56 protein-coding genes (1 of these 56 running past the window's edge) are annotated in these 54566 nt (G+C 73.8%); 20 read left to right on the top strand and 36 right to left on the bottom strand.

The annotated features are described in order from the left end of the window. Window positions 1-159, bottom strand: partial view of a PRC-barrel domain containing protein gene (locus ACFY3N_RS25430; protein ID WP_390819027.1) — the beginning only. Its footprint begins 273 nt before the window's first position; only the first 159 of its 432 coding nucleotides appear in the window; the start codon lies at window positions 157-159; the stop codon falls past the left edge of the window. Next, window positions 156-740 (bottom strand): PRC-barrel domain-containing protein, encoded by a 585-nt coding sequence (locus ACFY3N_RS25425; RefSeq protein ID WP_390819026.1) that lies wholly within the window; start codon window positions 738-740, stop codon window positions 156-158. The genes ACFY3N_RS25430 and ACFY3N_RS25425 overlap by 4 nt, the downstream gene beginning before the upstream one ends. 136 nt (window positions 741-876) lie before the next feature. Here ACFY3N_RS25425 and ACFY3N_RS25420 point away from each other — a divergent pair, with 136 nt between their 5' ends. Beyond that, the gene (locus ACFY3N_RS25420) at window positions 877-1332 is read left to right on the top strand and encodes an ATP-binding protein (RefSeq protein ID WP_390819025.1); all 456 of its coding nucleotides are present in this window, start codon (window positions 877-879) and stop codon (window positions 1330-1332) included. Window positions 1333-1371: 39 nt separating this feature from the next. On the opposite strand, the gene ACFY3N_RS25415 is transcribed toward ACFY3N_RS25420, so the two are convergent. Beyond that, on the bottom strand, window positions 1372-2259 hold the full coding sequence (locus ACFY3N_RS25415; protein WP_390819024.1) for an RNA polymerase sigma factor SigF: 888 nt from the start codon (window positions 2257-2259) through the stop codon (window positions 1372-1374). A gap of 259 nt (window positions 2260-2518) precedes the next feature. Between ACFY3N_RS25415 and ACFY3N_RS25410 the strand changes: the two genes are divergently transcribed. After that, window positions 2519-2908: a helix-turn-helix domain-containing protein gene (locus ACFY3N_RS25410; RefSeq protein WP_390819164.1), complete on the top strand. Its 390-nt coding sequence runs from the start codon at window positions 2519-2521 to the stop codon at window positions 2906-2908. A 15-nt stretch (window positions 2909-2923) separates the two neighbouring features. Here ACFY3N_RS25410 and ACFY3N_RS25405 read toward each other — a convergent pair whose 3' ends face one another. Continuing rightward, complete coding sequence (locus ACFY3N_RS25405; protein ID WP_390819023.1) at window positions 2924-3529, bottom strand: ClpP family protease; 606 nt, start codon at window positions 3527-3529, stop codon at window positions 2924-2926. Continuing rightward, window positions 3526-4182 (bottom strand): ATP-dependent Clp protease proteolytic subunit, encoded by a 657-nt coding sequence (locus ACFY3N_RS25400; RefSeq protein WP_390819022.1) that lies wholly within the window; start codon window positions 4180-4182, stop codon window positions 3526-3528. The genes ACFY3N_RS25405 and ACFY3N_RS25400 overlap by 4 nt, the downstream gene beginning before the upstream one ends. Before the next feature lie 225 nt (window positions 4183-4407). Between ACFY3N_RS25400 and ACFY3N_RS25395 the strand changes: the two genes are divergently transcribed. From ACFY3N_RS25395 to ACFY3N_RS25385, 3 genes are all read left to right on the top strand, one after another. Then, on the top strand, window positions 4408-4890 hold the full coding sequence (locus tag ACFY3N_RS25395) for a VOC family protein (protein ID WP_390819021.1): 483 nt from the start codon (window positions 4408-4410) through the stop codon (window positions 4888-4890). 295 nt (window positions 4891-5185) lie between these two features. Beyond that, window positions 5186-5881 carry a ribonuclease H gene (locus ACFY3N_RS25390; RefSeq protein ID WP_390819020.1) on the top strand — a complete coding sequence of 232 codons (696 nt, stop codon included), beginning with the start codon at window positions 5186-5188 and terminating at the stop codon, window positions 5879-5881. Between the two features lie 64 nt (window positions 5882-5945). Continuing rightward, window positions 5946-6929: an aldo/keto reductase gene (locus tag ACFY3N_RS25385; protein WP_390819019.1), complete on the top strand. Its 984-nt coding sequence runs from the start codon at window positions 5946-5948 to the stop codon at window positions 6927-6929. A gap of 12 nt (window positions 6930-6941) precedes the next feature. Here the strand turns inward: ACFY3N_RS25385 and ACFY3N_RS25380 are convergent, their stop codons facing one another. Next, entirely contained in the window at window positions 6942-7280 is a 339-nt protein-coding gene (locus ACFY3N_RS25380; protein WP_390819018.1) for a hypothetical protein, read from the bottom strand. A 136-nt stretch (window positions 7281-7416) separates the two neighbouring features. Here ACFY3N_RS25380 and ACFY3N_RS25375 point away from each other — a divergent pair, with 136 nt between their 5' ends. Beyond that, window positions 7417-7914 carry a DUF6328 family protein gene (locus ACFY3N_RS25375; protein ID WP_390819017.1) on the top strand — a complete coding sequence of 166 codons (498 nt, stop codon included), beginning with the start codon at window positions 7417-7419 and terminating at the stop codon, window positions 7912-7914. A gap of 4 nt (window positions 7915-7918) precedes the next feature. On the opposite strand, the gene ACFY3N_RS25370 is transcribed toward ACFY3N_RS25375, so the two are convergent. Together ACFY3N_RS25370 and ACFY3N_RS25365 are read right to left on the bottom strand one after the other, a co-directional pair. Then, window positions 7919-8344, bottom strand: a complete 426-nt coding sequence (locus tag ACFY3N_RS25370; protein ID WP_390819016.1) for an SsgA family sporulation/cell division regulator — start codon at window positions 8342-8344, stop codon at window positions 7919-7921. 104 nt (window positions 8345-8448) lie between these two features. Next, window positions 8449-9420, bottom strand: a complete 972-nt coding sequence (locus ACFY3N_RS25365) for an LLM class F420-dependent oxidoreductase (RefSeq protein WP_390819015.1) — start codon at window positions 9418-9420, stop codon at window positions 8449-8451. A 74-nt stretch (window positions 9421-9494) separates the two neighbouring features. On the opposite strand from ACFY3N_RS25365, the gene ACFY3N_RS25360 reads away from it, so the two are divergent. Then, on the top strand, window positions 9495-10967 hold the full coding sequence (locus ACFY3N_RS25360) for a serine hydrolase domain-containing protein (protein ID WP_390819014.1): 1473 nt from the start codon (window positions 9495-9497) through the stop codon (window positions 10965-10967). Between the two features lie 183 nt (window positions 10968-11150). Here the strand turns inward: ACFY3N_RS25360 and ACFY3N_RS25355 are convergent, their stop codons facing one another. From ACFY3N_RS25355 to ACFY3N_RS25345, 3 genes are all read right to left on the bottom strand, one after another. Then, complete coding sequence (locus ACFY3N_RS25355) at window positions 11151-12110, bottom strand: threonine/serine dehydratase (RefSeq protein ID WP_390819013.1); 960 nt, start codon at window positions 12108-12110, stop codon at window positions 11151-11153. Window positions 12111-12191: 81 nt separating this feature from the next. Next, the gene (locus tag ACFY3N_RS25350; protein ID WP_390819012.1) at window positions 12192-12869 is read right to left on the bottom strand and encodes an AIM24 family protein; all 678 of its coding nucleotides are present in this window, start codon (window positions 12867-12869) and stop codon (window positions 12192-12194) included. Between the two features lie 69 nt (window positions 12870-12938). Further along, the gene (locus tag ACFY3N_RS25345) at window positions 12939-14240 is read right to left on the bottom strand and encodes a CAP domain-containing protein (protein ID WP_390819011.1); all 1302 of its coding nucleotides are present in this window, start codon (window positions 14238-14240) and stop codon (window positions 12939-12941) included. Window positions 14241-14527: 287 nt separating this feature from the next. Between ACFY3N_RS25345 and ACFY3N_RS25340 the strand changes: the two genes are divergently transcribed. Next, window positions 14528-15400 (top strand): universal stress protein, encoded by an 873-nt coding sequence (locus ACFY3N_RS25340; RefSeq protein ID WP_390819010.1) that lies wholly within the window; start codon window positions 14528-14530, stop codon window positions 15398-15400. Window positions 15401-15410: 10 nt separating this feature from the next. On the opposite strand, the gene ACFY3N_RS25335 is transcribed toward ACFY3N_RS25340, so the two are convergent. Genes ACFY3N_RS25335 through ACFY3N_RS25325 form a run of 3 tightly spaced genes read right to left on the bottom strand, consistent with a single transcriptional unit; the run spans window position 15411 to window position 17803 of the window. Further along, window positions 15411-16643: a DUF4032 domain-containing protein gene (locus ACFY3N_RS25335; RefSeq protein WP_390819009.1), complete on the bottom strand. Its 1233-nt coding sequence runs from the start codon at window positions 16641-16643 to the stop codon at window positions 15411-15413. A 45-nt stretch (window positions 16644-16688) separates the two neighbouring features. After that, on the bottom strand, window positions 16689-17435 hold the full coding sequence (locus tag ACFY3N_RS25330) for an MBL fold metallo-hydrolase (RefSeq protein WP_390819008.1): 747 nt from the start codon (window positions 17433-17435) through the stop codon (window positions 16689-16691). Next, window positions 17366-17803, bottom strand: coding sequence for a hypothetical protein (locus ACFY3N_RS25325; protein WP_390819007.1), 438 nt, complete (start codon window positions 17801-17803; stop codon window positions 17366-17368). The genes ACFY3N_RS25330 and ACFY3N_RS25325 overlap by 70 nt, the downstream gene beginning before the upstream one ends. 48 nt (window positions 17804-17851) lie before the next feature. Here ACFY3N_RS25325 and ACFY3N_RS25320 point away from each other — a divergent pair, with 48 nt between their 5' ends. From ACFY3N_RS25320 to ACFY3N_RS25310, 3 genes are all read left to right on the top strand, one after another. Continuing rightward, the gene (locus tag ACFY3N_RS25320) at window positions 17852-18460 is read left to right on the top strand and encodes a TetR/AcrR family transcriptional regulator (protein WP_390819006.1); all 609 of its coding nucleotides are present in this window, start codon (window positions 17852-17854) and stop codon (window positions 18458-18460) included. Between the two features lie 18 nt (window positions 18461-18478). Continuing rightward, window positions 18479-20152, top strand: a complete 1674-nt coding sequence (locus tag ACFY3N_RS25315) for an FAD-binding dehydrogenase (RefSeq protein ID WP_390819005.1) — start codon at window positions 18479-18481, stop codon at window positions 20150-20152. Between the two features lie 229 nt (window positions 20153-20381). Beyond that, window positions 20382-20831: a DUF6098 family protein gene (locus tag ACFY3N_RS25310; protein ID WP_390819004.1), complete on the top strand. Its 450-nt coding sequence runs from the start codon at window positions 20382-20384 to the stop codon at window positions 20829-20831. A 43-nt stretch (window positions 20832-20874) separates the two neighbouring features. On the opposite strand, the gene ACFY3N_RS25305 is transcribed toward ACFY3N_RS25310, so the two are convergent. Then, window positions 20875-21126, bottom strand: coding sequence for a WhiB family transcriptional regulator (locus ACFY3N_RS25305; RefSeq protein WP_390819003.1), 252 nt, complete (start codon window positions 21124-21126; stop codon window positions 20875-20877). A gap of 118 nt (window positions 21127-21244) precedes the next feature. Next, window positions 21245-22465 carry a saccharopine dehydrogenase family protein gene (locus ACFY3N_RS25300; protein WP_390819002.1) on the bottom strand — a complete coding sequence of 407 codons (1221 nt, stop codon included), beginning with the start codon at window positions 22463-22465 and terminating at the stop codon, window positions 21245-21247. Between the two features lie 132 nt (window positions 22466-22597). On the opposite strand from ACFY3N_RS25300, the gene ACFY3N_RS25295 reads away from it, so the two are divergent. After that, on the top strand, window positions 22598-23356 hold the full coding sequence (locus ACFY3N_RS25295) for a TetR/AcrR family transcriptional regulator (RefSeq protein ID WP_390819001.1): 759 nt from the start codon (window positions 22598-22600) through the stop codon (window positions 23354-23356). Here the strand turns inward: ACFY3N_RS25295 and ACFY3N_RS25290 are convergent. Continuing rightward, window positions 23353-24249 carry a LysR family transcriptional regulator ArgP gene (locus tag ACFY3N_RS25290; protein WP_390819000.1) on the bottom strand — a complete coding sequence of 299 codons (897 nt, stop codon included), beginning with the start codon at window positions 24247-24249 and terminating at the stop codon, window positions 23353-23355. The two genes, ACFY3N_RS25295 and ACFY3N_RS25290, sit on opposite strands and share 4 nt — an antisense overlap. A gap of 70 nt (window positions 24250-24319) precedes the next feature. Here ACFY3N_RS25290 and ACFY3N_RS25285 point away from each other — a divergent pair, with 70 nt between their 5' ends. After that, window positions 24320-24937, top strand: coding sequence for a LysE/ArgO family amino acid transporter (locus ACFY3N_RS25285; protein ID WP_390818999.1), 618 nt, complete (start codon window positions 24320-24322; stop codon window positions 24935-24937). Between the two features lie 44 nt (window positions 24938-24981). Here the strand turns inward: ACFY3N_RS25285 and ACFY3N_RS25280 are convergent, their stop codons facing one another. The 3 genes from ACFY3N_RS25280 to ACFY3N_RS25270 all read right to left on the bottom strand — a co-directional run bounded on the left by ACFY3N_RS25280 (window position 24982) and on the right by ACFY3N_RS25270 (window position 27487). Continuing rightward, on the bottom strand, window positions 24982-25440 hold the full coding sequence (locus ACFY3N_RS25280) for a cyclic nucleotide-binding domain-containing protein (RefSeq protein WP_390818998.1): 459 nt from the start codon (window positions 25438-25440) through the stop codon (window positions 24982-24984). A gap of 282 nt (window positions 25441-25722) precedes the next feature. Further along, a complete protein-coding gene (locus tag ACFY3N_RS25275; protein WP_390818997.1) occupies window positions 25723-27201 on the bottom strand; it encodes an aminotransferase class I/II-fold pyridoxal phosphate-dependent enzyme in 1479 nt (492 codons plus the stop codon). A 55-nt stretch (window positions 27202-27256) separates the two neighbouring features. After that, the gene (locus ACFY3N_RS25270; RefSeq protein WP_390818996.1) at window positions 27257-27487 is read right to left on the bottom strand and encodes a hypothetical protein; all 231 of its coding nucleotides are present in this window, start codon (window positions 27485-27487) and stop codon (window positions 27257-27259) included. Between the two features lie 144 nt (window positions 27488-27631). Between ACFY3N_RS25270 and ACFY3N_RS25265 the strand changes: the two genes are divergently transcribed. The 4 genes from ACFY3N_RS25265 (at window position 27632) to ACFY3N_RS25250 (ending at window position 29846) form a co-directional block, all read left to right on the top strand. Then, on the top strand, window positions 27632-28072 hold the full coding sequence (locus ACFY3N_RS25265; protein WP_390818995.1) for an ATP-binding protein: 441 nt from the start codon (window positions 27632-27634) through the stop codon (window positions 28070-28072). Window positions 28073-28263: 191 nt separating this feature from the next. Beyond that, a complete protein-coding gene (locus ACFY3N_RS25260) occupies window positions 28264-29127 on the top strand; it encodes a SigB/SigF/SigG family RNA polymerase sigma factor (protein WP_390818994.1) in 864 nt (287 codons plus the stop codon). 31 nt (window positions 29128-29158) lie between these two features. Continuing rightward, a complete protein-coding gene (locus ACFY3N_RS25255) occupies window positions 29159-29389 on the top strand; it encodes a DUF5133 domain-containing protein (protein ID WP_390818993.1) in 231 nt (76 codons plus the stop codon). Window positions 29390-29417: 28 nt separating this feature from the next. Next, on the top strand, window positions 29418-29846 hold the full coding sequence (locus ACFY3N_RS25250) for a hypothetical protein (protein WP_390818992.1): 429 nt from the start codon (window positions 29418-29420) through the stop codon (window positions 29844-29846). A gap of 253 nt (window positions 29847-30099) precedes the next feature. On the opposite strand, the gene ACFY3N_RS25245 is transcribed toward ACFY3N_RS25250, so the two are convergent. From ACFY3N_RS25245 to ACFY3N_RS25200, 10 genes are all read right to left on the bottom strand, one after another. Further along, window positions 30100-32334 carry an FUSC family protein gene (locus tag ACFY3N_RS25245; RefSeq protein ID WP_390819163.1) on the bottom strand — a complete coding sequence of 745 codons (2235 nt, stop codon included), beginning with the start codon at window positions 32332-32334 and terminating at the stop codon, window positions 30100-30102. A 79-nt stretch (window positions 32335-32413) separates the two neighbouring features. Continuing rightward, entirely contained in the window at window positions 32414-33787 is a 1374-nt protein-coding gene (locus tag ACFY3N_RS25240; RefSeq protein WP_390819162.1) for an NAD(P)/FAD-dependent oxidoreductase, read from the bottom strand. Window positions 33788-33905: 118 nt separating this feature from the next. After that, entirely contained in the window at window positions 33906-35621 is a 1716-nt protein-coding gene (locus tag ACFY3N_RS25235; RefSeq protein ID WP_390818991.1) for a PP2C family protein-serine/threonine phosphatase, read from the bottom strand. Beyond that, complete coding sequence (locus ACFY3N_RS25230) at window positions 35618-36670, bottom strand: SpoIIE family protein phosphatase (protein ID WP_390818990.1); 1053 nt, start codon at window positions 36668-36670, stop codon at window positions 35618-35620. The genes ACFY3N_RS25235 and ACFY3N_RS25230 overlap by 4 nt, the downstream gene beginning before the upstream one ends. Continuing rightward, window positions 36670-37110 carry an anti-sigma regulatory factor gene (locus ACFY3N_RS25225; RefSeq protein WP_390818989.1) on the bottom strand — a complete coding sequence of 147 codons (441 nt, stop codon included), beginning with the start codon at window positions 37108-37110 and terminating at the stop codon, window positions 36670-36672. Before ACFY3N_RS25225 ends, ACFY3N_RS25230 begins: the two co-directional genes overlap by 1 nt. Beyond that, entirely contained in the window at window positions 37110-37529 is a 420-nt protein-coding gene (locus tag ACFY3N_RS25220) for an STAS domain-containing protein (protein WP_390818988.1), read from the bottom strand. The genes ACFY3N_RS25225 and ACFY3N_RS25220 overlap by 1 nt, the downstream gene beginning before the upstream one ends. Then, complete coding sequence (locus tag ACFY3N_RS25215) at window positions 37526-38425, bottom strand: STAS domain-containing protein (protein WP_390818987.1); 900 nt, start codon at window positions 38423-38425, stop codon at window positions 37526-37528. Before ACFY3N_RS25215 ends, ACFY3N_RS25220 begins: the two co-directional genes overlap by 4 nt. A 129-nt stretch (window positions 38426-38554) precedes the next feature. Beyond that, window positions 38555-38947 (bottom strand): STAS domain-containing protein, encoded by a 393-nt coding sequence (locus ACFY3N_RS25210; protein ID WP_390818986.1) that lies wholly within the window; start codon window positions 38945-38947, stop codon window positions 38555-38557. 104 nt (window positions 38948-39051) lie between these two features. Continuing rightward, window positions 39052-41466 (bottom strand): SpoIIE family protein phosphatase, encoded by a 2415-nt coding sequence (locus tag ACFY3N_RS25205; RefSeq protein WP_390818985.1) that lies wholly within the window; start codon window positions 41464-41466, stop codon window positions 39052-39054. A 40-nt stretch (window positions 41467-41506) separates the two neighbouring features. After that, a complete protein-coding gene (locus ACFY3N_RS25200; protein ID WP_390818984.1) occupies window positions 41507-45505 on the bottom strand; it encodes a HAMP domain-containing protein in 3999 nt (1332 codons plus the stop codon). A gap of 331 nt (window positions 45506-45836) precedes the next feature. Here ACFY3N_RS25200 and ACFY3N_RS25195 point away from each other — a divergent pair, with 331 nt between their 5' ends. Together ACFY3N_RS25195 and ACFY3N_RS25190 are read left to right on the top strand one after the other, a co-directional pair. Further along, on the top strand, window positions 45837-46208 hold the full coding sequence (locus ACFY3N_RS25195; RefSeq protein ID WP_390818983.1) for a PRC-barrel domain containing protein: 372 nt from the start codon (window positions 45837-45839) through the stop codon (window positions 46206-46208). Then, complete coding sequence (locus ACFY3N_RS25190; protein ID WP_390818982.1) at window positions 46205-46636, top strand: ATP-binding protein; 432 nt, start codon at window positions 46205-46207, stop codon at window positions 46634-46636. Before ACFY3N_RS25195 ends, ACFY3N_RS25190 begins: the two co-directional genes overlap by 4 nt. Before the next feature lie 2 nt (window positions 46637-46638). On the opposite strand, the gene ACFY3N_RS25185 is transcribed toward ACFY3N_RS25190, so the two are convergent. Beyond that, window positions 46639-47073: an ATP-binding protein gene (locus ACFY3N_RS25185; RefSeq protein WP_390818981.1), complete on the bottom strand. Its 435-nt coding sequence runs from the start codon at window positions 47071-47073 to the stop codon at window positions 46639-46641. A gap of 162 nt (window positions 47074-47235) precedes the next feature. Beyond that, on the bottom strand, window positions 47236-49140 hold the full coding sequence (locus ACFY3N_RS25180; RefSeq protein ID WP_390818980.1) for an AMP-dependent synthetase/ligase: 1905 nt from the start codon (window positions 49138-49140) through the stop codon (window positions 47236-47238). A gap of 153 nt (window positions 49141-49293) precedes the next feature. Here ACFY3N_RS25180 and ACFY3N_RS25175 point away from each other — a divergent pair, with 153 nt between their 5' ends. After that, window positions 49294-49527: a DUF6480 family protein gene (locus tag ACFY3N_RS25175; protein ID WP_390818979.1), complete on the top strand. Its 234-nt coding sequence runs from the start codon at window positions 49294-49296 to the stop codon at window positions 49525-49527. Window positions 49528-49533: 6 nt separating this feature from the next. Here ACFY3N_RS25175 and ACFY3N_RS25170 read toward each other — a convergent pair whose 3' ends face one another. The 4 genes from ACFY3N_RS25170 to ACFY3N_RS25155 all read right to left on the bottom strand — a co-directional run. Continuing rightward, window positions 49534-50652, bottom strand: coding sequence for a glutamate--cysteine ligase (locus tag ACFY3N_RS25170; RefSeq protein WP_390818978.1), 1119 nt, complete (start codon window positions 50650-50652; stop codon window positions 49534-49536). Window positions 50653-50758: 106 nt separating this feature from the next. Beyond that, window positions 50759-52984 (bottom strand): 1,4-alpha-glucan branching enzyme, encoded by a 2226-nt coding sequence (gene glgB, locus ACFY3N_RS25165; protein WP_390818977.1) that lies wholly within the window; start codon window positions 52982-52984, stop codon window positions 50759-50761. 4 nt (window positions 52985-52988) lie between these two features. Continuing rightward, window positions 52989-54347 (bottom strand): maltokinase, encoded by a 1359-nt coding sequence (locus ACFY3N_RS25160; RefSeq protein ID WP_390818976.1) that lies wholly within the window; start codon window positions 54345-54347, stop codon window positions 52989-52991. Between the two features lie 28 nt (window positions 54348-54375). Further along, on the bottom strand, window positions 54376-54566 hold a 191-nt coding region (locus tag ACFY3N_RS25155; RefSeq protein ID WP_390818975.1), incomplete at its 5' end, for an alpha-glucosidase C-terminal domain-containing protein.

Here is a 54566-nt window from a genome sequence, read left to right as displayed (position 1 = left end):
GGCCACCACGGCCTCCCTGCGCAGCCGCCCGCGCCGTATCCGGACGTGCGTGACCTCCCCGGCCGCCGCGTCGACCGTCAGCGCGCGCACCACCCCGACCCGGTCCGCGTCGCCCGGGGTGAGGACGGGCAGTCCGCACACCCGTGAGAACAGCATCATCGGGCCGCGCCCCTCCCGAGGCCGCGGTGGGCGCCGGACCGGGAGACGAAGGACGGCAGGTCGCCGGTGACGTACGTGGTCGCGTGCGCCGGGATCACCAGCGTCCGGCCGGAGACGCTCAGGACCTCGCCCCGCGGCACGTACACCTGGTGCCGGCGGTGCCGGGAGCCGTGCACCAGCTCCCGGTGCGCGGCGAGCCGGAACGCGACCAGCCGGCCGCTGGTGCCGCCCTCCACCAGCACGTCGAGCACCGTGCCCACCACGTCGCCCCCGTCGGTCAGCACGTCCGCCCCGAGCAGCCGCCCGCGCGCGGCGTCACGGCGCGCCACCGACAGGGGCAGGTCGCACAGCGCCCCCTCGTCGCGGACCATCACCGCGTGATGGCCCAGGCAGTGCACCGCCGGCCAGGGCAGATCCTGCGGCAGCGGCCCCGACATCAGGGTCCGGCCGGTGAGGGTGAAGCTCGCGATCCGCCCGGCCGCCGGGTCGAAGACCGTGTCCTTGACGTGCGCCACGGCATCGCCGCCCAGCGTCACCACGGGCAGCGTCGTCAGGCTCCGCACCGCCGTCAGTCCGTTCATGGCGCCCCTTCCGCCGAACCCCGGGTTCCCCGCTCCACGGAGGCGAACACCGATCAGGGGGACTGTGCCGTGGGAGTCGGGGTACCAGGACTGGTGCAGATTCGTCCGGCCGACCCGGCTTCGCGGAGAGAAACGCATGACCTACCACCTGGACGGGGCAGTGATACCGACTGGTTTCGACGTGCCCGTGGAACCGCTGCGGCGGTCCGCGCACTTCACCGGCGAGCCGGGATGCATCGCCGAGGCGCGGGCGTTCGCCGCGCACTTCCTCCAGCAGCTCAGGACCGAGTGGTGCGCCACGATCGACGAGCGGGCCGACGGCGCCGTGCTGCTGGTGGTGAGCGAACTGGTCACCAACGCGGACCGGCACAGCGACGGGCCGTACATCCTGGAGCTGGAGGGGACGGACGCCTCGCTCACGGTGACGGTCTACGACAGCAGCGCCAGCCTGCCCCGGGTCTTCCCGCGCAACCCCGAACGCGTCGGCCGGCACGGTCTGGAGATCGTCCGCGCGCTGGCGCGGGAGGTCGGTGTGGAACGCGTGCCGGTCGGCAAGCGCGTGCGCGCCGTGCTGGACCTCAGCGCCGCCTGACCGGTCACGGCCTTCCGGCCGGCCGGGCGCGGCGCCCGGTCAGGCGCAGCCGAGCTCGCCCAGCATGCCCTCGCGCAGCCGGGCGATGATCCGCTTGATCAGGCGGGACACGTGCATCTGCGAGCAGCCGAGGCGTTCGCCGATCTCCGCCTGGGTCGCCTCCTCCACGAACCGCAGGTGGAGGATCTCCCGGTCGCGTTCGCTGAGCTCGGCCATGAGCGGGGCGAGCGCGTGGAAGTCCTCGACGAGCCGCAGCCCCTCCTCCTCGACCCCGATGAAGTCGGCGAGGACCGACTCGCCGTTCTCCGGGCCGTCCCCGGTGAGCGCGGCGTCCAGCGACGAGGAGTTGTACCCGTTCGCGGCGATCTGCCCCTCGACGACCTGCCGCTCGGTGATGTTCATCAGCGTGGCCAGCTCGGCGACCGTGGGTTCCCGGTCCAGCCGGCTGGCGAGCTCCTCACGGGCCTTCGCCAGCTCGACCCGCAGCTCCTGGAGCCGGCGCGGCACATGCACGGCCCACGTGGTGTCACGGAAGAAGCGCTTGATCTCACCGACGATGTACGGCAGCGCGAAGGAGGTGAACTCGACCTCCCGCGAGAGCTCGAACCGGTCGATGGCCTTGATCAGGCCGATCATGCCGGTCTGCACGACGTCGTCCATGTCGTCGCCGCGGCCGCGGAACCGTCCGGCCGCGAACCGGACGAGGGACATGTTCATCTCGATGAGGGTGTTGCGCGCGTACTGGTACTCGTGCGTGCCCTCCTCCAGCTCCGCCATGCGACGGAAGAACTGGCGGGACAGCTCCCTGGCGTCGCGCGGGGCGACGGCGCGCGGGTCCGCCACCTCCCGCGGGCTCCCGTCACCCGTCCCGGCCCCGGTGTGCTTGTCCGCTCCCTGCGCCTGCGACCGGATCACGGCGGTCCTCATTACCTCTCCCCACGAACGTCATGGCCGACATGTGCCTGAGCCATGCGGGTACCCAGGTCACAGGAACCCATGCCCACCATGTTCCGAGAGATTCGAAACCGAGGTGCGCACCGGTCGTCACTCGTACGTCCGATGGTACGGGGGCGCGGCCCGTGCGGCAGCCCGGGCCGCGCCCGGGAGCGCCTTCACTCAGGGCGGAACGCCGTCCCCTTCCCCCGGGGGCCGGAATTCCTAGGCTGAGGGGATGACCGATCGAGAGGTGACCGGCCCAGCGCCGGATCGTGCCCGTGTCATCCCCCTGCGCCCCGGCCCGCCCCCGCCGGACCCGGCCCCCGCGCCCAGGGAGCCGCTGCTGCGCGACCTCGTCGGCGACGTGCTGCGCAGCGAGCGGCTCGCCCAGGAACGGACGCTGAAGGACGTCGCCGACGCGGCCCGGATCTCCATGCCCTATCTCTCGGAGGTGGAGCGGGGCCGCAAGGAGGCCTCCTCGGAGGTCCTCGCGGCCGCCGCCCGGGCGCTCGGCCTCGGCCTGGGCGACCTGCTGACCCGGGCCCACGGAGAGCTGCTCCGGGTCACCGCCCGGCGGACCGTCCCCACGGCCCGGGGCGTCTCCGGCTCCGCGCACGACGGGCTCTGCCTGGCCGCGTGACCGGCGCCCGGCGCCTCACACGCCCGCCAGGCGCCGGGCCAGCACCTCGTCGGCCAGGCCGTACGCCACGGCCTCCTCGGCGGTGAACACCTTGTCGCGGTCCATGTCGGCCCGCAGGGTCGCCACGTCGTGGTGCGTGTGCCGGGCCAGCACCTCCTCCACCTGGGAGCGGATCCGCACCATCTCCTTGGCCCGCAGCGCGAGGTCGGACGCCGTGCCGCGCGTCCCACCGGTGGCCGGCTGCCCGAGCAGCACCCGCGCGTGCTCCAGCACGAACCGCCGCCCAGGGTCCCCGCCGGCCAGCAGCACGGCCGCCGTGGACGCCGCCTGCCCGACGCAGAACGTCGAGACCGGCGACCGGACGAACGTCATCGTGTCGTAGATCGCCATCAGCGAGGTGAACGAGCCACCGGGGGAGTTGATGTAGACCGCGATCCCGCTCTCCGGGGCCGCCGACTCCAGGTGGAGGAGCTGCGCGATGACCACGTTGGCGACGCCGTCGTCGATCTCCGTCCCCAGGAAGACGATCCGCTCGGCCAGCAGCCGGCTGAACACGTCGTAGGACCGCTCGCCCCGCGGGGTGCGCTCGACGACGTTCGGAATCGTGTACGTCCCCGTCACCGCAGCCCCGCCCTGGGCCGGGAGGCGGCCGGGCGGACGTCGTCGAGCGACTCCAGCACCCGGTCGACCATTCCGTACTCCCTGGCCTGCTCCGCCGTGAACCAGCGGTCCCGGTCGCCGTCCCGGGAGATGGTCTCCGGGGTCTGGCCGGTGTGCTCGGCGGTGATCCGCTCGATGGTCCGCTTGGTGAACTCCAGGCTCTCCGCCTGGATCTCGATGTCGGCGGTGGTGCCCCCGATGCCCCCCGACGGCTGGTGCATCATGACGCGCGCGTTCGGCAGGGCGTAGCGCTTGCCGGGCGTGCCGACACAGAGCAGGAACTGGCCCATGCTCGCCGCGAAGCCCATGGCCAGGGTCGAGACGTCGTTGGGGATCAGCCGCATCGTGTCGTAGACGGCCAGGCCCGCGTGCACCGAGCCTCCGGGACTGTTGACGTACAGGCTGATGTCGGTGCGCGGGTCCTCGGCGGACAGGACCAGCAGCTGCGCGCACACGCGGTTGGCGGACACCTCGTCGACCTGCGTGCCGAGCAGCACGATGCGCTGCGCGAGCAGCTGGGCGGCGAGATGGTCGTCGAACCGGGTCGGCGGGGTGTCGCCCTCCTCGGCCCGGGGCGGCGGGGCCGGCCACGGGCCGGCGGTGAACGGAGACATCGGCGCTCCTGGTGGTCGCTCGTCGGAACGCGGCCGAAGCGACCGCGTGCCCCCACTCTCGACCGGCCGGCGGGGCGGCCGGGGAGATCTCTGCCCGTGGCAGATCCGCCACGGGCAGAGCGTTCACCCGTGCCGCCGTCCGGACCGGTCCGGGCCGCACCGATGAGTTCCGGGGCGCGGCCGGGTCACCACTGACGACCGTGTTCCATCATTCGGGAGGCAGACATGGGCACCGGCGGATTCACCACGTGTCTCTGGTACGACGGCCAGGCCGAGGAGGCCGCGAACTTCTACGTCTCGGTCTTCAAGGACTCGAGCCTCGGCGCGGTCGTCCGGAACACCGGCGCCACGCCCGGCGCCGAGGGCTCCGTGCTCACCGTCGAGTTCACGGCCAACGGCCAGAAGTTCGTCGCGCTGAACGGCGGGCCCGAGTTCACGTTCAACGAGGCGATCTCCTTCCAGCTCGACTGCGCGGACCAGGCGGAGATCGACCACTACTGGGAGAAGCTCGTCGAGGGCGGCGGCGAGCACGGCCCCTGCGGCTGGCTCAAGGACCGGTTCGGCGTCTCCTGGCAGGTCAACGCGGTGCGGCTGACCGAGATGATCGGCGACCCGGACCGGCGGAAGGCCGATCGCGCCCTGAAGGCCATGATGACGATGGGCAAGCTCGACATCGCCGCCCTGGAGAAGGCGTACGCGGGCGAGTGAGGACCGCACCGACGGCGGGGCCACCGCAGGGCCCCGCCGTCGCGGGCGGGCCCGGCCGGAGCCCGTGGGGAGGACACGGCTTCGGCCGCAGGCCGCTCAGCGCACGGCCGGGGCGGTGTCCTGCGGTTCGGGCCGGCGGACACGCCCTTCGGCCGGTGCGCGGCGCTCGGCGGCCCGCGGGGGCGCGGACTTCCCGGTGACCGGGCTCACCGCCACCCCGGGCGGGACGCCGATGACGGCCGGGGCGGAGCGGGCGGGCCCGGCCCGCCCGCCCGGACATGGCATGATCGGGCGCATGCGTGAACGAGTTGTGGCCGCGTGCGACGGGGCTTCGAAGGGGAACCCGGGGCCCGCCGGCTGGGCCTGGGTGGTCGCCGACGATTCCGGGACGCCGGTCCGCTGGGAGGCGGGCGCGCTCGGCAGGGCCACCAACAACATCGCCGAACTCACGGCGCTGGAGCGGCTGCTGGCGGCGACCGACCCCGCCGTGCCGCTCGAGGTCCGGATGGACTCGCAGTACGCCATGAAGGCCGTCACCACCTGGCTGCCCGGCTGGAAGCGCAACGGCTGGCGCACCGCGGCCGGCAAACCGGTCGCCAACCAGGAACTCGTCGTCCGCATCGACGAACTCCTCCAGGACCGCTCGGTCGAGTTCCGCTACGTCCCCGCCCACCAGGTCGACGGCGACCGTCTCAACGACTTCGCCGACCGCGCGGCCGGCCGGGCGGCCACCTCCCAGGAGGACGCCGGCAGCGAGCAGGGATCGCCCGAGCCGCCGCCCGCCCCGCAGCGCCCGGCGGGCGGCGCGGCGAAACGCGCGTCCGGCGGGGCGAGGGCGCCCCGGCAGCGCGGCGGCTCCCCGGCCCGCACGATCAAGGCCAAGTTCCCCGGCCGCTGCCCGTGCGGGCGGTCCTACGCGGCCGGCGAGCCGATCGCCAAGAACGACAAGGGCTGGGGCCACCCCGACTGCCGGACGGCCCGGAGCGTCTGACCGGGCCCGGGCGGCGACGGAGCCGCCGCCGCCCGCGGCCGGGGCGGATGACAGACTGACGTCCATGGACGAGCGCACATTCGACAGGTCGGGACAGCACGCCTCCGTGATCGGTCTCGGCACATGGCAACTCGGGGCGGACTGGGGCGACGTCGACGACAAGGAAGCCCTCGCGGTGCTGGAGGCCGCCGCCGAGTCGGGCGTCACCTTCTTCGACACCGCCGACGTGTACGGCGACGGACGCAGCGAGCAGACCATCGGGTCGTTCCTGAGCGGGCGGCCCGACCTGCACGTACTGGTCGCCACCAAGATGGGCCGCCGGGTCGACCAGATCCCCCGGAACTACGTCCTGGACAACTTCCGCGCCTGGAACGACCGCTCGCGGCGCAACCTGGGCGTCGACCGCGTCGACCTGGTGCAGCTGCACTGCCCGCCGACCCCCGTCTACTCCACCGACGAGGTCTTCGACGCCCTCGACACCCTGGTGGAGGAGGAACGCGTCGCCGCCTACGGCGTCAGCGTGGAGACCTGCGCGGAGGCACTCACCGCGATCGCCCGGCCGAACGTGGCGAGCGTGCAGATCATCCTCAACCCGTTCCGCATGAAGCCGCTGCGCGAGGTGCTCCCGGCCGCCCGGGAGGCGGGCGTCGGCATCATCGCGCGCGTCCCGCTCGCCTCCGGACTGCTCTCCGGCAAGTACACGCGGGAGAGCGTCTTCGCCGAGAACGACCACCGCACCTACAACCGTCACGGCGAGGCCTTCGACCAGGGCGAGACCTTCTCCGGCGTCGACTACGCGACCGGTGTCGAGGCCGCCGCCGAGTTCGCCGCGCTCGCCCCCGAGGGCTGCACACCGGCCCAGCTGGCACTGCGCTGGATCGTCGAGCAGCCCGGCGTCACCACGGTCATCCCCGGTGCCCGCTCGCCCGAGCAGGCCCGCGCCAACGCGGCCGCCGGCCGGCTCCCGGAGCTGCCCGGGGCGACGCACGCGGCGATCCGGGACCTCTACGACCGGCGGATCAAGGACCGGGTCGAAGCCCGCTGGTAGCGGCGGCGGGCGTCACGGCTCCAGGAGCAGCTGCCTCTCCTGCTCCTGGTCGCCGGAGACGGCGCCCTCGTCGCGTGCCGTGAAGGACCGGGCGAGGGTGTCGCCCGCCCGCCGCACCGCCTCCGGGGCGCCCTGCACGGTGACGGTCACCGGCGCCGACAGCGGTCCCGCGTCCGCGGTCCCCGCCGCCTCCCGCTCCTCCCCGGTGAACGTCGCCACGCGGACCGTCGCGTGCTCCGCGGAGGGACGCTGGTCCGCCGCCCCGAACGTGCCCTCCAGAGCCCGGACGACCGCCCGGGCGTCGTCGACGTCCCCGCCGTCGATCGTCACGGTGAGCTGGGTGTCCGACATGCGTCCCACGCCTCCTGGCCTCGGTGTCATCAGCCGTCCGTGTAACCGTGCCCCGCGTCCCCAAACCGGTGACCGGCCTGGGGAGGACGGCGGCTTTCGGGGCACGCGGAGGGGAGGACCACCGAAGGGAGCAACCGTGTCGGAGACGGAGCAGGGCGCGAACACGCGCCGGGGGCGGAACGAGACCGCGGAGGAGAGAGCGGACCGGATGTGGACGGAGCTCATACAGGAGATCCGGGTCGCCCAGATGGGAGTGCAGATCCTCTTCGGTTTCCTGCTGACCGTGGTGTTCACCCCGACCTACGCCAAGCTGTCCGACATGGACCAGACGATCTACATCGTGACGGTGGTCCTGGGCGCCTGCGCCACCGGCGCGCTCATCGGCCCCGTCTCCCTGCACCGGCTCGTCTCCGGACGGCGCATCAAACCGCAGGCCGTGCGGTGGGCCTCCCGGCTCACCCTGCTCGGCCTGCTGCTGCTGCTCGCCACCACCAGCGCCTCACTGCTGCTCATCCTGCGCGTGGCCACCCATGACGGCTTCGTCCCGTACCTGGTGGCCGGCGTGGTGGGCTGGTACCTGCTGTGCTGGCTCGGCCTGCCGATGTGGACCCGGTACCGCCACACCACGCGCTAGGGGTTCAGTTCCCGGTGAGGACGTCCGCGAGGAAGTCGTCCACGCGGACCTCCTCACACCCCGGCGGGACCGCCAGCCGGGTCTCGTGCAGGAACGCGCCCATGGCCTCGGCCCAGGCGAAGACCACCGCGTGGTGCCGGCCGCCGTCGGCGTGCGCCTCCCCGAGGAACTCCATCCGCAGCTCCCGCCCCACCCCCCGGGACTCCGGCCGCAGCCGTACGTCCCCGATGCCCACCGGGCGGGTGAGTCCCTCGGTGACCATCTCCCGGTCCAGCTGCCAGCGGGCGAGGACCCGGCCGTCGTGGCTGAAGACGATGGTGACGGCGAACGGGTCGGACGGGTCGTAGCTCAGGTGGGCGAGCACGGGAAAGCGATCCGCGACGCCCGCCTGGAGCTCCACCACCAGGGTCTTGTGCACGAACGAGTTCACGAGAGGGCCTCCGGGAAGTACCGACGTAGAGACCTCTAGTACCCCGCATCCACACAAGATGCTCAGCCCTACGGGTGAATCGCCGGCCGCGGCCGGCGGGGGCGTCAGCCGAAGGCGTCCCGCAGCGCCGGCAGCAGCGTCTTCTCCGACCAGTCCAGGTACGCGGGCTGCGACTCGCCGCCGATCTGCACCAGGGCGATCTCGGTGAAGCCCGCCTCGGCGTAGGGGCGGACGGCCTCGACGAAGTCCGCCGGGTCGCTGCCGCACGGAATCGAGCCGGCGACGTCGTCGGGCCGGACGAACCGCGTCGCCGACGCGAAGGAGTCCGGGTGCGGCAGCTCCGAGTTGACCTTCCAGCCGTTGCCGAACCAGCGGAACTGGTCGTGGGCGCGTTCGACGGCCGCGTCCCGGTCGGGGTCGTAGCAGACCGGCAGCTGCCCCACCCGCGGCTTGCCCTGCCCGCCGTGCCGGTCGAAGGCGTCGAGCAGCCCGGCCTCCGGCTCGGTGGCGATCACCAGGTCGGCGAGCCGGCCCGCGAGGGCGCAGGACCGCTTCCCGGACACCGCGATGCCGATCGGCGGCGGCTGGTCCGGCAGGTCCCACAGCTTGGCCGACTCGACGTCGAAGTGGGTGCCCCGGTGGTTCACGTGGCCGCCCTCGAACAGCGCGCGGATGATCTCCACCGCCTCCTCGAGCATCTCGTGCCGCACGTCCACGGAGGGCCAGCCGCCGCCCACCACGTGCTCGTTGAGGTTCTCGCCGGAGCCGAGCCCCAGCCGGAACCGGCCCCCGGACAGCAGCTGCACCGTCGCCGCCTTCTGCGCCACCACCGCCGGGTGGTAGCGGACCGTCGGACACGTCACGTACGTCATCAGGGGGATGCGCGAGGTGGCCTGCGCGGCGGCGCCCAGCACGCTCCAGGCGTACGGCGCGTGCCCCTGCGACGCCAGCCAGGGGAAGTAGTGGTCCGAGGTCACCGAGAAGTCGAAGCCGGCCTCCTCGGCCCGCACCACATGGTCGACCAGCTCACGGGGCCCGGCCTGCTCGGTCATCATCGTGTATCCGATTCGCACCATGCCGGCCGGGTCCCCCGGCCCGGGGCGGGGAAAACGACGGATCACCCGGCGGCGGCCCGGGCAGGATGCCTCCCATGACCACCCAGCCGCTCCCCACCGCAGCCCCCGCCGCCCAGGGCGTCGACGCGTCCGGCGTCCACGCCTTCCTCGACGCCCTCGAAGCCGCCCCGGACATCGAGCCGCACAGCGTGATGATCCTGCGCCACGGTCACCTCGTGGCCGCCGGCTGGTGGGCGCCGTACGCCGCGCCGCGCCCGCATCTGCTGTACTCGCTCAGCAAGAGCTTCACGGCGACCGCCGCCGCCCTCGCCGAGGCCGAGGGACTGCTCGACTTCGACGCCCCGGTGCTGTCGTACTTCCCGGAGTTCGAGGCCGACATCACCGACCCGCGCAGCCGGGCGATGCTGGTCCGGCACGTGGCGTCCATGGCCAGCGGCCACGAGAGCGAGACCGTCGACGCGGCGTTCGCCGCCGACCCCGCCGAACCCGTGCGCGGATTCCTGCTCCAGCCGCCGCAGCGCGACCCGGGCACCGTCTTCGCGTACAACCAGCCCTGCACGTACACCCTCGGCGCGATCGTGCAGCGGGTCACGGGGCAGCCGCTCACCGGTTACCTGCGGCCCCGGCTGTTCGACCCGCTGGGCATCGGCGAGGCGCTGTGGCAGCGGGACCGCACCGGCCGCGAGATCGGCTTCAGCGGACTGTACGCCGCCACCGACGCCGTGGCACGGCTCGGCCAGCTCTATCTGGACGACGGGGTCTGGCGGGGCGAGCGGCTGCTGCCCGAGGGATGGGTCGCCCGTGCCTCGCGCCCGCACATACCGACCGCCGGCGCCATGGGGGAGGAGGACCGGCAGGACTGGGACCGCGGCTACGGACACCAGTTCTGGGTGTCCCGGCACGGATTCCGGGGCGACGGTGCCTACGGGCAGTTCTGCCTCGTCCTGCCCGGGCACGACGCGGTGGTCGCCGTGACGACGGCGACCGAGCGGATGCAGGAGTACCTCGAGCTGGTCTGGCGGCACCTCCTGCCCGCCTTCCGCCCCGGGCCGCTGACCGGCCGCGAGGCCGCGGACACCGCCCTGCGCGAGCGCCTCGGCCGGCTCGCCCTGCCCCCGGCCGGGGGCGGCCCCGTACCGCCGGAGCGGGCCGGGGAGTGGTCCGGCGCCGTGTTCGCCCCGGAGGACGGGGACCGCGGCGACCGGCCGAAGCCGACCGCGGCCGAGGTCACGGCGGAGGCCGACGGCGGCTGGACCCTGGGCCTCACCGAGGACGGCGGGCGGTTCGACGCGCGGTTCTCCGGCGGGCAGGGGTGGACGACCGCCGAGAAGCCCGTCCCGACCGCCGCGAGCGGCGGCTGGACCGACGGCGACACCCTCGCCGTGGACCTGGTGTTCCTGGAGACGCCGCACCGCCTGCGGGTCACCTGCTCCCTCCCCGGCCGGACCTTCCGGGCCCGCTGGCTCACCCGCCCGCTGCACGAGTGGCCCCTGCACAAGCTGCGCGCCCCGCGCGGTGCGGTCCGCGGCGGGCCAAAACGTCCGTAGGAAGGCCCGCAGACCTCCCGGCCGGCGGGTTCCTCCCGGGCGGCGGCCGGGGTCGTCCGGCGCAGCGGGAGGCCGCGCCCGCCGCCCGGCGGGAAGCCGCGGCCGAAGGTGCGCACCCGGGCGCCGCCGGATCCCGCCCCCCAGTGGTACGGGGGAGCGGGCGGGGTCCGTTCAACGGGAGGCTCAGCGAAGCCCGAAGTGCTCCGCCCAGGCGATCATGTCGCCGGTGGTGGCGTTGCCGCCGCACACCACGAGACCGAGCCGGGCCCCCGCGCCGACCCGCTCCAGCACCCGCCGCGCGGCGGGCAGCAGACAGCCGGCGGCGGGCTCGGCCCACACCTTGGCGTGGTCCGCGAGCTCCAGCGAGCCCCGCACCGCCTCCCGGTCCGGCACCACCAGCACCTCGGTGACCAGCTCCGACACATGCGCGTAGGTCAGCCGGGACACGGCCGGGGCGCTGAGCGTGGACACGATCGACGACAGCTCCACCGGCACCGGGCCGCCCGCCGCCAGCGCCTCGGACATCGCCTGCGCGCCCTCGGTCTCCACGCCCCAGATCCGCACCCCGGGCCGCAGCGCCCGCAGCGCCGCCGCGACCCCGGCGATCAGTCCGCCGCCCCCGATGCTCACCAGGACGTCCGTGAGGTCACCGGCGTCCGCGGCCAACTCCGCCCCCACCGTGCCCTGACCGGCGATCACCACCGGGTCGTCGAAGGGGTGCACCGGCGTCAGCCCCTCCTGCCGGAGCCGCGTCATGAGCGCGAACGCGCCGCCCATGTCGTCGGTCACCCGCACCGAGGCGCCCGCGGACTCCGCGATCTCCACGGCCCGGACGGGCGCCGAACGCGGCATCACCACCGTGGCCTTCACATCGAGCGCGGCGGCCATGACCGCGAGGGCGATCCCGTGGTTGCCGCCGCTCACCGCCACGACCCCGGCGGCCCGCTCGGCCTCGCTCAGCGACAGCAACTTCGCCGCCGCGCCCCGCACCTTGAACGAACCGGTGCGCTGCAGCAGTTCCAGCTTCGCCGTGACCGGAACGCCCAGCAGCGCCGACAGCCCGGGGCTCGGCACGGTCGGGGTCCGCACCACGTGCCCGGCGATCCGCTCGGCCGCGGTCTCGATGTCGGCGATCCCGATCACGACTGTCACCTTTCCGGCCCGGGGCTGGTGATCCGCGCCGTGCTCCACCCTGACCCGCGCGGCGGCCGGGGTCAACAGCGTTCAGTGCTGCTGGGCCCGCTGCGGCGTCACCTCACTGGGCCGGACGACGACGTGCCCCTCACCCCGCAGCATCAGCTGCACGGCCTCGCCGGACCCGCCGCGCAGCATCGAGCCCAGCGACTGCGAACGGTGCAGCGAGGTGGCCAGTCCCGCGGTCCAGCCGACGACCGCGTCCGTGTCCACGTACACCGGGTGCTCCGGCGACACCGGGATCACCAGGGGATCCCCCTCGCACACCAGCCCCAGCCGGCCGTGCCCGGTGAAGACGCTGTTGAACAGCCCGCCGCCGCTGATGCCGGCGCCCTTCACGGTCGCGATCCGGTACGACAGCGAGGAGTCGAAGCACAGGACGTTGCGGCCGTTGACGGTGAACTCGTCGCCGGGCTCGACCTCGACGACGAAGCAGTTCTGCGCCTGGTGCGCGAACCAGGCCTCGCCCCGTCCGCTGACCGTCATCAGCGGCAGCCCCTCGCCGGTCACCGCCCGCTTGAGCATGCCGCCCACGCCCTGGCCCCTGCGCTCGAACCGGAGGTCGCCGCGGTGGGCGATCATCGCGCCCTGCCGGGCGTGCATCTCGCCGTCGACCGTGTAGCGGACGCACTTGGCGTTCTCGACGGACATGCCCGCAGCCGTGGCCGGCCGCACCATGTGCCGACCGGAAAACAGATCACCCTTCATGGGGGCATCCTCACCCGGACTTTCTCCTTCCGCCAGGATCGTGTGCGGGCGGCACCGGGACCGGTGCCGTCAGCCCCCGAAGAGCTGGGTCCAGTACGTGCCCGCCCGGCCGCCGCCCGCGAATCCGACGCCGATGCGGGTGAAGCCGGCCTCGAGGACGTTGGCGCGGTGGCCGGGGCTGTTCATCCAGCCCTGGACGGCCTCGGCGGCCGAGCGCTGTCCGCACGCGATGTTCTCGCCGACCGTCCGCAGGGCCGAACCCGCGGCGGCGGCCCGGTCCCGGGGCCTGCCGCCGTCGGGCGCCGTGTGGGAGTAGAAGTCGCGGGCCACCATGTCGGCGCTGTGCGCCTGCGCGGCCGCGGTCAGCAGGGGGTCGTGGGACAGGGGCGGCAGTCCGGCGCGGGCGCGCTCCCGGTTGGTGAGGTCGATGACCTCGCCGGTCGCGCGGTTCAGCCCGTCCGGGGTGAGCGGACTGGCCCACAGCGCCGTCCAGTAGAGGCCGCCGGCCCCCTCGCAGGACCCCAGGGCGGCGTGGGTGAAGGAGGGGTCGCACACGGTGCGGCGGGCCGCGCCGTGGCGCAGGCAGTGGTCGACGAACCGGTCGACGCCGAGCGGCCCGGAGACCAGGTGCTCGCCGACGGTGAGGTACGGGTATCCGGCGGCGACGACCCGCTGGTGGACGGAGACGCCGTCCACGCCCTCGACGCCGAGGCGTCCGCCCCGCGCCATCACGGCGGCGTGCTCCCGCGCCGCGCCGGCCAGCCGCGCGTCATGGGCGACCGGAGGCGAACCGGCGGCGGCCCGGGCGGCGTTCACCAGGTCGAGGAAGCCGTCCCCGGCGGCCGGGCGGTGCGGCGCGGCGGGCGCCGTGCGTGTGGCGGCCGCCCCGTCGTCGTCCGCCACGTCGACCCCGAAGTCCCGTGCGAGACCGGCCAGTCCATCGTCGTAGCCCTGCCCCAGGGCGCGCAGTCTCCAGTCCCCGCCGCGCCGGTAGATCTCCGCGAGGAGCAGCACGGCCTCGTGGCGCGCCCGGGGCGGGGAGAACCGGGCGAGCGGGCGTCCGCCGGCGTCGGCGACCCGGAGCACGGGGACGGGCAGCCCGCTCAGCGGGGTGCCGGGGTCGGCGGGGCCGACCACCACCGTGACCCGGGTGGCGCCGGGGCGCAGCGCCGCCGGGTCGAGGGTGAGCGCGTCCCCGCCGAGCCGGGCCCCCGGTGCGGACGGCTGGTTGTAGAACACGAAGTCGCCGTCGCCGGCCACCCTTCCGCCGTCGTCCGTGATCAGCGCGGACACGTCGAACGGGCCGGGCACCCGGACGGTCACCGCGCCGCCCGGGAGGGTCAGATTGCCGCCGGGGACCAACTCCTGCATCACGCCGCCCTGTTGTCGCCGTACACGGACCGGTGGGGGTGACCGGACAACGACGAGCGGCGGCCGCGGGTTCCCGGCCGCGGTTCCTCGGCGGCGCAGCGTCCGCGCCCGGTCCGCCGGCACCCGCCCCGCCTGGCCCCGGACCGGCCCCGCCCCCTGTGCGCGCTCGCGCCGGTGCGCTCGGGTACGGATGGACTCCGCGCACGGCGCGACCGCGTGCGGCCGCCGCGGCGGCGTAGGGAAGACTGGATCACGCGAAGAGCGGACACGACACCGGGAGGAACCGCATGACGCGCCCGATCACGGCAGGGATCGACGGAACCGGGGAGAGCCTCGCCGCGCTGGCCTGGGCGGCGCGGGAGGCGGTCCGCCGGGGACTGCCGCTCAGGGCGGTGCACGCCTGGCGGTTCGAGGCGCACGACGCGGTGGACACGGGGGACCGGGCGGCACAGGAGCGGTGGGTCCGCGCGTCGGTGGACGAGGCGGTCCGCGCCGTCGGCGAACGCCACCCCGGTCTCGCCGTGACGACGGACGTCCTGGAGGGCGACGCCGTCCGGACGCTGACCGGTGCCGCCGCGGAGGCGGAGATGCTGGTGCTCGGCTCGCGCGGACACGGGCGGATCATGGGCTTCCTGGTCGGCTCGGTCGGCCAGCAGGTGGTCGTCGACGCCGAGCGGCCGGTGGTGTTCGTGCGGGCCGGGGACCAGGCGTCGGACGAGGTCGCCGGGCACGAGATCGTGGTCGGTCAGCAGGGCGACCCGGAGGACAGCGCCGCCGCGCTCGGCCTCGCCTTCGAGACCGCGGCCCGGCGCGGGGCCACGGTGCGCGCCGTACGGGCCTGGACCCTGCCGCCGGTGTTCGCCTACAGCCCCGCCTCGCTCCAGCTCCTCGACGAGGCCGGCGGCCTGGAACCCTACGAGCGGAAGGCGCTGGCGGCGGCCCTCGCGCCGTGGCGGGAGCGCCACCCCGACGTGCACGTGATCGAGCACGTCGAGATGGGCAGCGCCGGACAGGTGCTGCTGTCGGTGGCGGGCACCGCCCAGCTGATGGTGGTCGGCCGCCGCGCCCGCCGCACGGCCGTGGGCGGCCGGATCGGTTCGGTGGCCCACGGCGTCCTGCACCACGCGGACTGCCCGGTGGCCGTGGTGCCGCCGGCCTGACCCCGCGCCGTCAGCCGGCCGTCGGCCGGAGCGTCTCCCGCGCCCTCGGCAGGATGTTCCTGATGTAGTCCTCGACGGCCGTGCCGAGGCCGATGTCGTGCTGGGCCCGCTCGGATAGGTACCAGCGGTGCTCCAGCAGCTCGTGGTAGATCTCCGCGGCGTCCATCGGGCCGCGCAGCTCCGGCGGCACGGACCGCACGGTGGGGCGGAAGACCTCGCGCACCCAGCGGTGGGCGAGGACCTCCGGGCGGGCGCCGAGAGGGTCCCCGGGGGCGTAGTCGTCCTGGGTGGCCATCCAGCTCTCCAGGTCGTTCAGCAGCCGCCTGGCCTGGTTCTCCTCGGCGTCGAGACCGGTCAGGCGCAGCAACTGCCGCTGGTGGTGGCCGGCGTCGACGACCTTGGGCACGAAGGTGACGGTGTCACCGTTGGAGGCGTGCTCGATCTGCATCTCGGCCACGTCGAAACCGAGGTCGTTCAGCCGGCGGATGCGGCGCTCGATGTAGTGGTGCTTGCCCGCCGGGTAGACGGAGGTGCGGGTCAGCTCCTGCCACAGGCCCTGGTACCGGGCGCAGATCTCGGTGCCGAACTCGATCGGGTCGACGGAGGGGTGCAGCGCCCCGGAGGCCTCCAGGTCGAGCAGCTCGCCGCTGATGTTGACGCGTGCGAGGTCGAGGTCGTACTCGCGCTGGCCGACGCTCAGTTCCGGGTGCAGGTCCCCGGTCTCGGCGTCCACCAGGTAGGCGGCGTAGGCGCCCGCGTCGCGCCGGAACAGCGTGTTGGACAGCGAGCAGTCGCCCCACGCGAACCCGGCCAGGTGCAGCCGCACCAGGAGCACGGCGAGCGCGTCCATCAGCCGGTGCATGGTCGCCGGGCGCAGCGTCGTCTCGAACATCGACCGGTACGGCATCGAGCCGCCGAGGTGACGGGTGATCAGGACGCTCTCCAGCGGCTCACCGCCCGGGTCCGTGCGGCCGGTGACCACGGCCAGCGGGTCCACCGCCGGGATGCCGATCCGGTCCAGGTCGCGCAGCAGCTCGTACTCGCGCAGCGCGGGCCGCCGGGCGAGCTCCTTGACCGCGATCACCTCGTCGCCGGCGCGCGCGTAGCGCACCACGTGCCGGGAGATGCCGCGCGGCAGCGGCACCAGGTACTCCTCGGGCCACTCCTCCAGCGGCAGGTGCCACGGCAGTTCCAACAGGAGCGCGGGATGCTCCGGGTTGGTGGCGTTGATCTGCAGTGCCATGGCTGCGGTGTCCTCGTCTCGTGGGCGATCGTCCGTCACCTCACCCTAGTGCGCGCGCTCCCGGGCCAGCCGGGCAGCGTCCCGTACGGACCCCTCGTGCAGCGGGCCGTGCCCGGGCAGCAGCAGGTCGCCGTCGAGTCCGGCCAGGACGTCCAGCGAGGCCACGGCGGTGGCGCGGGAGTGGTGGAACATGTCCGTCAGCATCTGCGGTCCCTCGGTCCGCGAGGTGGGATGACCGCTCACCAGGGCGTCGCCCGACACCACCACCCCGGTGTCCGGGAAGTGGAACGCGCAGTGCCCGTCGGTGTGGCCGGGTGTGTGCACGGGCACGGGCCGGCCGGGCAGATCGAGCGGACCCGGCCCCGGGAACGGCTCGGGCGCGGTGACCGCCACGTCCGCCGTCCCGCCGGAGCGCAGGGCGTGCGCCGCCCAGGGCAGCACGCCCGGCCGCCAGCCGCCCCGCAGCACCTGCCCGACGGTCACCTGGTGCAGGAAGTCCCGCCGGGCGTGCGGGACTTCCGCCTCGTGGGCGTACACGGGAGTGCCGTACGCGGCGCTCAGGTACTCGGCGGATCCCAGGTGGTCGCTGTGGGCGTGGGTGATCAGTACGGCCACCACCGCCTCCGGTGAACCCCCCACCTCGGCCAGGGAGGCGAGCAGCCCCTCGCGGTCACCGGGGTAGCCGGTGTCGATCAGCGTGACGGCGTCCCCCTCCGTCAGGATCACCCAGTTGGTGTTCGCGCCGTGCACCAGATGGATGCCCTGCGCGACGTGCCGCACGGTTGCTCGCATGATCGTCCCCGGTTCCGGTCGTTCCAGACGTCGCGGTCGTCCCGTCGTTCCGGTCGTTCCCGCCGGACAGGAGAAGGAAAGCAGATCACGGCGCGGGCGGCGGACCCGGCCGGGGCGGCCGGCCGCATCCCGAACAGGAACCGGGTCACCGCCCACCTGCGCACCCCGTACTCGTACAGCACGAGGACCGCCCTCAGCGAGGCGGCCACGATCACCGCGTACTCGGCGGCCATCGGCGCGGACCATCCGACCACGCCGTACGCGAAGGCGACCACGACCGGCTGGTGCAGCACGTACAGCGGCAGGGCGGCGGGGGACAGGTGGGGCAGGACCCCGGCCCCCCGCCCCTCCCGGACCTTCCGATGCACCGGTGTATCGGATACGTTCCCGTATCGAACCGAGGGAACGGGGCCGGCATGGCGGTGGACGGCACGGCGGGGCGCGTCACCGGGCGCCGTCTGCGCACGCGCGCGAACCTGCTCGAGGCCGCGTTCTCCGTCTTCGCCGCCAAGGGCTTCGGACACGTCTCGATCGAGGAGGTCTGCGAGGCCGCCGGCTACACCAGGGGCGCCTTCTACTCCAACTTCACCGGCCTGGACGAACTGTTCTTCGCCCTGTACACGGAGCGCGCCGAGCTGATCGCCGAGCAGGTCGCCGGGGCCCTCGCCCAGGACGGGCCCGGCCTCGACGTGCCCGCCGCCGTGGACCGCGTCACCGAGGTCCTGCTCCTTGACCGCGACTGGCTGCTGGTGAAGACCGACTTCCTGGTGCACGCCGCCCGCGACCCGGAGGTGGCGCGCACCCTGCTGGAGCACCGGGCGCGGCTGCGGCGGGCCGTCGCGGACCGGCTGGCCCGGGCCCGCGGCCACACCGGACCGCCCGCCGTCCTCGGCGACACCGAGGGCGCCGCGCACGCCGTGATCGCCGCCTACGACGGCGTCACCACCCGACTGCTGCTGGACCGGGACGTCGCGGGCGCCCGGGCCTGGCTGAAGCAGCTTCTGACCGCGTTGCTCATCGGATAACAGGAAGGGACGGTCGCCATGGATGCCGACGTCGTCGTCGTCGGAGCGGGACTCGCGGGCCTCGTCGCGGCCCACGAGCTGACCAGCAGGGGCCGCAGGGTCGCCCTGGTGGACCAGGAGAACGCCGCCAACCTCGGCGGCCAGGCCTTCTGGTCCTTCGGCGGGCTGTTCCTCGTCGACTCGCCGGAGCAGCGGCGCCTGGGCATCAAGGACACCTTCGACCTCGCCTGGAACGACTGGCAGGGCAGCGCGGGCTTCGACCGGCTCGACGACGAGGACACCTGGGCGGTGCGCTGGGCGAGGGCCTACGTCGAGTGGGCGGCGGGGGAGAAGCGGTCCTGGCTGGACGGCCACGGCATCACCTTCCTGCCCACCGTCGGCTGGGCCGAGCGCGGCGACCTCCGCGCGGACGGCCACGGCAACACCGTGCCCCGCTTCCACATCGCCTGGGGCACCGGGACCGGCGTCGTCGCCCCCTTCGTGCGGTACGCCCGGCAGGCCGCGCGCGACGGACTGCTCACCTTCCACCACCGCCACCGGGTCGACGAACTCGTCGTCGAGGGCGGCACCGCGCGCGGGGTGCGCGGCACCCTGCTGGCCGAGGACAACGCGCCGCGCGGTGTCGCCTCCAGCCGCGAGACGACCGGCGAGTTCGAGCTCACCGCCCAGGCCGTGATCGTCACCAGCGGCGGCATCGGCGCCGACCACGACACGGTCCGCCGGTACTGGCCCGAGCGGCTGGGCACCCCGCCCCGCGAGATGGTCACCGGAGTGCCGGCCTACGTGGACGGGCGGATGCTCGACATCAGCGCCCGCGCGGGCGCGCGCCTGGTCAACCGGGACCGCATGTGGCACTACACCGAGGGCCTGCGGAACTGGGACCCGGTCTGGCCCGGACACGGCATCCGCATCCTGCCCGGACCGTCCTCGATGTGGTTCGACGCCCTCGGCCGCCGCCTGCCCGAACCCTGCCTGCCCGGCTACGACACCCTCGGCACGCTGAAGCACCTGCGCACCACCGGGGACATCGCCGGCCACGACCACTCCTGGTTCGTCCTCACGCAGAGGATCATCGAGAAGGAGTTCGCGCTGTCGGGCTCCGAGCAGAACCCCGACATCACCGCCAAGGACCGGGCCGGCTTCCTGCGCACCCGCCTGCTGGGCAAGGGCGCCCCCGGGCCGGTGGACGCGTTCCTGCGCAGGGGCGCCGACTTCGTGACCGCCCCGACCCTCGAACAGCTCGTCGAGAAGATGAACGCCCTCACCGACGAACCGCTGCTCGACGCGGCCCTCGTACGCCGCCAGATCGAGGCCCGCGACCTGCAGATGGCCAACGCGTACAGCAAGGACGCCCAGGTGCAGGGCATCCGCAACGCCCGCCGCTACATCGGCGACCGCCTCGGCCGCGTCGCCGCCCCGCACCGCATCCTCGACCCCGCGGCCGGCCCGCTGATCGGCGTCAAGCTGCACGTCCTCACCCGCAAGACCCTCGGCGGCATCCAGACGGACCTGGACTCCCGCGCGCTGGGCGCCGACGGGCGGCCGGTCGAGGGGCTGTACGCGGCCGGCGAGGTGGCCGGCTTCGGCGGCGGCGGGGTCCACGGCTACAACGCCCTGGAGGGCACCTTCCTCGGCGGCTGTCTCTTCTCGGGCCGGGCGGCCGGACGGGCGGCGGCCGACCGGACGGCGTAGGGCCCGCGGCCCGCCCCTCAGTCCTCCAGGAGGCGGGCCAGCACCTCCGCGTGACCGGTCCCCGGGCTCCTGGACGCGGTCAGCAGGGTCACCGGCCCCCTCCCGGCGGTGTCCCGCGAGCGTACTGCGGTGCGGGGAGCCGGGCACGGCGGGAGCGCCGGTCCCGGTTCCGTTCGCGCGGGGCGGGTACTACGACCGCCCGAGCCCCTGGCGTGGCGGGAGGTCGATCATGGAGGCATCGGACGATCTGCCGGTCGTCGGCACACTCGCCGAACTCACCGCACTGGTCACGCGCGACCGGGGCCTGTACGTCCGCTGGTCCCGCGGTCCGGCGGCCGATCTGCGCGCCGTGTCCAGCACCGACGACCTCACGGGCGTCGCCATGCCCGGACTGTCCGCCAACCCGCTCGACGTGGAGAAGTGGTGGCAGGGCCGGCCGGTGGAGCTGTGGGTGGCGCGCCGGCTGTACGACTACGAGCACCTGCCGCGGGAGAAGGGGTCCGACATCCGGCCCTGGGCGCTCAAGGGCCGGGAGATCGCCCGCGGCCCCGACAACGAGCCGCTGGTCACGGACGTGCGTCCGCTGTGCTGGATCGACGCCGGTGTGATCGGCGAGGCGCAGGCGGAAGTGGCCCGCCAGGAGAACCCCTGGGGGCCACTGCGCCGCACCGGCCGCTGAACGCCGCGCCGCGCTCCCGTGAGCCGGCCGGGCGCGGCCCCGGTCAGCCGGAGGAACGCCGTGCGGCGATGCGGCGTTTCAGGGCGCGGCGTTCCGTCTCGCCCGTACCGCCCCACACCCCGATGGACTGCCCCGTGTCCAGCGCCCACTGAAGGCACTGCTCCTGCACGGGGCAGCGTCGGCACACGGCCTTGGCCTGTTCCGCCTGCATCAGGGCGGGCCCGGTGGTGCCGATCGGGAAGAAGAGGTCGGGGTCCTCGGTCCTGCAGGCCGCACGGCTGCGCCAGTTGTCCATCGAGAGTCACCTGCGATCGGAGTGAAGAGTGAATACCGACAGGCACCCTTTTGGGTGCCTTGCTCCTTTCGGGTGACCTGTCGACGGGCGGTGAAACAACGTGACGCCGTGCGAGCGGTCATTGTTCGCGCAGTCCCCAGGGCGAGCCGTACGCGGTCAGCAGGTCCAGGAACGGCCCCGCCGGGAACGCCTCCGGGCCGAGCACGCCCGTCCCCGACCAGGCGCCGGTGGCGAGCAGTTCGAGGGCGACGACCGGGTTGACGGCGGTCTGCCACACCACGGCCTGGCAGCCGTACTCCGCCATGGACCACTGGTTGTCGACCACGTGGTACAGGTACACCTCGCGCGGCGCCCCGTCCTTCACGCCCCGCACCCAGGTGCCGGCACAGGTCTTGCCGTGCATCCGCCCGCCCAGCGTCGCCGGGTCGGGCAGACAGGCGGCCACCACGTCCCTGGGGGAGACCCGCACCGGACCCTCCGGGCCGGGCACGGTCACCGGTCCGGTGCGGTCCAGACCCAGCCGGCGCAGCGTCCTGAGCGTGTCGATGAACTCGCGGCCCAGGCCGTACTTGAAGGTGACGCGCCGCGCGTCGACCCAGCGCGGGACCAGCAGCACCTCCTCGTGCTCGACGTTCACGCACTCCACCGGGCCGATGCCCTCGGGGAAGTCGAACACCTCCGGCTCGCTGAACGGCTCGGTGGTGAACCAGCCGCGGCCCTCCTCGTAGACCACGGGCGGGTTGAGGCACTCCTCGATGGTGGTCCAGATGCTGAAGGACGGCGCGAAGTCATGGCCCTCCACCGTGAGGTTCGCGCCGTCGCGGACGCCGATCTCCTCGATCCGGTCGAAGAGCTCGTCGGCGGCGTACCGGGCGAACACGTCCGACAGGCCCGGCTCCACCCCCATGCCGACCAGGGCCAGCGCACCGGCCTCGGCCCACTCCCCGGCCCGCGCGAACTGCTCGTCGCCGAGCTTGACCCCGCATTCCTCGTACGGCCGCTCGGCGTGCGGCCGGGACAGCGACATCGCCATGTCGACATAGGTGGCGCCGGCCCGGCGCGCGGCCCGGAACAGCGGCATCACGAACCGGGGGTCGGTGGCGTTGAGCAGGACGTCGCAGCCGTACCGTGCGAGCAGCGCCGCCACGCCGTCCTCGTCACCGGCGTCCACGCGCTCGGCACGGAACCGGGCACCCTCCGCGCCGAGGGCCGCGACCGCCGCCCCGGCCCGGGCCGGGGCGCGGTCGGCCACCACCATCCGGTCGAAGAACGGCCGCCGGGCCGCGATCCGGGTGACGGCGGTGCCCACCCCGCCGGCTCCCACGAGCAGTACACGCATGACGGAGCACTCCCTCTCTGCCTCGTGGATCCTTCACGGATCCGGGATGTGTGCGGGGCCCCGGCCGGAGATACAACGCCTCGCGACGACATAAGGTCAATGGCGTTGGCATAAGGGCACCGGGAGGCGGCGATGCCGAAACGCGTGGTCCCCGAGGAGCGCCGGCGGCGCCGCCGGCCGACGCGCAGCGGCCGGATCCTGTCCGAGACGCTGATCGTCGAGACGGCGCTCCGCCTGCTGCGCGAACACGGCGGTGCGGGCCTGACCGCCCGCCGGCTCGGCCTCGCCCTGGACTGCGACCCGAGCACCCTCTACCGCTACTTCCGCGGCATGGACGAGCTGACCCTCGCCATCGGGGACGCGCTGATCGGCCGTGCGCTGCACGGCTGGCGCCCCACCGGACAGTGGCGCGCCGACCTGCGGGCCGTCGGGCTGCGCATCCACGCGGCCTACGTGTCGCACCCGCAGGCCGCCGTCCTCACGGCGAGCCGGGTCTCCGGCCGGGCGAACGAGCTGGCGGCCGACGAGGCGGTGCTGGACGTGCTGCGCACGGCGGGCTTCCCGCTGCCGGAGACGGTCCGCGTCTACCACGCCTTCATCGACACCACGCTGGCCTTCGCCGCCCTCGACGCCGCGTCCCTGGCGCTGCCCGGCGCCGCGCGCCGCGCCGACGAGGAGATGTGGCGCTCCACCTACGCCCGCCTCCCCGCCGCCACCCATCCGCGCATCGCCGAGGCGGCGCCGCTGCTGGCCACCCGCATGGTCACCAGCGCCTACCCGACGGCGCTGGACATGCTCCTGGAGAGCGCCGGGAACAGCCTGGCCCGGGTCCTGCCGGCACCGTCCCGCCGTCGCCCGCGGGACGGACGGGAAGGTGACGACAGGACCTAGCGGCGCAGGGCCCGCGCCGCCGCTTCCGTGACCGCGTCGGCCACCGCCGCCAGCGCGGGGGAGTCCAGCTTCCACTGCTGCCAGTACAGGGAGATGTCGACCTCCCGGTCCGGGGCGAACACCGTCAGGCGGCCGGCCCGGAGCAGGGGGGCCGCCTGGGCCTCGGGGACCATGCCCCAGCCCAGGCCCGCGGCGACCGCCTCGGCGAAGCCCTCCGAGGTCGGCACGTAGTGGCGCAGCGCGCTCGCCTCGGAGCGTCCGCGCGTGAGCCGGCGCACGAAGCCGTCCTGGAAGTCGTCCTTGCGGTCGAACACCACCACCGGCGCCCCGGGCAGCGCCTCCCGCAGCGGTCCGGCGAGATGCCGTACGGCGAACTCCGGCTCCGCCACCGGGAGATAGCGCATCCGTCCCAGATGCCGCACGGAACAGCCCGGTACCGCGTCCGGCGACGAGGTCACCGCGGCCATCACCGTCCCCTCCCGCAGCAGCGCCGCCGTATGGGCCTCGTCCTCCCGGCGCAGTTCGAAACGGAGCCGCGAATCGGTCGGCAGGCGGGTGAGTGCTCCGAGGAACCAGGTCGCCAGCGAGTCCGCGTTCACCGCCACCGGCACCCGGGTCGGCTCGCCGGCCCCGCTCAGCCCCAGCTCGGCGTACGCGTCCCGTTCCAGCCGGACCGTCTGACGGGCGAGCCTGACCAGCACCTCGCCCGACCCGGTCGGCCGGACCGGCTTGGTGCGCAGCAGCAGCACCCGCCCCGTGCGCTGCTCCAGCGCCTTCACCCGCTGGCTCACCGCCGAGGGCGTGACGTGCAGCGCGGCGGCCGCCGCGTCGAACGTCCCCTCGTCCACCACGGCGAGCAGGGTCCGTACCTGGTCCAGCGGAAGATCCGTCATCACGAGAGCTAAGGGTACGTAAGAATCCTTAGCTGTACTGAAGGGCCTCCCCGCCCGTAGCGTCCTCGGCATGACCAGCGCCCTCACCACCGCCGCCGCCGGATTCGGCACCGGCCTCTCCCTCATCGTCGCCATCGGCGCGCAGAACGCCTTCGTCCTGCGCCAGGGCGTCCGCCGCGACGCCGTACTCGCCGTCGTCGGCATCTGCGCCCTGTCCGACGCGGCCCTCATCGCCCTCGGGGTCGGCGGGGTCGGCGCGGTGGTCGTGGCCTGGCCCGGCGCGCTGACGGCGGTCGGCTGGGTCGGCGGCGCGTTCCTGCTCGGCTACGGCGCCCTGGCCGCCCGCCGGGTGCTGCGCCCGGCCGCCACCGGACTGGTGACGGAGGGGGAGGCCGCGAGCTCCCGGCGCCGGGCGGTGCTCACCTGCCTCGCGATGACCTGGCTCAACCCGCACGTCTACCTCGACACGGTGTTCCTGCTGGGCTCGGTCGCCGCCGACCACGGTCCGCTGCGCTGGACCTTCGGTCTGGGCGCCGTACTGGCCAGCGTCTGCTGGTTCGCGGCGCTCGGGTTCGGCGCCCGCCTGCTGAGCCGCTTCCTGGCCCGCCCCACCGCCTGGCGGGTCCTGGACGGGCTGGTCGCCGCCACCATGATCGTCCTCGGCCTGACGCTGATCGCCGGAGCCTGACACCGCCGCCCGTGCCGCCCCGCCCCGGGGGCCGGGGCCGCGCGCTACAGCTCCCCGCCGCGCCGGTGCATCGCGTACTGCTCCATCAGCTTGCCGCGCGTCGTCTCCAGCCGGTGGGCGAGCACCTCGGCGACCGTGCGCACCAGGGTCATCCCGAGCCGCGGGTCCTCCTCGCAGAGCCGGAGCACGGCCGCCGCGTCGAACTCGTAGGCGCGCACCGGGCTGAAGGCCACGGCGCCGAAGTCCCACCGGTGGGGCGGGAACAGCCAGGACCAGCCCAGCAGATCGCCCACGCCGAGGCCTGCGACGGTCACCCGGCGCAGGTCGTTCACCCGCTGGTCCAGCGAGACCGCGCCGGAGCGGATCACCCAGAACCGGTCGGCGGTGCCTCCCGTCTCGAAGATGCGGGTGTCCTCGGGGAAGGACACCTCCCGCGCCAGTGCCATCAGGCGTTCACGCTGCGGCGGAGGCAGGGCGGTCAGGAGTTTGATCGCTTTGGTCATGGCGCGGGGCTCCTCGCCGGGCGTTCGGTTCCGGTGCTTTCCCTACGTTCATTTCAGCCGCTGCGGCCGTTCGGGGCACCTCGGCGGACACGCGGGGCCGGGTTCCCGTGCCCGGCCCCGCCCGGGCATGAAAAAGCCCTGGCTGGACGGGGGAAGCCAGCCAGGGCCGTAAGCGGTGGTGTCCGGAGGACGGGGGGTCGACTCCGCCACCACGTATGAATGAACGATAAACCATCCCGGCGGTGTCCAGGCAACCGGGTCGCGTGACCCGTTTCACCGCCCTCAGCCGGCGCGCTCGTCCACGACCCGGACCGTGTCCAGGGCGGGATCCGACGGGTCCGGCAGGTGCATGCCCGCGGCCAGCCCCGTCCGCAGATAGCGGAGCACGGGCTCGGTGAGCCGCTCGCCCGGCAGGACGGCCGGGATGCCGGGCGGGTACGGCGTGATCATCTCGGCCGCGACCCGTCCGGCGGCCCGGGCCACCGGCACGGCCTCGGCCGGGCCGAAGAACGCGTCCCGCGGCAGCAGCGCCTGCTCCATCCGCAGTTCGCCCGGCGGCGGCACGTCCACCCTCGGCGCCCGGGGCAGGTCCCGCGCCGCCCGCCCCAGGTCCCGCAGCGCCGACAGCAGTTCCCCGGTCGTCTCCCGGTCGTCGGCGTGGGTGATCTGCATCCCGATGCGGCGGTGGTCCACCAGGTGCGCGTCGACGCCGCGGTGCTCGCGCAGCCAGTCCGCCGCCTGGAAGCCGGTGATCCCGAGACCGTCGAGATCGATCACACCGGGCAGCGGGTCGAAGTCGTCCGCCAGCTCCGGGCCGCAGAAGTCGTCCCGGTCGTTGACGTGCATGCCGTCGATCTCCTCGATGGCGGCCCGGACCTCGTCGGCGAGCGCCAGCGCCGATCCCATCAGCTCCTTGCCGCGCAGGGCCATCTGGCGCCGCCAGCCGTCGAGGCCCGCGAAGATCAGCACCGACGGGCTGGTGGTCCCCAGCAGATCGGCGCGCATGCCCAGCAGCGCCGGCGGCACCAGATCGTTCCGCAGGTGGAACACCGAGCCCTGCTCCAGACCGCTGCCCATCTTGTGGATGCTGGTCACGCAGATGTCGGCGCCCGCGTCCATCGCCCAGGACGGCAGATCCGGATGGAAGGGCAGGTGCGCGCCCCAGGCCTCGTCCACGATCAGCGGGCGCGAGCGCCGGTGGCACACCTCGGCGAGGTCCCGCAGCGCCGCACTGGCACCGTACGGCGTGGGACTGGTCACCAGCGCGCCGCGCGCGTCCGGATGGGCGTCGAAGGCCCGGTCGAAGTCGTCGGCCGACGGCGGGTGCGCGAGGTGCCGCTCGGCGTCCCACCGCGGTTCCACCCACACCGGCTCGATCCCGGACAGGATCAGCCCGGACACCACCGACTTGTGGGCGTCCCGCCCGATCAGCAGCTTCTCGTGCGGCCCCGCGACCGACAGCATCGCCGCCTTGACCGACAGGGAACTCCCGCACGTACTGAAGAACGTGTGGTCGGCGTGGACCGCGTCGGCCATCAGATCCTGGGCCCGCTGCAGCACCCGGCCCCGGGTGAGCCGGTCGTCCAGGCCGCCCGACGCCAGCACGTCGCCCAGGAACACCGAGTCCCCGAGCACCTCGCGCACCGCGGGATCCGCCCCGCGGGCCTGCTTGTGCCCGGGTGGTGTGAAGGCCAGCCGTCCGCTGCGGTGGTACTCCTCCAGTGCTTCCAGAACCGGCGCCCGGCCGTGATCGATCGTCATGGCCCCCGGGTGCCCGGGAACGAACGGGACCAATCCGCGACGCCCGGCCGCCCCCTCAGCCCTCCGCCCGGCGCCTGCCCGGCGTCAGGATCTCGTCCAGCACCCGCAGCACCACCCCGTAGGCCACCGCGCGCACCTCGGCGTCGCGCGCCGCGCCGGGAGCGTCGGCGCCCGCCCCTCCCGGTTCCCCGCCCCGGGCCCGCCAGGTCCGCTCCTCCTGCGCCGCGCAGGCCCGTGCCCGCTGGATGCGCCGCATCAGTTCGTCCGAGTCCACCACATCGGTCATACCGTCCGCGTACCCCCGTGCGCCGATCGGATGACACGTATTCAGTGGACGGCCGGGAGGTTTGCCGGTGCCGGGACAGGTGAGCCGAAAAGGGACGCCCGATGCATTATCAACCTATTACGTCACCGTTCAGGGAGCCGCGCGATGTGTCAGGAGCACACGACCGAAACCTTCGAACCGGCCGGCGCGCGCCGGGCCGGATCCCCCTGCCCCTGCTGTCCGGCCGAGGTCCGCGAGGCCGTCGCGCGGGCGGTGTCCGAACGCTGCCGCGCCACCCGAACCCCCTGCGACACCGAGGCCCTGGCGGACGCCCTGCTCGTCGCCTCCGAACTCACCACCAACGCCATGCTGCACGGCGGCGGGATCACCGACTTCCAGGTCGACGTGAGCGGCCCCGGAGTGCGTCTGTCGGTGAGCGACCGCAGCAGCGAGCTGCCCGTCGTCGTGCCGTCGGCCGACCGGCAGGGACGCCGCCGCCCGGGCGGCCACGGCTGGCCCATCGTGTGCCGGCTGTCCCGTGACATCCGGGTGTCCGACCTGCCCGCCGGCGGCAAGTGCATCACCGCCGTGGTACCCCTGCCCTGACCGGTGGAAATGCCCCCCGGCACATCGCGCGACGAAGCGGAGTTTGTTCCACCGGCGAGGGGGCAATCGGAGGTTCGTGCTTCGGACCGGAGGCGCGCCAGCGGGAGTGGTGGCTGCTGTGGACCCTCCGGGCGTCCGGTGGCGACCCTCCCGCGGTAGATCCCTGAAACCACCGTTCGGGAGCGAACCGCATGCTCATTGACACGCCCACCCACCGTCCCGGCCCCTCCGACACGACGACCGCCGCGCCCCGCCGGCGGCATGACGACGCCCCCGACACCGCCGCCCTCTTCACCCGGCTGGCCTCCCTGGAGGACGGCCCCGAGCGGGACGCCGTCCGTGACGAGCTCGTCACCGCGTGGCTGCCCATGGCCCACCGCATCGCCGGCCGCTTCCGCGACCGCGGCGAGGCCGTCGAGGACCTGCGCCAGGTGGCCGCCCTGGGCCTGGTGAAGGCCATCGACCGCTTCGACCCGAGCCGCGGGGCCTTCGAGAGCTACGCCGTCCCCACCATCACCGGCGAGGTCAAGCGGCACTTCCGCGACCGGATGTGGGCCCTGCGCGTGCCCCGCCGGGTGCAGGAACTGCGCAACAAGGTGCGGGTGGCCCGGCGTGAACTCACCCAGAACCCCGGCAGCCCCGAGCCGTCCGTGGCGGACATCGCCGCCCACACCGGGCTGACCGAGGAGGAGGTCGGTGCCGGGATGGAGGCCCTGGAGAGCTTCAGCACCCTCTCCCTGGACGCGGAACTGTCGTCCGACGACGACGGCTACAGCCTCGCCGACACCCTCGGCGCCGCGGACACCTCCTACGACATCGTGGTCGACCGCGAGTCCGCCAAGGAGGGACTGCGCAGGCTGCCGGAGCGCGAGCGCGCCATCCTCTACATGCGGTTCTTCGAGGACATGACCCAGAGCCGCATCGCGGACCGGCTGGGCATCTCCCAGATGCACGTCTCCCGTCTCATCAGCCGCAGCTGCGCCCGGGTGCGCGCCGACGTGATGGGACAGCGCACCGGCCGCCGCGGTACCGGCGGACACTCGGCGACGGCGTGAGCGGCGCCCGCCCCCTCGGAGAGCGAGACACATGCTGAAGCCCCACCCCACCGTGCTGCGCCGGCTCGTCGAGGAGTACGAGGCCCTGACGGCGGCCGGAAGCGGACCGGCCGGCCAGGACCCGCGGAGCGGCGACCTGGCGTACACCCTGTGCGTGTCGACCGGCACCCGCGACGTACGCCACGCCCTCGCCACCGCGCGGGACTGGCTGGCGGCGGCCGGGCAGGACGCGCCCGGGGCCGGTGCCCCGGCCGCCGTATGACCCGCGGTGTGCGGGGAACACGAAGCGAATGAGCGAATCCGAGATTCCCCCGGAAGGCAGGCCCGTGGACGTCTATCTCGACCTCCTGCGGGTCCGGATGGACACCGAGGACTACCGGCTTCTGCTCCACGTGGTGGAGCCGGTCCTCCAGGCGATCGAGGAACACCGGCTGTCCGGCCTGGACCTCGCGCTGGACGGCGGGGACGAGGAGCTTCCCCAGGAGGTCCGCGACGAGGCCGCCCTCGTCATCGCGACCGCCGTCACCGGCCGCCTGGACAACGAGGTGGTCGAGCTGGAGGTCGACGAGACCGGACCGGTCCGGGTGGTCACCGACGCGGCGACCGCCGCCGACCCCTCCCGCCTGGGCGAGATCGCCGACTACATCAGGGACCGCCACCGCCAGAACGAGGAACTGCGAGGCATCGCCGAGGCCAGCGGCCTCCCCACCGACTTCTGAACCCCGCCCGCGCGTACGGCCCCGGCAACCGCCGGGGCCGTACGCGCGGGCGGGCACGACCCGGCCACCGGGCCCGCCGCCCCGGCGGACCGCACGCACGGCCGCCGCGCGACGCCGGTCACGGTGCGGGCCGGCCGCCGCGGCTCCGTCGACGCCGGGCCGTACGCGGCGACCGGCCGCCGGGCCCCGGGCCGCACCGCGCCGGCCCTCGGCGCCCCCGGACCGCGCCGGCCCCGTCCGTGCCGGCGCGGCCTCATCGCTCGGGGGCCCTCACCGGGACGTCCAGGGGACGGGCGAGGCCGACCACGGCCTCGTCCAGGCGCTCCAGGTGGCGCAGCACCCGGTCGGTGATGCGGCCGTAGCGGGCGGTGCCGTCGCCGCCCAGGAGGGACGCGATGCTCGGCCCGGTCTCGACCGGCGCGGTGACGTCCTCGTCGGCGACGCGGTCCGCGATCGTCGCGATGTTGCGCACCGTGCGCCCCGCCGCCCCGCGCAGCCGGGGGTCCGCCGCGATCGACGGATGGGTCGGCAGCAGCTCCGCGGTGGCCGCCAGCGAGCGCGCGTGGTACGCGCACGTCTCCAGGAGCGCCACCACATAGCGCGCGTTGGTGCGCCTGGCCCGCAGCGGGGTGACCGGATGCGTCAGCGGCTGGGTGGCGGAGCGCAGGTCGCCCAGCGCCTGGTCCAGCCGCCGCGCCTGGTCCAGCAGGTCGCCGGCGGGCCCGCCGCTGAGCTGGCCGACGGCGCCCTCGGTCACCTCGGCGAGCCGCTCCAGCACGGTGACCAGCAGCTCGTTGGTGCGCCGGTCGGTGTGCACCGGCAGGACCAGCGCCGCCGCGACCACCCCGCAGGCCGCGCCCAGCGCCGTCTCCTCCACCCGCAGCACCAGCACCTCCCAGCTGTAGGTGTGCAGCAGGGTGTAGAGCAGCCCGAGCATCGCCGTCACGAAGAACGACATCAGCGTGTAGGACAGCGGTGCCGTGTAGAACATGGCGAAGATCAGCACCAGCACCAGCGCGAACGCCGTCCAGGTGTGCCGGCCCACCAGGGCGGCCAGCAGGATGCCGGCGACCACGCCGAACACCGTGCCCAGCAGCCGCCGGTAGCCCTTGACCAGGATCTCGCCGGTCGAGGCCGTGTTGATGAAGACGATCCAGCAGGTCAGCACCGCCCAGTACCAGCGGTGCGCGGACAGCAGCTCGCCCCCGACGATGGCCAGCGTCGAACCCACGGAGACCTGCACCGCGGCGCGCGTGGTGGGCCGTTGCAGCCCTTTCGGGGCATTGGCCGGCCCGGTCTCCTCACCGGCGTCGATGGCGGCGTCCTCGGCGTCCAGCTCCTCCCGCGAGCGTGCCGTCGCCGGGCTGTCGTCCGACTCGTCCTGCGGCCCCTCCAGGGCGACGCGCAGCCCCATGACGGCGCGCGCGGTCTCCCCGACGGCCCGGAACACGTCCCGCACGGCCGGGGTGGCGGCCGGCAGGTTCTCCTCGTCCCGGTAGCCGAGCAGCCGGTTGCGCAGCCGGGCCACGCCCGCTCCGCCGGCCCCGGTGCGCACCACCAGCGCCCGCAGCGCGAGCAGGTCCCGCCGCAGTGCGGCGGTGGCCTCGTCCGGGCCGGGCAGCCGGCCCACCTCCGGGGCGGGCGCACCGGGCAGGTGCAGGGTGAGGGTGTCCGCCCGCTCGGCACTGCGCGCCGACAGCAGTTGCAGGCCGAGCCGCTCGGCGGCGATCTCCGCGTCCGCGATCCGGCGCTGCACCAGCCGCGCCGTCGCCTCGTCCGGCGTGCCCTCCTCCAGCTGGCCCTGGATCATCAGGGCCGTCTCGTGCAGCCGTGCGGTGCCCTCCCGCACGTCCTCCAGGGCCTTGTCCACCTCGTCCGGCCCGGCGTCGAGCAGCGCCAGCTGCGCGGAGACCAGCCGGGCCAGCCGGGCCCGGAAGGCCTGGCGCAGCCGCAGGAGCAGACCGGCGGGTGTCACGGGGACGACGGCGAACCGCACCAGGGCGCTGCACGCGAACGCGACGGCCAGGGCCGCCCACAGCCCCGGCAGCTGCCCGGGGGAGGCGCCGACGAACAGGGACAGGAAGTAGACCTGGAAGCCGATCAGACCGAGCGCGGTCCCGCGGTCCCCGAACCGGCGGCCGTACACCGCGGCGAAGATGAGGACGACGAAGAAGGCGTCCCCGGCGAGGACGTGCTCGCTGAGCACCGCGCCCAGCGACACGGACACCAGCGCGACGGGAAGGCCGAGGGCCAGCGTGACCGCCTGGGCGCCGCGCTGCTTCTCGCGGATGGCGAAGGTGGCGACCATCGCCGCCATCGCCCCCGCCACCAGACGGGTGACGTCGAACCCCGCCGAGGCGAGCACGGCCAGCGTCAGCGCGATCGCGCCCACCGTCCGCAGTCCGGCCGTCAGCCGCAGCAGGCCGGGGTCGGACGCCGCCAGGTGGTCCCGCAGCCATGCCCGTACCGGGCGTCCCGCCGCCTTCACGCCGTCGTACTCTCTCCCGTCGCGCACGCGCGCCCGGACCCCGGCAGCGCCGGGCGCGAGCCCTCTCCCGTCCTCCGGGTCACCGTGCGGCCCGGCCCGCCTCCGCCACGTGCTCCCGCACCTGCTCCGGCGTCAGATAGGCGTCCAGGTACTCGAAGTCCCGCAGGTTGCCCGGCTTGTGCGCCTGGAACCCGGTGCGCACGAAATCGTCGCCGGCGACCGCGTTCAGCAGCCAGTTGGTCATCACCCGCGTCTTGGCGACACCGGTGCGCAGCGCCGACCAGTGGTAGCCGCGGGCCACCGCCTGGGCGGGCAGGCCGTGCAGTTCGACGCCGAGCGGCCTGGACACCGCGTCGGTGCCGCCGAGGTCCACCACGAGTCCGAGGTCCTTGTGGACGTACGGGCGCGTCGGCAGGCCCCGCAGCGTCGCGATGACGTTCTCGGCGACGTGCCTGCCCTGCCGCAGGGCGTGCTGCGCGGTCGGCGGGCACACGGCGTCGTCGCCCTTGGCCACGTCGGGCACCGCGGCCGAGTCGCCGAGCGCGAACACCCCGTCGTGGCCCGGCAGGCACATGTCCGCGTTGACCGCGAGCCGTCCCCGGACGGTCTCCGCGTCGAGCGTGGCGATGAGCGGGCTGGCGACGACGCCGGCGGTCCAGATCAGGGTGCGGGTGGGCACCACCCGGCCGTCGGTGAAGGTGACCTCCTCGGCTCCCGCCTTAGCGATGGAGACGCCCAGCGAGACGTCGATGCCACGCCGGGCCAGGATCTCCTGCGCGCTGCGCCCGAGCTTCTCGCCCAGTTCGGGCATCAGCTTCGGCGCGATGTCGATGAGGTGCCATTTGATCAGGCCCGGGTCCAGCCGCGGGTAGCGCTTGACGGCGGCGTGCGTCAGCCGCTGGAGGCAGGCCGCGGTCTCGGTGCCCGCGTAGCCGCCGCCGACCACCACGAACTGCAGCCGCGAGGCCCGCTCGGCCGGATCGTGGCTCGCGTCGGCCAGGTCGAGCTGGGAGATGACGTGGTCGCGGAGGTAGGCGGCCTCGGCGAGCGACTTGAGTCCGAAGGCGTGGTCCGTCAGCCCCGGGATGTCGAAGGTGCGGGTGACGCTGCCGGGGGCCAGCACGATGTAGTCGTACGGCTCGTCGAGGATCTCGCCGTTGACGAGCCGTACGACGCAGACCTTGGACTTCAGGTCCACGCCGATGGCCCCGCCCGGGATGATCCGGGTGCGGTACTTCTCGCTGCGGCGCAGGGAGAGCGCGACCGACTGCGGGGTCAGCACGCCGGAGGCCACCTGGGGGAGCAGCGGCAGATAGAGCTGGTAGGAGAACGGCGTCACCAGCGTGAGGTCGGCCTCGTTCGGGGCGAGCCTGCGCTCCAGCCGCCGCACGCACTCCACGCCGGCGAAGCCTGCGCCCACCACCAGGATCCTGGGTCGTGTCACGGTGTCCATCCCTTCCTGCGGCTCCAGGCGGTCTGCCTCGAACATCGACAACTGACGCGTGCCCCTGTTCGGCACCACGATGCCCGCACCTTCACCGGAACGCACCGGGAGGAGACCCGCGGCCGGTTCAGCCGCGCAGGTGGCACAGGAGCAGACAGACGTCGTCGTCGCGCTCGGAGTCGCTCAGCAGGGGGCGCAGGAGCCGGTCCGCCGAGTCCTCCAGATCCGCGTCCAGCTCCGCGGAGTCGAACGAACCCAGGGCCGCCGCGAGCCGTTCGATGCCCGGGTCGATGCCCCGGGCGCGCCGTTCCACCAGCCCGTCCGTGTAGAGCGCGAGCGTCGAACCGGGCGTCAGCCGCTCGGTGTGGTCGCCGATGTCCTGCTGCAGCGGGATGCCGAGCATCGCGCCGGGCTTGGCGTCCAGGGTGCGCACCCGCCCGTCGGGCAGCCGCAGCACCGGAGGCGGATGACCGGCGGCGGCCCACGTCAGGGTGTGCCCGTCCGGATGGAACCGCGCGATGACCGCCGTGGCGAACAGATCGGGCTGGAGATGGCGCAGGTACCCGTGCAGCCGGGTCAGCAGCCGGCCGGGGCTGTCGCCGTCGACGGCGTAGGCGCGCAGCGCGGTGCGCAGCTGGCTCATCATCACCGCCGCGTGCAGCCCGTGCCCGGTCACGTCGCCGATGACGGTGATCAGACCGCCGTCGCGCTGCCGGAACGCGTCGTACCAGTCGCCGCCGATGTTCAGCCCGTGCGTGGCGGGGAGGTAGCGCGCGGCCAGGCTCAGGCCCGGCGTCGTCGGCAGGTCGGTGAGCAGGGCGCGTTGCAGCGTCTCGGCGATGTCCCGGTTGTGCTCGAAGCGGCGGGCGTTGTCGATGGCGGTGCCGGCCCGCCGGGCGAGCTCGAGCAGCATCACGGCGTCGTCCGGGTCCCAGCGCTCACCGGGCGGCGACAGCGTCAGCACCCCCAGCGGCGCACGCCGGGTCAGCAGCGGGATGCACAGCAGCGGCCGGCCGGGGTCCAGCGCCGACGCGGGCTGGTCGTCCACGCCGGGCAGACCCCCGGGGTGGGCGGCCGCGTACTGCGGCCGCCCGGTGCGGGCCGCGCGGACCGCCGCGCGCGGGTGGGACGTGGGCCGGTACCGGTCGTCCTCCTGGTCGAGCAGCCACACGTCGACGTGGTCGGCGTACCGCGGCACCAGCAGTTCCGGCAGCCGGCGCACGATCTCGTCGTGGTTGAGCGAGGCGTTCAGCACGGCGCTCGCGTCCGCGAGGAACGTCAGTCTGCGGCGCGCGTCCTCCGCCTCGTTGCGCGCCCGGCGCTCGGCGGCGAACGCCTCCCGCTGCGCGCGACCCGCCGCGTCCAGCTCGGCGTGCAGCGCCAGGACGCCCTGGTTGGTCTGGTGCAGCTCCTCCCGGTGGAAGGCGACCAGTTCCTCCTGCTCGGCGAGTTTGTCCAGCACCACGGCCGTGTCCTCGTCGGCGCCCAGCAGCGCCTCGGACAGGACGGCCGGGTCCCTCGTCACCGGACCGGCGTCGAACGCCCGGCCCGGCTCGGGGCACGGGACGGTCACCGTCCACGGGGCGCGGCCGGCGGCGCCCGCGCCCGGTGCCGGCGTCACCGCCGCGTGCAGCGCCCCCGCCCCGGCAAAGGGGCCGGGGACGTCCAGGGTGAGCACCCAGACGCCGCCCTTGGTGAGGCACTGCCGCAACTGGCCGCTGAGCGCCGCGGCCAGCCGGGCGCGTTCGACGGGGGGCACCCCGTGCGCCGCGGCCAGCCGGGCCACGGCTATCCGGGCGCGTGCCGCGTCCGTGACGCTCCGGATCCGCCAGGTGTGCGTCATGGGCGGTCCGGGGGTGCGGGGGCCAGCACGGCCACGGCGGTGTCGTCCCGCACCGGACGCGCGGGGCTGCCGGCGTCGCGGACGGCCACGGCGGCCGTCACGGCCGGGTCGGCCGCCGGCAGCCCGGTGTCCGGAAGCGGCGTCCAGCGGCTGGGCAGACCGTCGGTGTGCAGGATCAGCAGGCTCTCCGGGGTCCAGGCGACCTCGTCCTCGCGCACGGTGAGCGGCCGGTGCACCCCGACGATGCCGGGCCGGGACAGCAGGGTCCGCCAGCGTTCGCCCTCCCGCAGCCGGGCCGTCACGTTGCCGATTCCCGCGAAGCGCAGCCGGCCGGCCCGGGTGTCGAGCTGCGCCACGGCGACGGCCGCGCCCCGGGTGCCGGCCAGCGCCGCGTGGAGCTTCGGCAGACACTCGGCGGGCGGGAGCCGGGCCCAGTGGCGCAGCTCCTCGACGGCGGCGGTCGAGGCACGCGCCGCCTCGCTCCCGTGGCCCAGCCCGTCGGCCAGCATCAGGGTCAGCCGGTCACCGGACCCGACCCAGGTCCAGGCGTCCCCCGAGAAGTCCGCCCCGGCGAACGGGACGTTCACGCCGCCGGCGCGCACGCCGGGGGCCTCGGCGCAGCCCTCGCCGGCGGCGGGGCCGATGCGGGCCACCGCCACGGTGCCCCGGCCGGGCGCGCTGTGCAGACCGAAGTCGTCGGCCAGCCGACGGCAGGTGCCGAGGCCCGCGCCGAGCGAGCGGGCGGTGGAGAACCCGTCCCGCAGCGCACCGGCCACGTCGGAGATGCCCGGCCCGTGGTCGAGCGCGGTGATCTGCACGGCCCGTCCCGGCCGGCCCTCCCTCAGGACGGGCGGGTCCACGAGGTCGACCAGCATCTCTCCCGCCTGCGCGTGCTTGAGGAGATTGGTGGCGAGCTCGGTCGCCACCAGCGCCGCGGCGGCGGTGCGCCGCTCGTCGAGCCCGGCCGCCGCCGCGGTCTCCTCCGCCGCGACCCGGACGTCACGCACCCGGGTGGAGTCCTGCACCGGCAGGTAACGGACGCGGGGCATCAGACGTCCTCACGCTGACGTGGCGGCCGGGCCACCCAGGACGTCACCCGCACCGTGGTCCCCGCCCCCGGGGCGCTCTCGACCTCGAAGTCGTGCACCAGGCGCCGCGCGCCGCCCAGCCCCATCCCCAGTCCGTCGCCGGAGGTGTAGCCGTCGCTGAGCGCCCGGTCGAGATCGGGGATGCCGGGGCCCGAGTCGCTGAAGACCAGCCGCAGCCCGTCGGCCCCGCCGGTGGTGACGTGCGACGCCTCCAGCAGACCGCCCCCGCCGTGCACCAGGGTGTTGCGGGCCAGTTCGCTGGCGGCGGTCACCAGTTTCGTCTGGTCCACCAGACCGAAGCCGAGCCGGGCGGCGGCCTGCCGCACGTGCTGACGCACCCACACCAGGTCCATGTCCGACCGGATGGGCAGACGGGCCTCGACGTCCGCTGCGGTGTGCATCACGGGCTCTCCTCGCCCATGCCGCCGGAACGCGACGTCACGACGGGCCGCGCGAGGAGCTCCATCGCCAGCTCGGTGGTGAGCGCGGTCCGCATCCCGGGCAGCGTCAGGCCCAGCTCCACCAGGGTGACGGCGACCGCGGGCCGTATGCCGGCCACCACGGTGCGCGCGGCCAGCAGTTCGCTCTGCGCCGCGATATCGGCCAGCACCCGTCCGAGGAAGGAGTCGACGATCTCCACACCGGAGATGTCGATGACCACCCCCGTGACCCCGCTGCGGGCGATCGTCTCGGAGAGGTCCTGCTGCAACCGGTGCGCCGTGCTGTCGTACAGGTCCCCCTGGAGGGTGACCAGCAGAACGTCGCCGAGCCTGAGGACCGGCACATGTCCCGCGACCGGGCGGGAGAACCCCTCGCTCACCGGCGGCCCGCACCGTCGGGCGCCGCGTCCACGATGTTCGTCCCCAGCTCGTGCAGGCAGTACCCGAGCGCGTCGGCGAGGCTCGCCCGGGTCTTCACCGTGCCGAGGTCCAGACCGAGGTGCACGATGGTCTGCGCGATCGCCGGGCGGATGCCGGACACCACGCACTCCGCGCCCATCAGCCGGGCCGCGGCGACCGTCTTCATCAGGTGCTGCGCGACCAGGGAGTCGACCGTCGGCACACCGGTGATGTCGAGGATCGCGAACCGGGCGTGCTGGTCGACGACCGCGTTCAGCAGGGCCTCCATCACCACCTGGCTGCGGGCGCTGTCCAGCGTCCCGATCAGCGGCACCGCCACGATGCCGTCCCAGAGCCTGATCACCGGCGTCGCCACCTCCAGCAGCTGGAGCCGCTGCCGGTCGATGAGGGCCTGCCCCTCGCTCAGCGCCGTCTGCATGGCCACCAGGCGCAGTGTCCCCATGAGCACGTTCAGCGCGGTCGAGCACTCGCGCAGCGCCTCGGGCGGGGCCTGGCCCAGATCGGCGACCAGGAGGTTCTCCACCGGCGGCCGCAGCGCGGCCAGCTCGCTCGCCACCTGGGTGGCCGACAGCCCCGCGCGGGAGCGGGCCGCCCCCATCCGCGCCAGCTGCTCACGCACCGTCGAGAAGCCCGCGGCGTCCGGGTCCTCGACCCGCTGCGCGTCGGCGACCCGGGCCAGCGCGTCGACGACCGCCTTCCCCGCCTCCACCGCCTCGTCCCGCGAGACCGTGAACACCGTACGGAACAGGGGCTCGTCCGCCCACCGCTGGGCGATCTGCTCGCGCCGGCGCCGCAGGAAGTCCCTGACCTCGTGCGTCGGCGTTCCGAGCGAACCGCCCGCTTCGTGCTCCGGCACCTGCCTCTTCTCCTCGTCGATCGTCGCGCCGCGACCGTGCCCGAACGCCGGGACCACGGTGCGGCCTTGGCCGGGTGGCCACTCTCATCAGGCTCCGGCGCCGTGGGCGCCGGACCCCGCGGACCGCGCTCAGGCCTCCGGTTCGACCGGGGCCCCCGGCAGCCCGTCCACCCGCTCCAGCGCCTCGTCGACGCTCTCCGAGACGGGCACGGTGATGCTCACGCCCGTCAGGTCCAGGATGCGGCGCACCGCGGGGGTGGGGGAGATGATGTGCACGCTCCCCGGCAGTTCGCGGGCCTCCTGGTAGACCCGGAGGATGATGTTCATGCCGGACGAGTCCATGAAGGGGACCGCCGACAGGTCGAGCAGGAAGTGCCGGCGGCCGTGATGGAGCTGGTTCGCCAGGTGGTGCTGGAACTCGGTCGCCGTGTCGACGTCCAAGTACCCCTCCACCGTGAGCAGCGCCACGTCCTCACGCGGCAGGGTCACCTCGACGGACAACGGGTCCTGGGCAATGGGCACGAGTACCTCCAGCAAAAGTGATCAAGCCATTCGTCGCGCAGCCGCGCGTACCCCCGAATCGCCCGGTCATGCCTCGGCCCGCCCGCCCGGCCGAGGCTCCCGGCTCAGCCGACCCGGATGCCCACGATGCAGGTGTCGTCGTCCGTGTCCGACCTGCTGTACGTGAGCAGCCGGTCCAGCCGCTGGTCGAGCGTGTCCGGGGCCGTGACGGCGGTGGTCAGCAGATGGGTCAGCGACTCCTCCACGCTGCGGTCCCGGCGCTCGATCAGACCGTCCGTGTACATCAGCAGGTTGTCCTCGGCGGCCAGCTGCACCTCCGACTCCTCGTACACCGCCTCCGGTACGGCGCCGAGCAGCAGCCCGCGCACCAGCGGCAGCGGAGCGGCCTCGGAGTCCCGCACCAGCACCGGCGGCAGATGACCCGCACGGGCCCACCGCAGCGTGCGCGAGTCGGGGTCGTACAGGCCGCACACGGCGGTGGCGGTGACGCCGCCGGTCAGATGGTGCGTCACGATGTTCAGCCAGGACAGCAGCTGCCCGGGGCCCGCCCCGGTGACCGCGAGGCCGCGCAGCGCGTTGCGCAGGACGACCATGCTGGTCGCCGCCTCTATGCCGTGGCCGGCGACGTCGCCCACGCACAGCAGCACCAGCCCGGACGGCAGCACCACGGCGTCGTACCAGTCGCCGCCCACCAGCTGCTCGGCCTCCGCGGGCCGGTAGCGGACGGCCACGTCGAGGTCGGGCACCTGAAGCGGAGCCTGGGTGGGCGGCATGATGGCGCGCTGCAGCTGCAGCGCCAGCCGGTCGCGCTCGCTGGCCTGCTGCTCGGTGTGCGCCAGCTGGTCGCGGGTGGCCGCCAGCGCCACCTCGGTCCAGTGCTGGGCGGAGATGTCCTGGTAGGCGCCGCGGGTGGTGAGCAGCCTGCCGTCGGTGTCCAGGACCGGTTCGGCGACGACCCGGATGTGCCGGGTCACCCCGTCCGGCCGTTGCAGCCGGAAGGCCGCCGACGCCGGGCGCCGGTGGTGCAGCAGCGTGCGCAGGAAGCGGCCGATGGTGACGGCGTCGTCCGGGTGGGCGTGCGCCGGCAGTTCCTGCAGCGGCACCGGCAGGCTGGACTCGGGACGTCCGTACAGGTCGAAGAGCTGCCCGTTCCAGGTGATCTCCCCGGTCAGCAGGTTCTCCTCGAAACCGCCGATCCGGCCGAGCCGCTGGGCGTGCTGGAGCAGGCTCGCCAGGCGGGCCGTCTCGTCCTCGATCCGCCAGATGAACAGGATGCCGGAGCCGTGCCGGCTGACGCTGATGTCCGCGATCGACGCCAGCGGCACCTGGTCGACGAGGGCGGTCAGGTTCATGCGCCGGGCGCGGAACGGCTCCCCCGTGGCGTACACCCGTTCGATCCGCTGGAACAGCTCGCTGTCCCCGGCGGCCATCGGGTACGCCTCCAGGAGCAGCGCACCGCTGACCATGGCGCGCGGCCGGCCCGCCGGGTCCAGGAAGCGGCTGTTGACGTGCTGGATGCGGAAGTCCAGCAGGTTCCCGTCCGTGTCCAGGTGCGGCACCAGGACGAGAGCCGGGTCGTACAGCCCGTCGGCCAGGTCCATCAGCTCCGCGGCGTCCGGCAGCACCCGGGGCTGCTGGGCCGGGCCGCTCGGCGCCTTGTACATCTCCAGGGTGTGCGCGCACAGCTCCGCCAGGGCCTCCACCTGGCGCACGATCTGCGGCGGCTGCTCGGGCAGCGGAGCCGGCCAGACGATCTCCAGCACGCCGTACACGCGGCCCCCCGTACCGGCGGGCAGGGCCGCCCGGCCGCCGTCCGGGTGGTGGTGCCGGCCGACGCTGGGCAGGCCCCGGTCGGCCAGCGAGGTGATCCACAGGCCGTCGCGCTCCGCGAGACCGCACCGGGCGACCGTCGCCACGTCCGGCGGCACGTAGTACCAGCGCGCCGCCTCCGCGGGGGAGAAACCGGCGCTGCCCGCCAGGGTGAGCGATCCGTCGGCGCCGGCCGCCCAGATCGCCACCGCCACCGCGCCCAGCGGACGCAGCGCCTGCGCCAGCAGGGACTCGGCCACGGCCTGGGTGTCGCCCGCCGCCAGCACCCCGCTCTCGGCCGCGCGCAGCCGCACGGCCGCGGGGTCCGGCCCGGCCTCCTCGGCGGCCCGGGTGGCGGCCAGGAAGGCGTCCGTCACCTCGGACATCCGGTCCCGGGCGGCCTGGTTGATGACCTCGACCGCGAACTCCAGCTGGGTCGTCCCGGCCTGCTCGGTCAGTTCGGCGAGCTGGCGGGCGGCCTGCGAGGGACCGCACCCCAGCCGTTCGACGAGGATGCCCTTGGCGAGTTCGATCAGCGCCCGGCCCTCGGCCTCGGCCTGCGCGGCCCGCACCTCCCGGCTGAGCCGGTCCACGGTGGCCGCCAGCCTGCCCACCGGCGAGTCCGCGGACACCCCGGCGGGTCCGGCCGACGGCCGTTCCAGTCCGGACCCGCCGGCCTGCGGCTCGCCCTGATGCTCACTGATGCTCACTGTGCGCACGCTCCTCGGAGGCGGGGCCCTGCGACGGGGCTCATGCCGGCAGCCAGCGGCGGACGCAGGCGATCAGGTCCTGGGTGTCGACCGGTTTGGTGACGTAGTCGCTGGCTCCCGAGGCGATGCTCTTCTCCCGGTCCCCGGGCATCGCCTTCGCGGTGACGGCGATGATGGGCAGATCGGCGTACTGCGGCATGGAGCGGATCTCGGCCGTGGCGGCGTAGCCGTCCAGCTCGGGCATCATCACGTCCATCAGCACGAGCGCCACGTCGGGGTTGTTCACCAGTTGCTCGATGCCCTTGCGGCCGTTCTCCGCGTGCAGCACCCGGAAGCCGTGCAGCTCCAGGATCCCGCTGAGCGCGAAGAGGTTGCGCGCGTCGTCGTCGACGACGAGGAGGGTGTGGCCGGAGAACGAGCCGTCCACGACGGTCTGCGGCGCCGGCCGCTGCGGCTCGTCGGGCCGCACCAGCGACAGCACGTCGCCGGGCTCCTCCGCGGAGAGGTGCAGGGCGATGCGTTCGCGCAGCTCGTCGAGGCTGGACAGGAACTCCAGCGCGGTGCCCTCGGCACGGGACCGCAGCTCCGCCTCCACCGACGCGTCGGCACGGTGGCCGCTGTGCACCAGCACCGGCACGCTCGCCAGGGCGGAGTCGCCGCGCAGCGCCTCCAGGAACCGGGTCACCTCCTCCTGGGCCATGCCGAGCTCCAGCACCACGCAGTGGCACGGGTCGGCGGCCAGCGCGCCGGCCGCCTCCTGGGCGCCGACGGCGGTGAGGATGTCGACCGACGGCCGGGAGGCGCCGCCGCCGTGCGCGACGTCCTGCACGACGCTCTCCGCGACCAGGGTCAGCAGGCCCCGGGGCCGCTCCTCCACGACGAGCAGCCGCCGCGGACGCCGGCCGGACCCCGGCCCCGTCTCGATCGCCGGCAGGTGCCGGGCCGGCACCTCCGGCAGGACCTCGCCCAGCTCCCCGTCCGGGGCCGGGGAGGGCCGCAGCAGCTCCTCGAAGTCCGGCCGGGCCACGGGCAGGAACAGGGTGAACGTGCTGCCCTGGCCCGCGACGCTGTCCACCGTCACCGCGCCGCCCAGCAGATGGGCGATCTCCCGGGTGATGGACAGACCGAGCCCGGTGCCCCCGTACTTGCGGCTCGTCGTGCCGTCCGCCTGCTGGAAGGCGCCGAAGATCGCCTCCAGATGCTGCTCGGGAATGCCCACACCGGTGTCCTGCACCCGGAAGGCCACCACGGACCCGCCCCGCAGCACCCCGCTGGGCACCTCGTCGTCCGGCGCCGGCTCGATCCGCAGCTCCACGCCGCCCCGCTCGGTGAACTTGACCGCGTTGGACAGCAGATTGCGCAGCACCTGCCGCAGCCGCGAGTCGTCGGTGAGCAGGTCGGCCGGCGCGCCCGGAGCCGTCGTCACGGCGAAGTCCAGGCTCTTCTGCGTCGTCATCGGCCGGAAGGTGGCCTCGACGTACTCGATGAGCCGGCGCAGTTCCACCCGCTCGGGGCTGACGTCCATCTTTCCGGCCTCGACCTTGGACAGGTCGAGGATGTCGTTGATCAGCTGCAGCAGGTCCGAGCCCGCCGAGTGGATGATCTGCGCGTACTCGACCTGCTTCGGGCTGAGGTTGCGCGAGGGGTTCTGCGCGAGCAACTGGGCCAGGATCAGCAGGCTGTTGAGCGGGGTGCGCAGCTCGTGGCTCATGTTCGCCAGGAACTCCGACTTGTACTTCGAGGCCAGCGACAGCTGCTGGGCGCGCGCCTCCAGCTCCTGCCGGGCCTGCTCGATCTGCAGGTTCTTCGCCTCGATGTCCCGGTTCTGCGCGGCCAGCAGCGCCGCCTTGTCCTCCAGCTCGGCGTTGGAGTGCTGGAGTTCCTCCTGCTGGCTCTGCAACTCCGCCGAGCGTTCCTGCAGTTCGGCGGTGAGCCGCTGCGACTCGACGAGCAGCTCGTCGGTGCGGGCGTTGGCCACGATGGTGTTGACGTTGACGCCGATGGTCTCCATCAGCTGGGCCAGGAAGTCCTGGTGGATCTGGGTGAACGGGGTCACCGACGCCAGCTCGATGACCCCGAGGACCTGGCCCTCGACCACGATGGGGAGCAGCACCAGCGCGGTCGGCACCACCTGGCCGAGCCCGGAGGAGATGGTGACGTAGTCCGGCGGCAGCTCGTCCACCATGATGGTGCGGCGGCTGCGCGCCGCCTGGCCGACCAGGGTGCGGCCGAAGGCGATCCGGGTGGGCCGGCCCTCGTCGTCGGGGTAGCCGTAGGAGCCGACGAGCCGCAGCTCGGGGCCGCCGTCGCCGTCCTCCGCGAGGTAGAAGGCGCCGTACTGGGCCGACACCAGCGGCACCAGCTCGTCCATGATCAGCTCGGCGACCACCGGCAGGTCGCGGTGGCCCTGCATCAGGCCGGAGACCCGGGCGAGGTTGGTCTTGAGCCAGTCCTGCTCCTGGTTGGCCCGGGTGGTCTCGCGCAGGGACTCCACCATCGAGTTGATGTTGTCCTTGAGCTCGGCGACCTCACCGGAGGCCTCCACGTTGACGGAGCGGGTCAGATCGCCCTCGGCGACGGCACTGGTGACCTCGGCGATCGCGCGGACCTGCCGGGTGAGGTTGCCCGCCAGCTCGTTGACGTTCTCCGTGAGCCGCTTCCACGTGCCCGAGACGCCCTCGACCTCCGCCTGGCCGCCGAGGCGGCCCTCGGTGCCGACCTCGCGGGCGACGCGGGTGACCTCCTGGGCGAAGGCGGAGAGCTGGTCGACCATCGTGTTGATGGTCGTCTTCAGCTCCAGGATCTCGCCGCGCGCGTCGACGTCGATCTTCTTCGACAGGTCGCCCAGGGCCACGGCGGTCGTCACCAGCGCGATGTTGCGCACCTGGCCGGTGAGGTTGTTGGCCATGGAGTTGACGTTGTCGGTGAGGTCCTTCCAGGTGCCCGCGACATGGGGCACGTGCGCCTGGCCGCCGAGGCGGCCCTCGGTGCCGACCTCGCGGGCGACGCGGGTGACCTCGTCGGCGAAGGCCGACAGCGTGTCGACCATGGTGTTGATGACGTCGGCCAGCGCCCCGACCTCGCCGGCCGCCTCGACCCTGATCCGCTGCGACAGGTCGCCCCGGCCCACCGCGGAGGCGACCTGGGCGATGGAGCGGACCTGGCCGGTCAGGTTGGACGCCATCACGTTGACGTTGTCGGTGAGGTCCTTCCAGGTGCCGGAGACGCCGCGCACCTGCGCCTGGCCGCCGAGGCGGCCCTCGGTGCCGACCTCGCGGGCGACGCGGGTGACCTCGTCGGCGAAGGCGGAGAGCTGGTCGACCATCGTGTTGATGGTGTTCTTGAGTTCGAGGATCTCGCCGCGGGCGTCCACGGTGATCTTCTGCGACAGGTCGCCCTTGGCGACCGCCGTCGCCACCAGCGCGATGTTGCGGACCTGGCCGGTGAGGTTGCCGGCCATGAAGTTCACCGAGTGGGTGAGATCGCGCCAGGTGCCCTTGACGCCCTGCACGTCGGCCTGGCCGCCGAGGCGGCCCTCGGTGCCGACCTCGCGGGCGACGCGGGTGACCTCGTCGGCGAAGGCGGAGAGCTGGTCGACCATCGTGTTGATGGTGTTCTTGAGTTCGAGGATCTCGCCGCGGGCGTCCACGGTGATCTTCTGCGACAGGTCGCCCTTGGCGACCGCCGTCGTCACCTGGGCGATGGAGCGGACCTGCGCGGTGAGGTTGCCCGCCATCGCGTTCACCGAGTCCGTCAGGTCGGCCCAGGTGCCCGAGACCCCCGGCACCTGTGCCTGGCCGCCCAGCGCCCCCTCGGTGCCGACCTCACGGGCCACTCGCGTCACCTCGGAGGTGAACACCGACAGCTGGTCCACCATCCCGTTGAAGACCTTGGCGATGTCACCCATGAGGCCGCCCGCGTCGTCCGGCAGCCGGGTGCCGAAGTCCCCGTCCCGTACCGCGGTCAGCCCCGCCAGGAGCCGCATCAGCTCCTGGTCCCCCGGTGCCACCTCGGTTTCCTCGGTGCTCTTGCTGGTCATGCGCACCCTCGTTCCGACCAGAGTCAGTGCGCGTTTCCGCAGTTCACGGATGTGCGCGATGAGAAAATACGCCGAAGGCTAACCCAGGTCGCGGGTGCGGAACAAAGCGCGGCACCACCGGGGGAACCGGACAGAAAAAACTTCCGGAGCGCGTGCATGTCCCGGCTCGAAGGGGGTAGTCGAAAAGATTTCGCCGACGCGGGGAGCGCCGGGCCGCCGGCGCCCGGTTTTGGTCCGTGCCTGTCGAATGCGAGCCCGCCCACCGGGTATTTGCTGCTGTGGAACCGGGTGTCGCCCAGGGCATCCGTCGTCATCGGGGAGGCAAGGAGCAGTGCCCATCGACAGCATCTGGTCATACGCGCCGGACCTGGACCGCGTCCAGGAGCAGGACCTCACGGACTACACCGTCGTCGCGAGCGACGGCACCATCGGCCATGTGGACCGGCAGGCCGACCATCACGGCATGCGGCACCTCGTCGTCGACACCGGGGTGTGGGTGTTCGGCCGCAGCCTCCTGGTGCCGGTCGGCGTCGTCGCGGACGTCCACCCGGGGGAACGCCAGGTGACACTGGCCTGCACCAGGGCCGAGGTGAAGGCGGCGCCCCGGTTCCGGACCGACAGCGAGACCATGGACCCCGCCTATCTCACCGCGGTCGGTGATTACTATCACCGACTGCCGCCGCGCGAGAGTCCCACGGGGTGACCACCGCACGGCAGGCCCGTCCGGCCGGCGGCACGGGAGTGGAGAGTGCCGCCGACGCGCGGGCGCACGCCGAGGCGACGGTGCGCGCCCACTGGGACTCCGAGGGCCGCACCCCGCACCACCAGGACATGATCGACCTCTCGCTCGTCGTGTCGGAGCTGGTCACCAACGCCATCCGGCACGGCGCCGGACTGGCCGGCTTCGACGCGCGGGTGACGGGGGACGGCGTACGGATCGCCATCCACGACCACAGCGACGTCGTCCCCGAGGCCGCCGGCGGAACCGGCGCCCTGCCGGCCGTGCACCGCGGCAGCGGTTACGGCTGGCCCCTGGTGATCCGGCTGGTACGGGACATCGACGTGCGCAGGCGCCCCGGCGGCGGCAAGACCGTCAGCGTGCTGGTCCTCCTGCGCGACGCGCCGGCGTAGCCTCACCAGGGCAGGAAGACGTGGATGTCCTTGCCGTGCTCGTTGCCGACGACGCTGACCTGATCGCACAGCGTGTGGATCAGATGCCAGCCGATGCCGCCGCCGCCGCGGTGGGGATGGAAGGGCCGCGGGGCCGGCTCGGTGGTGCTGGTGTCGTGCATCACCACGTGCACGCCGTCGAACGTCCTGCGCAGCCGCAGCTGGAACGGGCCCGGCGCGTACTGGACCGCGTTGGCGGCCAGCTCCGTGACCACCAGGAGGATGTCGTCCCAGTGCTCGGGAGCCGACGGCGCCGACACACGGGACAGGTCGAAGAGGAACTCCTCCGCGACCAGACGTGCGTCCGTCACATCGTGCAGCTCCCCCGGGAAGCTGGCGATGCGGCTCGTGATGTCCTCGGCAGCCAGTGTCCTGTCCCTATGCGGCTCGCGTGCCATCTCGCCTTCCAGGCCCCGTCGTCGCGGGGCAGTCGCTCTCGCTTCTGTGCCCCCTCGGACTGTGGGTTCCCGTGCGGGCGAAGCCTAAGCGCCCGCATGCCCGTGCCCGGCCGGTGACAAACCCGTCACCGGCGGCAGCGGCCGGCCGCCCTCCCCGGGCGGTCAGCGGAAGACGTTGTCCGAGTCGTCCCAGCCGGACGACTCGTCCACGGCCGGCGTCCGCCCCGGACGCGTCCGCGACTGGTACATCGCGTCGATCTCCAGCGCGTGGCGCCGCACGATCTCGTCCCGGCGCAGCTTCATCGACGGTGTCAGCAGCCCGTTGGCCACGTCGAACGGCTCGGGCAGCACCCGGAACACCCGGATCGACTCCGAGCGCGACACGCTGCTGTTGGCCGCGGCGACCGCCCGCGCGATCTCCTCCCGCAGCGCGTTCTCCTCCCGTGCCTCCCGGGCCGGCGCGTCGCCCGGCAGGGACAGCGCCGCCCGCCAGTCGTTGAGGAACTCCGGGTCCAGCGTGATCAGGGCGCCGACACACGGCCGGTTGTCGCCCACGACGACCGCCTGATGGACCAGCGGGTGCATCCGCAGCCGCTGCTCCAGGGCCGTCGGCGCCACGCTCTTGCCGCTGCTCGTGACGATGACGTCCTTCTTGCGGCCGGTGATCGTGAGGTAGCCCTCGGCGTCCAGCCGGCCCAGGTCGCCCGTGGCCAGCCAGCCGTCGCGCAGCACGGCCCGGGTGGCGGCCTCGTCCCCCACGTACCCCTGGAACACCGACGGCCCGCGCACCAGGATCTCCCCGTCGTCGGCCACCCGGATCCCGGTGCCCGGCAGCGCCTGCCCGACGGTGCCGGACTTCTCCCTCCCGAACGGCTGCATCGTCACCCCGCCGCCGGTCTCGGTGAGCCCGTAGCCGTCGTGGACGTAGACGCCGATCCCTTCGTAGAAGAGGGACAGGTCGCGGTTGAGCGTCGACCCCCCGGAGGTGGCCCGCAGCACCCGGCCGCCCAGTGACTCCCGCAGCCTGCGGTAGACCGTGCGCTCGTACAGGGCGTGCTGCAGCCGCAGGTCGAGGCCCGGCCCCGCGCCGCGGCCCAGCCGCTGCCGCTCCAGCGCGGCGGCGAAGTCCCGTGCGGTGCCGGCCGCCCGCTCGAACAGGGCGCCGCGGCCCGACAGCTGTGCCGCGCGCAGGAAGTTCTTGTAGATCTTCTCCAGCAGGGACGGGACGGCGTACAGATAGGTGGGCCGGAAGGTGCGCAGGGCCGAGGCGAGGGACTCCCCGCCGATGTCGGGTTCGTGTCCCATCAGCAGCCCGCCGCGCACGCACAGCACCTGGATCATCAGGCCGTAGACGTGGGAGAAGGGCAGGAAGGCGAGGACGGCGGCCTGCTCGCCCGGGGGCGCCGTGACGTGGCCCCAGCCCGCCAGCAGGGTGTCGCTCATGAAGGCCAGGCCGCGGTGGCTCAGCGCGCAGCCCCTGGCGCGGCCGGACGTGCCGGAGGTGTAGGCGACGACGGCCGTGGAGTCCGGCAGGACGATGCGGCGCATCGAGTCGACCGTGGCCACCGGGATGAACTCGCCGCGCGCCGCCAGCTGGTCCAGCGCGCCCGCGTCCAGCTGCCAGACGTGCCGCAGCCGCGGCAGCGCGGCGCACACGGACCCCACGGTCATCACGCCCTGCTCGTCCTCCACCAGCACGGCCACACAGCCGGAGTCCCGCAGGATCCACTCCACCTGTTCGCGCGAGGAGGTCGGGTAGACGGGGACGACCTCGGCGCCCACCGTCCACAGGGCGTGGCCCAGGAGGGTCCACTCGTAGCGGGTGCGCGCCATGATCGCCACCCGCGTGCCGGGCGAGATCCCGGACGCCACCAGGCCCTTGGCCACGGCGACGACCTCGTCGCGGAACTCGACGGCGGTGATCTGCTCCCAGGTGGCGGAGGCCGGGTGGGGACGGTGGGCGAGCAGCGGCAGGGTGGGGCTCTCGGCCGCCGTCTCGAAGAGACTGTCGGCGAGGCCACCGGTCAGGGGCGAGGCGGATGGGGGAGCGAGAGCGAGGTCGCGCATGCGCTGCTCCTGACGTGTACGGGCTGTGACGCGGCCGATGAGCGGCGTCATCGGCGGTGCCCGAATCTAGCCGAGCCGGGGCTCCCCCGTGCCGGGATCGAGACAAGTGTGTCCGCACTGATGATCTCGGCGCTTTCGGGGGACCCGGACGGCATGAGTTACGTCAATCCAGATCCCGAACCGGAACGCAGTACCGGCCTCGAACCGGGCGGTGGCGTCCCCCCGGGCGAGACCCCGCCCGCGGAGAGCAGCATGCCCGAGGCGGGCCCCCGGGAGACGCACAACCCGACCAGGGGGTGGGCCAAGGGCCCGCTTGCGGCGATCCTCGTCCTCGTGGTGCTGATCGCGGCGTTCTTCCTTGCCTACGCCCTCATCCTCATCTTCTGACGCCCCCTACCCGCGAGGAGCGGCCTCCGTACGCCCCGCCCCCTGGGTGTGCCGTACGCACTCCGTGACGACGTCCCGCAGACTCCCCGTGCGTTCCAGCAGGGCGTGCTGCACCTGCGCCCCGTTGCCGTCGCGCAGCAGGCGTGCGCAGCCCTCGCGGGCGCGCTCCAGGTCGCCGGTGTCCTCCAGGGCCCCGGCGACGTGGTCGAGCAGGGCCCGCACGACCGTCTCGGCGGGCATGCGGCGCATGGTCTCCGGGTGCAGCAGCTCGCCCGTCAGTCCCGAGCGGGCCGCCTGCCAGGCGGCCAGCCGGAGCAGGCTGACGCCGGGGTCCGCCGGCTCCCGGCCGGCCCGCCACTCACGGGCCGCGGTCTCCACCAGCCCGCGGGCGAGGGTGGCGATCAGCGCCGCCGTCTCCGCGTGCAGACAGACGTCGGAGACGCGGATCTCCACCGTCGGGTACTGCTGGGACAGCCGGGCGTCGAAGTAGGCCATCTTCTCGTCGAGGACGACGCCGGTGGCCACCATGTCGGCGACCCGCCGGTGGTAGCGCTCGGCCGAGCCGAACGGCTCGGTCGGACCGGCCGACGGCCAGCGCTGCCAGACCCGGCTGCGGTAGCTGCTGTACCCCGTCTCCTTGCCCTGCCAGAACGGCGAGTTCGCGCTCAGCGCCGCCAGCACCGACAGCCAGGGCCGCAGCCGGTCCACGACCCCGACGCCCTCCTCGTCGGACTCGACGGACACATGGACGTGGCAGCCCATGACGAGCTGTTCCCGGGTGGCGATGCCGTACTGCTCCTCCATCCACCGGTACCGCCGGTTGACGCCGATGGCCGGGCTCACCGGCAGCGGCGAGGTGGCGAGGGCGGCGACGGCGCAGCCGATCTTCCCCGCGTGCCCGGCGGCCTCCTCGCGGCAGCGGACGATCTCCGCGTGCAGGCTCTCCATCGAGGACTGCGGATGCGTGGCGAACTCCAGCATCTGCTCGTGCAGTTCCTTCTCGAAGACGTCCTCCTCCGCGCCGTCCCGGGCGGCGCGGGCGAGGACCGCCGCGGACATCGCCCGCGGTTCCCCGCTCTCCGGATCGACCAGGAGGAGCTCCTCCTCCACTCCGACGGTGCGCACCTGGTGCCGCCCTTCTGTGTCCTGTCGTCACGCCGAGAAGCCCTCGGCCGTACGACCCCGGATGCCCCGGTCGGGGCGTCGGACACCTGGTGGCGGCAGCGGACTCTCACGGGATGACCGGCGTCAGCCACATCGTCGCGAGCGGCGGCAGCGTGAGCCGGAGGGTGCCGTCCTCGGGCTTGACCGGGTCCGGGTCGGTGACGTCCCCGCCGCCGTAGCGCGCGGCGTCGGTGTTGAGGACCTCCTGCCAGGCGATCACCTCGTCGCCGACGGCGAGCGGGTAGTCGTGCCGGACCACGGGGGAGAAGTTCGACACCGCGAGCAGCGGCCGGCCCCCGGCGTCGTACCGCAGGAACGCGAAGACGTTGTCGTCGGCCGCGTCGACCGACACCCACCGGAAACCGGACGGGTCGGTGTCGCGCTGCCACAGCGCCGGGGTCGCCCGGTAGCGGGCGTTGAGATCGCGCACCAGGTCCCGCACCCCGCGGTGGTCACCCGCCGAGTGGTACCCGTCGTCGAGCAGCCACCACTCCGGGCCCTGCTTCTCGGACCACTCCGCGCCCTGCGCGAACTCCTGGCCCATGAAAAGCAGTTGCTTGCCGGGGTGGGCCCACATGAAACCGAGGTAGGCACGCACGGTGGCGCGCCGCTGCCACCAGTCGCCCGGCATCTTCGACACCAGCGCCTGCTTGCCGTGCACCACCTCGTCGTGCGAGATGGGCAGCACGTAGTTCTCGCTGTAGGCGTACACCATCGCGAACGTCATCTCGTGGTGGTGGTACCTGCGGTGCACCGGCTCGTGGGAGACGTACTCCAGCGAGTCGTGCATCCAGCCCATGTTCCACTTGAAGCCGAACCCGAGGCCGCCGGTGTCGGTGGGCCGGGTCACCCCGCCCCACGCCGTGGACTCCTCCGCGATGGTCACCACCCCGGGGCAGCGCCGGTACACGGTCGCGTTCATCTCCTGCAGGAACGCCATCGCCGCCAGGTCCTCCCGGCCGCCGTACGCGTTCGGCTCCCACCCGCCGTCCTCGCGCGAGTAGTCCAGGTAGAGCATGGAGGCGACCGCGTCCACCCGCAGCCCGTCGATGTGGAACTCCTCGCACCAGTACACGGCGTTCGCGACCAGGAAGTTGCGCACCTCGGTGCGGGCGAAGTCGAAGGTGTACGTCCCCCAGTCGGGGTGCTCCGCGCGCCGGGAGTCCCCGGGCTCGTACAGCGGCTCCCCGTCGAACCGGGCCAGCGCCCAGTCGTCCTTCGGGAAGTGCGCCGGCACCCAGTCCATGATCACACCGATGCCGGCCCGGTGCAGGGCGTCGACCAGGTACCGGAAGTCGTCCGGGGTGCCCAGCCGCGCGGTCGGCGCGTAGAAGCCGGTGACCTGGTAGCCCCAGGAGCCGCCGAAGGGGTGCTCGGCGACCGGCATCAGCTCCACGTGGGTGAAGCCGAGGTCCTTGACGTACGCCGGGAGCGCCTCGGCGAGTTCGCGGTAGGTCAGACCGGGCCGCCAGGACGGCAGGTGCACCTCGTACACCGAGAACGGCGCCTCGTGCACGGGCGTCGCCGCCCGCCGCGCGAACCACTCGGCGTCGCCCCACTCGTAGTGCGAGGCCGTCACGACGGACGCCGTGTTCGGCGGCTCCTCCGTGCGCCGCGCCATCGGGTCGGCCTTGAGGAACCGGTGGCCGTGGCGGGAGTGGATCTCGAACTTGTAGCAGGTGCCCTCGCCGACACCGGGCAGGAACAGCTCCCACACCCCGGACGAGCCGAGCGAGCGCATCGGGAACGCCGTGCCGTCCCAGTGGGTGAAGTCGGCGGCGACCCGCACGCCCCGCGCGTTCGGCGCCCACACCGTGAAACGGGTGCCGGTGACGCCCTGGTGGGTCATGGGGTGCGCGCCGAGCGCCGTCCACAGCTCCTCGTGCCGGCCCTCGCCGATCAGGTGCAGGTCGAGCTCGCCGAGCGCGGGCAGGAACCGGTACGGGTCGTGCGTCTCGACCGGCTCGTCGCCCTCGTAGGCCACCGCCAGGGTGTACGCCGGGATCGCGGCCAGCGGCAGTACGGCGGAGAAGAGGCCGTCGCCCTCCGACACGAGCGGGGTGCGCTTGCCCCCGACGATCACGCTCACCTCACGCGCGAAGGGGCGCAGCGCCCTGAAGGCGATCCCGCCGGGCACCGGATGGGCGCCGAGCAGCGCGTGCGGATCGTGGTGGGCGCCCGCCAGCAGGCGCCCCCGGTCGGCCGGGTCGAGGGCGGGGGCGGCGCCGGGGGGCGCGGCGGCGGACGGGACGGGCCCGGCCGACTCGGGAAGCGGGGTGTCACGCAGGGCCACGGCTTCAGTCTCCTCTCACGGCGAGGCGCTCGATCGCCGCCATGGGTACGGGCAGCCAGTCGGGTCGGTGCCGGGCCTCGTACAGCACCTCGTACACGGCCCGGTCCGTCTCGTAGGCGCGGAGCAGGCCGTGCTTCTTGCGCGGGTCCCAGCCGGCACGGGCGGCGTAGCCCGCGCAGTAGGCCTCACGGCAGCGGCGCGCCCACTCCGGGCGCCAGGGGCGGCGCTGGCGGGCGGCGTAGTCGAAGGAGCGCAGCATCCCGGCGATGTCCCGCACCGGGGAGTGGGCGCTGCGCCGTTCGGAGAGCGGCCGGGACGGCTCGCCCTCGAAGTCGATGACGAACCACTCGCGCCCCGCCCGCAGTACCTGCCCCAGGTGCAGGTCGCCGTGGATGCGCTGGGCGGGCGGCCCGGCGTCGCAGGTGGCCAGGGCGGCGAAGGCGGTCCGCAGCCCCGGCACGAACGGCTGGAGCGCGGGGACGGCGTGCGCCGCGGCGGTCAGCCGCTCGGTCATCGCCGCCGCCGTCCGCCCGTTCTCGCCCGGCGCGCCGATGGGGAAGGCCGAGGACAGCGCCAGATGGACGTCCGCCGTGGCCCGGCCGAGGGCGTGCGACTGCGCGGTGAAGTCGTCACCGGAGGCGAGCGCGTCGAGGGCCAGCGTCCAGCCGTCGGAGGCGTTGCGCAGATACGGCTGGAGCACGCCGAGCGTCGCCTTGAACGGATGCGTGGTGCACATCCAGGCCACCGGGGCGGGCACCCGGTGGCAGCCCTGCCGGGCCAGCGCCCCGGGCACCTCCAGATCCGGATTGACACCGGGCTGGATGCGCCGGAACACCTTCAGGATGTACTCGTCGCCGTACACCAGCGAGGAGTTGGACTGCTCGGCGGTCATCAGGCGCGGCACCAGTCCGGCGGGCACCTGCTGGGAGCCGTCGCACTCGAAGCGCAGCGGGCCCGCCGCGCCGGGGTGGCGCAGCCGCTCCAGGAGCAGCTGGGCGGCGCGCGGGTCGTGGAGGGCGTCGTAGACCGTCAGTCCGGCCAGCCGGCCGGCCGGCACCCTGCCGATGAGCGCCTTGCCGAGCCGCGGCGAGGGGTGCTCCCGTACGCCGAGGAGGAGCTGGTAGCAGTCGCCGGCCGGGACCGCGCCGCCGGGTGAGGGCACGCCTCCGTGACCGGCGTGCACCAGTACGTGCAGACAGCCCGGGAACAGCTCCGTCATCGACAGCACGCCGAGGTCGGTGACGGGCCGGTCCTTGCCGGCGAACCAGCGTTGCAGCGGCAGCCACTCGCGCAGCAGCCCGGTGAGCGACTCCATGGGCTCGGCGGGCGCGCTTCGCGGCCGCAGGAAAGCGGTCTTCGTCATGGTGACGCCTCCTCTCCCCGGCACACGCTCACAGGCGTCGGCCGATGCGGGATGCGACTCGGGTGAGCCGGAACCAGTAGAAGCCGTGGCCCCCGAGGGTCAGCAGGTACGGCAGTTCGCCGACGGCCGGGAAGCGCACCCCGCCGAAGAGCTCGACCGGGTGCCGTCCCCCGAAGGCGCTGAGGTCGAGCTCGGTGGGCTGGGCGAAGCGGGAGAAGT

The sequence above is a fragment of the Streptomyces sp. NPDC000348 genome, assembly GCF_042898795.1.
Lineage (GTDB): Bacteria > Actinomycetota > Actinomycetes > Streptomycetales > Streptomycetaceae > Streptomyces.
This window is presented reverse-complemented; position numbering and strand designations above follow the sequence as displayed.

Excerpts from the sequence above, each read along its gene's own strand:
- ACFY3N_RS25240 (WP_390819162.1), bottom strand. The coding sequence starts at position 33,787 with ATGGACACCGTGACACGACCCAGGATCCTGGTGGTGGGCGCAGGCTTC.
- ACFY3N_RS25320 (WP_390819006.1), top strand. The coding sequence starts at position 17,852 with ATGGCGGTGGACGGCACGGCGGGGCGCGTCACCGGGCGCCGTCTGCGC.
- ACFY3N_RS25275 (WP_390818997.1), bottom strand. The coding sequence starts at position 27,201 with ATGACGATCGATCACGGCCGGGCGCCGGTTCTGGAAGCACTGGAGGAG.
- ACFY3N_RS25285 (WP_390818999.1), top strand. The coding sequence starts at position 24,320 with ATGACCAGCGCCCTCACCACCGCCGCCGCCGGATTCGGCACCGGCCTC.
- ACFY3N_RS25365 (WP_390819015.1), bottom strand. The coding sequence starts at position 9,420 with ATGGTGCGAATCGGATACACGATGATGACCGAGCAGGCCGGGCCCCGT.
- ACFY3N_RS25185 (WP_390818981.1), bottom strand. The coding sequence starts at position 47,073 with ATGGCACGCGAGCCGCATAGGGACAGGACACTGGCTGCCGAGGACATC.
- ACFY3N_RS25425 (WP_390819026.1), bottom strand. The coding sequence starts at position 740 with ATGAACGGACTGACGGCGGTGCGGAGCCTGACGACGCTGCCCGTGGTG.
- ACFY3N_RS25350 (WP_390819012.1), bottom strand. The coding sequence starts at position 12,869 with ATGAAGGGTGATCTGTTTTCCGGTCGGCACATGGTGCGGCCGGCCACG.
- ACFY3N_RS25280 (WP_390818998.1), bottom strand. The coding sequence starts at position 25,440 with ATGACCAAAGCGATCAAACTCCTGACCGCCCTGCCTCCGCCGCAGCGT.
- ACFY3N_RS25175 (WP_390818979.1), top strand. The coding sequence starts at position 49,294 with ATGAGTTACGTCAATCCAGATCCCGAACCGGAACGCAGTACCGGCCTC.
- ACFY3N_RS25360 (WP_390819014.1), top strand. The coding sequence starts at position 9,495 with ATGACCACCCAGCCGCTCCCCACCGCAGCCCCCGCCGCCCAGGGCGTC.
- ACFY3N_RS25180 (WP_390818980.1), bottom strand. The coding sequence starts at position 49,140 with ATGCGCGACCTCGCTCTCGCTCCCCCATCCGCCTCGCCCCTGACCGGT.
- ACFY3N_RS25330 (WP_390819008.1), bottom strand. The coding sequence starts at position 17,435 with ATGCGAGCAACCGTGCGGCACGTCGCGCAGGGCATCCATCTGGTGCAC.
- ACFY3N_RS25255 (WP_390818993.1), top strand. The coding sequence starts at position 29,159 with ATGCTGAAGCCCCACCCCACCGTGCTGCGCCGGCTCGTCGAGGAGTAC.
- ACFY3N_RS25345 (WP_390819011.1), bottom strand. The coding sequence starts at position 14,240 with ATGCAGGAGTTGGTCCCCGGCGGCAATCTGACCCTCCCGGGCGGCGCG.
- ACFY3N_RS25160 (WP_390818976.1), bottom strand. The coding sequence starts at position 54,347 with ATGACGAAGACCGCTTTCCTGCGGCCGCGAAGCGCGCCCGCCGAGCCC.
- ACFY3N_RS25380 (WP_390819018.1), bottom strand. The coding sequence starts at position 7,280 with ATGTCGGACACCCAGCTCACCGTGACGATCGACGGCGGGGACGTCGAC.
- ACFY3N_RS25250 (WP_390818992.1), top strand. The coding sequence starts at position 29,418 with ATGAGCGAATCCGAGATTCCCCCGGAAGGCAGGCCCGTGGACGTCTAT.
- ACFY3N_RS25295 (WP_390819001.1), top strand. The coding sequence starts at position 22,598 with ATGCCGAAACGCGTGGTCCCCGAGGAGCGCCGGCGGCGCCGCCGGCCG.
- ACFY3N_RS25340 (WP_390819010.1), top strand. The coding sequence starts at position 14,528 with ATGACGCGCCCGATCACGGCAGGGATCGACGGAACCGGGGAGAGCCTC.
- ACFY3N_RS25390 (WP_390819020.1), top strand. The coding sequence starts at position 5,186 with ATGCGTGAACGAGTTGTGGCCGCGTGCGACGGGGCTTCGAAGGGGAAC.
- ACFY3N_RS25300 (WP_390819002.1), bottom strand. The coding sequence starts at position 22,465 with ATGCGTGTACTGCTCGTGGGAGCCGGCGGGGTGGGCACCGCCGTCACC.
- ACFY3N_RS25225 (WP_390818989.1), bottom strand. The coding sequence starts at position 37,110 with ATGCACACCGCAGCGGACGTCGAGGCCCGTCTGCCCATCCGGTCGGAC.
- ACFY3N_RS25200 (WP_390818984.1), bottom strand. The coding sequence starts at position 45,505 with ATGACCAGCAAGAGCACCGAGGAAACCGAGGTGGCACCGGGGGACCAG.
- ACFY3N_RS25235 (WP_390818991.1), bottom strand. The coding sequence starts at position 35,621 with ATGACGCACACCTGGCGGATCCGGAGCGTCACGGACGCGGCACGCGCC.
- ACFY3N_RS25305 (WP_390819003.1), bottom strand. The coding sequence starts at position 21,126 with ATGGACAACTGGCGCAGCCGTGCGGCCTGCAGGACCGAGGACCCCGAC.
- ACFY3N_RS25335 (WP_390819009.1), bottom strand. The coding sequence starts at position 16,643 with ATGGCACTGCAGATCAACGCCACCAACCCGGAGCATCCCGCGCTCCTG.
- ACFY3N_RS25310 (WP_390819004.1), top strand. The coding sequence starts at position 20,382 with ATGGAGGCATCGGACGATCTGCCGGTCGTCGGCACACTCGCCGAACTC.
- ACFY3N_RS25415 (WP_390819024.1), bottom strand. The coding sequence starts at position 2,259 with ATGAGGACCGCCGTGATCCGGTCGCAGGCGCAGGGAGCGGACAAGCAC.
- ACFY3N_RS25230 (WP_390818990.1), bottom strand. The coding sequence starts at position 36,670 with ATGCCCCGCGTCCGTTACCTGCCGGTGCAGGACTCCACCCGGGTGCGT.
- ACFY3N_RS25395 (WP_390819021.1), top strand. The coding sequence starts at position 4,408 with ATGGGCACCGGCGGATTCACCACGTGTCTCTGGTACGACGGCCAGGCC.
- ACFY3N_RS25385 (WP_390819019.1), top strand. The coding sequence starts at position 5,946 with ATGGACGAGCGCACATTCGACAGGTCGGGACAGCACGCCTCCGTGATC.
- ACFY3N_RS25270 (WP_390818996.1), bottom strand. The coding sequence starts at position 27,487 with ATGACCGATGTGGTGGACTCGGACGAACTGATGCGGCGCATCCAGCGG.
- ACFY3N_RS25400 (WP_390819022.1), bottom strand. The coding sequence starts at position 4,182 with ATGTCTCCGTTCACCGCCGGCCCGTGGCCGGCCCCGCCGCCCCGGGCC.
- ACFY3N_RS25315 (WP_390819005.1), top strand. The coding sequence starts at position 18,479 with ATGGATGCCGACGTCGTCGTCGTCGGAGCGGGACTCGCGGGCCTCGTC.
- ACFY3N_RS25420 (WP_390819025.1), top strand. The coding sequence starts at position 877 with ATGACCTACCACCTGGACGGGGCAGTGATACCGACTGGTTTCGACGTG.
- ACFY3N_RS25260 (WP_390818994.1), top strand. The coding sequence starts at position 28,264 with ATGCTCATTGACACGCCCACCCACCGTCCCGGCCCCTCCGACACGACG.
- ACFY3N_RS25290 (WP_390819000.1), bottom strand. The coding sequence starts at position 24,249 with ATGACGGATCTTCCGCTGGACCAGGTACGGACCCTGCTCGCCGTGGTG.
- ACFY3N_RS25265 (WP_390818995.1), top strand. The coding sequence starts at position 27,632 with ATGTGTCAGGAGCACACGACCGAAACCTTCGAACCGGCCGGCGCGCGC.